52 protein-coding genes and 1 pseudogene (1 of these 53 cut by a window edge) are annotated in these 57,362 nt (G+C 73.5%); 23 read left to right on the top strand and 30 right to left on the bottom strand.

Translation table 11 applies throughout. The features are described from left to right. Positions 1-1,372: the 5' portion of a flavin-containing monooxygenase gene (locus LV78_RS22735; protein ID WP_253847629.1), read on the bottom strand. 443 nt of this gene lie to the left of the window's left edge; 1,372 of the gene's 1,815 nt are visible here — the first part of the coding sequence; its start codon is at positions 1,370-1,372; the stop codon falls past the left edge of the window. A 242-nt stretch (positions 1,373-1,614) separates the two neighbouring features. On the opposite strand from LV78_RS22735, the gene LV78_RS22730 reads away from it, so the two are divergent. Then, positions 1,615-2,025, top strand: coding sequence for a helix-turn-helix domain-containing protein (locus tag LV78_RS22730; protein ID WP_253847628.1), 411 nt, complete (start codon positions 1,615-1,617; stop codon positions 2,023-2,025). 186 nt (positions 2,026-2,211) lie between these two features. Here LV78_RS22730 and LV78_RS22725 read toward each other — a convergent pair whose 3' ends face one another. The 3 genes from LV78_RS22725 to LV78_RS22715 all read right to left on the bottom strand — a co-directional run bounded on the left by LV78_RS22725 (position 2,212) and on the right by LV78_RS22715 (position 5,744). Beyond that, a complete protein-coding gene (locus LV78_RS22725; protein ID WP_253847627.1) occupies positions 2,212-2,838 on the bottom strand; it encodes a hypothetical protein in 627 nt (208 codons plus the stop codon). Between the two features lie 231 nt (positions 2,839-3,069). Then, on the bottom strand, positions 3,070-3,456 hold the full coding sequence (locus tag LV78_RS22720; protein WP_015803584.1) for a hypothetical protein: 387 nt from the start codon (positions 3,454-3,456) through the stop codon (positions 3,070-3,072). Between the two features lie 59 nt (positions 3,457-3,515). Beyond that, positions 3,516-5,744, bottom strand: coding sequence for a glycoside hydrolase family 3 C-terminal domain-containing protein (locus tag LV78_RS22715; RefSeq protein ID WP_253847626.1), 2,229 nt, complete (start codon positions 5,742-5,744; stop codon positions 3,516-3,518). A 96-nt stretch (positions 5,745-5,840) separates the two neighbouring features. Between LV78_RS22715 and LV78_RS22710 the strand changes: the two genes are divergently transcribed. Beyond that, positions 5,841-6,431 (top strand): TetR/AcrR family transcriptional regulator, encoded by a 591-nt coding sequence (locus LV78_RS22710; protein ID WP_253847625.1) that lies wholly within the window; start codon positions 5,841-5,843, stop codon positions 6,429-6,431. Here LV78_RS22710 and LV78_RS22705 read toward each other — a convergent pair. Together LV78_RS22705 and LV78_RS22700 are read right to left on the bottom strand one after the other, a co-directional pair. Further along, the gene (locus tag LV78_RS22705; RefSeq protein WP_253847624.1) at positions 6,418-6,843 is read right to left on the bottom strand and encodes a GNAT family N-acetyltransferase; all 426 of its coding nucleotides are present in this window, start codon (positions 6,841-6,843) and stop codon (positions 6,418-6,420) included. The genes LV78_RS22710 and LV78_RS22705 overlap by 14 nt on opposite strands. 24 nt (positions 6,844-6,867) lie before the next feature. Further along, a complete protein-coding gene (locus LV78_RS22700; RefSeq protein WP_253847623.1) occupies positions 6,868-7,143 on the bottom strand; it encodes a hypothetical protein in 276 nt (91 codons plus the stop codon). Between the two features lie 284 nt (positions 7,144-7,427). Here LV78_RS22700 and LV78_RS22695 point away from each other — a divergent pair, with 284 nt between their 5' ends. Then, positions 7,428-9,971: an AAA family ATPase gene (locus LV78_RS22695; protein ID WP_253847622.1), complete on the top strand. Its 2,544-nt coding sequence runs from the start codon at positions 7,428-7,430 to the stop codon at positions 9,969-9,971. A gap of 13 nt (positions 9,972-9,984) precedes the next feature. Here LV78_RS22695 and LV78_RS22690 read toward each other — a convergent pair whose 3' ends face one another. From LV78_RS22690 to LV78_RS22680, 3 genes are all read right to left on the bottom strand, one after another. Beyond that, positions 9,985-10,575, bottom strand: coding sequence for a DUF4406 domain-containing protein (locus LV78_RS22690; protein ID WP_253847621.1), 591 nt, complete (start codon positions 10,573-10,575; stop codon positions 9,985-9,987). 183 nt (positions 10,576-10,758) lie between these two features. After that, positions 10,759-12,141: a coproporphyrinogen-III oxidase family protein gene (locus LV78_RS22685; protein WP_253847620.1), complete on the bottom strand. Its 1,383-nt coding sequence runs from the start codon at positions 12,139-12,141 to the stop codon at positions 10,759-10,761. A 14-nt stretch (positions 12,142-12,155) separates the two neighbouring features. Further along, a complete protein-coding gene (locus LV78_RS22680; RefSeq protein WP_253847619.1) occupies positions 12,156-12,563 on the bottom strand; it encodes an NUDIX hydrolase in 408 nt (135 codons plus the stop codon). A 213-nt stretch (positions 12,564-12,776) separates the two neighbouring features. Between LV78_RS22680 and LV78_RS22675 the strand changes: the two genes are divergently transcribed. Then, on the top strand, positions 12,777-13,427 hold the full coding sequence (locus LV78_RS22675) for a cytidylate kinase family protein (RefSeq protein ID WP_253847618.1): 651 nt from the start codon (positions 12,777-12,779) through the stop codon (positions 13,425-13,427). 199 nt (positions 13,428-13,626) lie between these two features. After that, a complete protein-coding gene (locus tag LV78_RS22670; protein WP_253847617.1) occupies positions 13,627-14,952 on the top strand; it encodes a M20/M25/M40 family metallo-hydrolase in 1,326 nt (441 codons plus the stop codon). A 42-nt stretch (positions 14,953-14,994) separates the two neighbouring features. Here LV78_RS22670 and LV78_RS22665 read toward each other — a convergent pair whose 3' ends face one another. Further along, the gene (locus LV78_RS22665) at positions 14,995-15,378 is read right to left on the bottom strand and encodes a hypothetical protein (protein ID WP_253847616.1); all 384 of its coding nucleotides are present in this window, start codon (positions 15,376-15,378) and stop codon (positions 14,995-14,997) included. Between the two features lie 82 nt (positions 15,379-15,460). Here LV78_RS22665 and LV78_RS22660 point away from each other — a divergent pair, with 82 nt between their 5' ends. Beyond that, positions 15,461-16,153 carry a hypothetical protein gene (locus tag LV78_RS22660; protein WP_253847615.1) on the top strand — a complete coding sequence of 231 codons (693 nt, stop codon included), beginning with the start codon at positions 15,461-15,463 and terminating at the stop codon, positions 16,151-16,153. A gap of 155 nt (positions 16,154-16,308) precedes the next feature. Here the strand turns inward: LV78_RS22660 and LV78_RS22655 are convergent, their stop codons facing one another. Continuing rightward, positions 16,309-17,091: an IclR family transcriptional regulator gene (locus tag LV78_RS22655; protein ID WP_015803597.1), complete on the bottom strand. Its 783-nt coding sequence runs from the start codon at positions 17,089-17,091 to the stop codon at positions 16,309-16,311. 59 nt (positions 17,092-17,150) lie between these two features. Then, complete coding sequence (locus LV78_RS22650) at positions 17,151-17,933, bottom strand: nucleoside phosphorylase (protein WP_253847614.1); 783 nt, start codon at positions 17,931-17,933, stop codon at positions 17,151-17,153. 291 nt (positions 17,934-18,224) lie between these two features. On the opposite strand from LV78_RS22650, the gene LV78_RS22645 reads away from it, so the two are divergent. The 6 genes from LV78_RS22645 to LV78_RS22620 all read left to right on the top strand — a co-directional run bounded on the left by LV78_RS22645 (position 18,225) and on the right by LV78_RS22620 (position 24,104). Continuing rightward, positions 18,225-19,025 carry an ABC transporter ATP-binding protein gene (locus tag LV78_RS22645; RefSeq protein WP_253847613.1) on the top strand — a complete coding sequence of 267 codons (801 nt, stop codon included), beginning with the start codon at positions 18,225-18,227 and terminating at the stop codon, positions 19,023-19,025. Beyond that, positions 19,022-19,825 carry an ABC transporter permease gene (locus LV78_RS22640; protein ID WP_253847612.1) on the top strand — a complete coding sequence of 268 codons (804 nt, stop codon included), beginning with the start codon at positions 19,022-19,024 and terminating at the stop codon, positions 19,823-19,825. The genes LV78_RS22645 and LV78_RS22640 overlap by 4 nt, the downstream gene beginning before the upstream one ends. A gap of 67 nt (positions 19,826-19,892) precedes the next feature. Then, positions 19,893-20,921, top strand: a complete 1,029-nt coding sequence (locus tag LV78_RS22635) for an ABC transporter substrate-binding protein (protein ID WP_253847611.1) — start codon at positions 19,893-19,895, stop codon at positions 20,919-20,921. Next, positions 20,918-21,694: an ABC transporter permease gene (locus tag LV78_RS22630; RefSeq protein WP_253847610.1), complete on the top strand. Its 777-nt coding sequence runs from the start codon at positions 20,918-20,920 to the stop codon at positions 21,692-21,694. Before LV78_RS22635 ends, LV78_RS22630 begins: the two co-directional genes overlap by 4 nt. A gap of 282 nt (positions 21,695-21,976) precedes the next feature. Further along, positions 21,977-22,456, top strand: a complete 480-nt coding sequence (locus tag LV78_RS22625; RefSeq protein WP_253847609.1) for a hypothetical protein — start codon at positions 21,977-21,979, stop codon at positions 22,454-22,456. Between the two features lie 301 nt (positions 22,457-22,757). Next, positions 22,758-24,104, top strand: a complete 1,347-nt coding sequence (locus LV78_RS22620) for a dihydroorotase (RefSeq protein ID WP_253847608.1) — start codon at positions 22,758-22,760, stop codon at positions 24,102-24,104. 21 nt (positions 24,105-24,125) lie between these two features. Here LV78_RS22620 and LV78_RS22615 read toward each other — a convergent pair whose 3' ends face one another. After that, positions 24,126-25,082, bottom strand: coding sequence for a Kelch repeat-containing protein (locus LV78_RS22615; RefSeq protein WP_253847607.1), 957 nt, complete (start codon positions 25,080-25,082; stop codon positions 24,126-24,128). A gap of 83 nt (positions 25,083-25,165) precedes the next feature. On the opposite strand from LV78_RS22615, the gene LV78_RS22610 reads away from it, so the two are divergent. Next, positions 25,166-26,002 carry a LysR family transcriptional regulator gene (locus LV78_RS22610; protein WP_253847606.1) on the top strand — a complete coding sequence of 279 codons (837 nt, stop codon included), beginning with the start codon at positions 25,166-25,168 and terminating at the stop codon, positions 26,000-26,002. A gap of 197 nt (positions 26,003-26,199) precedes the next feature. Next, positions 26,200-27,861 carry a serine/threonine-protein kinase gene (locus LV78_RS22605; RefSeq protein WP_253847605.1) on the top strand — a complete coding sequence of 554 codons (1,662 nt, stop codon included), beginning with the start codon at positions 26,200-26,202 and terminating at the stop codon, positions 27,859-27,861. Between the two features lie 45 nt (positions 27,862-27,906). Here LV78_RS22605 and LV78_RS22600 read toward each other — a convergent pair whose 3' ends face one another. After that, positions 27,907-28,965, bottom strand: coding sequence for an alkene reductase (locus tag LV78_RS22600; RefSeq protein WP_253847604.1), 1,059 nt, complete (start codon positions 28,963-28,965; stop codon positions 27,907-27,909). 157 nt (positions 28,966-29,122) lie between these two features. Here LV78_RS22600 and LV78_RS22595 point away from each other — a divergent pair, with 157 nt between their 5' ends. Continuing rightward, positions 29,123-29,578, top strand: a complete 456-nt coding sequence (locus LV78_RS22595) for a MarR family winged helix-turn-helix transcriptional regulator (protein ID WP_253847603.1) — start codon at positions 29,123-29,125, stop codon at positions 29,576-29,578. 334 nt (positions 29,579-29,912) lie between these two features. Here LV78_RS22595 and LV78_RS42060 read toward each other — a convergent pair. Then, positions 29,913-30,218 (bottom strand): annotated as a pseudogene (locus LV78_RS42060) (helix-turn-helix domain-containing protein); the annotation flags it as partial. A 132-nt stretch (positions 30,219-30,350) separates the two neighbouring features. Here LV78_RS42060 and LV78_RS22590 point away from each other — a divergent pair. Continuing rightward, entirely contained in the window at positions 30,351-31,040 is a 690-nt protein-coding gene (locus LV78_RS22590; RefSeq protein ID WP_253847602.1) for an SMI1/KNR4 family protein, read from the top strand. Positions 31,041-31,201: 161 nt separating this feature from the next. On the opposite strand, the gene LV78_RS22585 is transcribed toward LV78_RS22590, so the two are convergent. The 11 genes from LV78_RS22585 to LV78_RS22535 form a co-directional block, all read right to left on the bottom strand. After that, entirely contained in the window at positions 31,202-31,642 is a 441-nt protein-coding gene (locus LV78_RS22585; protein WP_253847601.1) for a winged helix DNA-binding protein, read from the bottom strand. A 69-nt stretch (positions 31,643-31,711) separates the two neighbouring features. Further along, on the bottom strand, positions 31,712-32,449 hold the full coding sequence (locus LV78_RS22580) for a GntR family transcriptional regulator (RefSeq protein WP_253847600.1): 738 nt from the start codon (positions 32,447-32,449) through the stop codon (positions 31,712-31,714). 37 nt (positions 32,450-32,486) lie between these two features. Then, a complete protein-coding gene (locus LV78_RS22575) occupies positions 32,487-33,266 on the bottom strand; it encodes an ABC transporter ATP-binding protein (RefSeq protein ID WP_253847599.1) in 780 nt (259 codons plus the stop codon). Continuing rightward, complete coding sequence (locus LV78_RS22570) at positions 33,263-34,312, bottom strand: FecCD family ABC transporter permease (RefSeq protein ID WP_253847598.1); 1,050 nt, start codon at positions 34,310-34,312, stop codon at positions 33,263-33,265. Before LV78_RS22570 ends, LV78_RS22575 begins: the two co-directional genes overlap by 4 nt. Further along, complete coding sequence (locus LV78_RS22565) at positions 34,309-35,409, bottom strand: FecCD family ABC transporter permease (RefSeq protein ID WP_253847597.1); 1,101 nt, start codon at positions 35,407-35,409, stop codon at positions 34,309-34,311. The genes LV78_RS22570 and LV78_RS22565 overlap by 4 nt, the downstream gene beginning before the upstream one ends. Beyond that, positions 35,409-36,365 (bottom strand): ABC transporter substrate-binding protein, encoded by a 957-nt coding sequence (locus tag LV78_RS22560; protein ID WP_253847596.1) that lies wholly within the window; start codon positions 36,363-36,365, stop codon positions 35,409-35,411. The genes LV78_RS22565 and LV78_RS22560 overlap by 1 nt, the downstream gene beginning before the upstream one ends. A gap of 323 nt (positions 36,366-36,688) precedes the next feature. Further along, entirely contained in the window at positions 36,689-37,051 is a 363-nt protein-coding gene (locus LV78_RS22555; protein ID WP_253847595.1) for an STAS domain-containing protein, read from the bottom strand. Beyond that, positions 37,048-38,148 (bottom strand): cobalamin B12-binding domain-containing protein, encoded by a 1,101-nt coding sequence (locus LV78_RS22550; RefSeq protein WP_253847594.1) that lies wholly within the window; start codon positions 38,146-38,148, stop codon positions 37,048-37,050. Before LV78_RS22550 ends, LV78_RS22555 begins: the two co-directional genes overlap by 4 nt. Beyond that, a complete protein-coding gene (locus LV78_RS22545) occupies positions 38,145-39,794 on the bottom strand; it encodes a PP2C family protein-serine/threonine phosphatase (protein ID WP_253847593.1) in 1,650 nt (549 codons plus the stop codon). The genes LV78_RS22550 and LV78_RS22545 overlap by 4 nt, the downstream gene beginning before the upstream one ends. A gap of 310 nt (positions 39,795-40,104) precedes the next feature. After that, positions 40,105-40,500, bottom strand: coding sequence for an HPF/RaiA family ribosome-associated protein (locus tag LV78_RS22540; RefSeq protein ID WP_253847592.1), 396 nt, complete (start codon positions 40,498-40,500; stop codon positions 40,105-40,107). A gap of 128 nt (positions 40,501-40,628) precedes the next feature. Beyond that, positions 40,629-41,372: an SDR family oxidoreductase gene (locus tag LV78_RS22535; RefSeq protein WP_253847591.1), complete on the bottom strand. Its 744-nt coding sequence runs from the start codon at positions 41,370-41,372 to the stop codon at positions 40,629-40,631. Positions 41,373-41,507: 135 nt separating this feature from the next. Between LV78_RS22535 and LV78_RS22530 the strand changes: the two genes are divergently transcribed. Beyond that, positions 41,508-42,383, top strand: coding sequence for a LysR family transcriptional regulator (locus tag LV78_RS22530; protein WP_253847590.1), 876 nt, complete (start codon positions 41,508-41,510; stop codon positions 42,381-42,383). A gap of 70 nt (positions 42,384-42,453) precedes the next feature. On the opposite strand, the gene LV78_RS22525 is transcribed toward LV78_RS22530, so the two are convergent. The 3 genes from LV78_RS22525 to LV78_RS22515 are packed head-to-tail and all read right to left on the bottom strand — an operon-like array spanning position 42,454 to position 46,332. Beyond that, entirely contained in the window at positions 42,454-43,491 is a 1,038-nt protein-coding gene (locus LV78_RS22525; protein WP_253847589.1) for a tyrosine-protein phosphatase, read from the bottom strand. A gap of 8 nt (positions 43,492-43,499) precedes the next feature. Then, on the bottom strand, positions 43,500-45,455 hold the full coding sequence (locus tag LV78_RS22520) for a hypothetical protein (protein ID WP_253847588.1): 1,956 nt from the start codon (positions 45,453-45,455) through the stop codon (positions 43,500-43,502). A gap of 1 nt (position 45,456) precedes the next feature. Then, on the bottom strand, positions 45,457-46,332 hold the full coding sequence (locus LV78_RS22515) for an SGNH/GDSL hydrolase family protein (RefSeq protein WP_253847587.1): 876 nt from the start codon (positions 46,330-46,332) through the stop codon (positions 45,457-45,459). 273 nt (positions 46,333-46,605) lie between these two features. Between LV78_RS22515 and LV78_RS22510 the strand changes: the two genes are divergently transcribed. The 4 genes from LV78_RS22510 to LV78_RS22495 all read left to right on the top strand — a co-directional run bounded on the left by LV78_RS22510 (position 46,606) and on the right by LV78_RS22495 (position 52,421). Further along, positions 46,606-47,817, top strand: a complete 1,212-nt coding sequence (locus LV78_RS22510; protein WP_253847586.1) for a PucR family transcriptional regulator — start codon at positions 46,606-46,608, stop codon at positions 47,815-47,817. 147 nt (positions 47,818-47,964) lie between these two features. Next, positions 47,965-49,452: an ABC transporter substrate-binding protein gene (locus LV78_RS22505; RefSeq protein WP_253847585.1), complete on the top strand. Its 1,488-nt coding sequence runs from the start codon at positions 47,965-47,967 to the stop codon at positions 49,450-49,452. 35 nt (positions 49,453-49,487) lie between these two features. Further along, complete coding sequence (locus tag LV78_RS22500; RefSeq protein ID WP_253847584.1) at positions 49,488-51,203, top strand: ABC transporter permease subunit; 1,716 nt, start codon at positions 49,488-49,490, stop codon at positions 51,201-51,203. After that, the gene (locus tag LV78_RS22495) at positions 51,204-52,421 is read left to right on the top strand and encodes an MFS transporter (protein WP_253847583.1); all 1,218 of its coding nucleotides are present in this window, start codon (positions 51,204-51,206) and stop codon (positions 52,419-52,421) included. A 209-nt stretch (positions 52,422-52,630) separates the two neighbouring features. Here LV78_RS22495 and LV78_RS22490 read toward each other — a convergent pair whose 3' ends face one another. Beyond that, a complete protein-coding gene (locus LV78_RS22490; RefSeq protein WP_253847582.1) occupies positions 52,631-53,794 on the bottom strand; it encodes a helix-turn-helix domain-containing protein in 1,164 nt (387 codons plus the stop codon). 467 nt (positions 53,795-54,261) lie between these two features. Here LV78_RS22490 and LV78_RS22485 point away from each other — a divergent pair, with 467 nt between their 5' ends. Beyond that, positions 54,262-54,594: a hypothetical protein gene (locus LV78_RS22485; protein ID WP_253847581.1), complete on the top strand. Its 333-nt coding sequence runs from the start codon at positions 54,262-54,264 to the stop codon at positions 54,592-54,594. Beyond that, positions 54,591-57,362 (top strand): pentapeptide repeat-containing protein (locus tag LV78_RS22480; protein ID WP_253847580.1); only part of this gene is annotated, 2,772 nt, incomplete at its 3' end. The genes LV78_RS22485 and LV78_RS22480, both read left to right, overlap by 4 nt.

The raw sequence follows: 57,362 nt of genomic DNA, 5'->3' as shown, positions 1-57,362 counted from the left end.
TCGTGCCGGAGACGACGCCGGAGACGCCGACCTCGAAGCCGGTGGCGAAGATGACGCAGTCGACCTCGTACTCGACGCCGCCGACCACGACGCCGGTCTCGGTGAACCGCTCCACGCCGCCGTGGTCGGCGGTGTCGACCAGGGTGACGTTGGGGCGGTTGAACGCCTCCAGGTAGAGGTCGCTGAACGTGGGGCGCTTGCACATGTAGCGGTACCAGGGCTTGAGCAGCTCGGCGACCGCCGGGTCGTCGACGATCTCGTCGACGCGGGCGCGCAGCTCGTTCATCTTGGCGAAGTCGGCGAGCTCCTCGACGTGGGCCAGCTCGTCCGGGGACAGGTCGGCGGGCGTGGTGCCGGGGATGATCTGCCGCTGGAGCTGGGCGGTGCCGGTCCAGCCGTCCTGGATCAGGTCGACCTCGACGTGGCCGCCGGAGACGGTGGTGAGGAAGTTGTCCCGGCGCTCGCGCTGCCAACCGGGCTGGAGCGTCGCGGCCCACTCGGGGTCGGTGGGGCGGTTGCCGCGCACGTCGACGGAGGACGGGGTGCGCTGGAAGACGTGGAGGTGCTGGGCGTCGCGGGCGAGCATCGGGACGACCTGGATGCCGGTGGCGCCGGTCCCGATGACGGCGACCTTCTTGTCCGCCAGGCGATCCATGCCGCCGGTGGCGTCACCGCCGGTGTAGCCGTAGTCCCAGCGGCTGGTGTGGAAGGTGTGGCCCCGGTAGGTGTCGATGCCGGGGATGCCGGGGAGCTTGGCCTGGGAGAGCGTGCCGCTGGAGACGACGACGTGGCGTGCGCGCATGGCGTCGCCTCGGTTGGTGGTGACCTCCCACTCCTGGTTGGCGTCGTCCCAGGTGAGGCTCGTGACGCGGGTCTGGAAGCAGGCGTCGCGGTAGAGGTCGAAGTGCTTGGCGATGGCGACGGCGTGCTCGCGGATCTCCTCACCGGGGGCGTAGCGCCACTTGGGGACGTAGCCGACCTCTTCGAGGAGGGGGAGGTAGACGTAGGACTCGATGTCGCAGTGGATGCCGGGGTAGCGGTTCCAGTACCAGGTGCCGCCGAAGTCGCCCGCCTCCTCGACGACGCGGATGTCCTGGAACCCGGCCTGGCGCAGGCGCGCGCCGGTGAGCAGGCCACCGAAGCCGCCGCCGACGATCAGGACCTCGACGCGGTCGGTGAGGGGGTCGCGGGTGAAGTCGGGGTCGGCGTGGGGGTCGGCGGCGTAGTAGCCGAACTCGCCCGCAGCGCGGCGGTACTGGGCGGCGCCGTCGGGGCGGACGCGGCGGTCGCGCTCGTGGCGGTACTTCTCGCGGAGGGCCTCGGGGTCGAAGCCCAGGTCGGTCTCGGTGAGGCGGTCGGGGGTGGCGGTCATGGGCACCTCGGGGTCGTCGCGGGCAGGGCGGGCCGGAGGTCCTGGGACCTGAGGCCGGTCACCATTAAATCAAGCGACTGACTGAACTCGCCAGCCGCCTCTCGGGACAAGCGGCAACGGGGGCGCCGCCGGGGCAGCCCGCCACTCACCCCCTCCGGCAAGAGCCACTCCTGCGCAACACCCCTGAAAACTGCTATAAATAAACAAGCAAGAAAATCACGCTAAAACCAAAAAGGAAATGCATGGTGAACGAAGAAAATGACTTTAAGAAAATTTTCCAAAGAATGCTGGAAAATCGGAGGTTTTCTCCTGGTATCTTTTCCAAACTGACCGGACTTTCTCAGTCCACGATCAACCAACTTCTGAACGGAACCCTGAAGCCGAATTACAATACCATGCAGGCGGTTGCCTCTGCCCTGCAAATTGAGACAGCCGATTTGATCGCCATTGCAGGACTGCCCCCAGTGAAGGACGCCTCCACAGAACACAGTAACAGCTATTCTCGCGAACTGGGTGCTCTTATTGCAGTGGGAACTTACCTCAACGCCGAGCAACTGAAATCAATCACAAAAGAAGCTGTTCGATACAAGCAGGAAAACCTTTCCAAGAAGGCCCGAGAAAGGCGTAAAGAAGACTTTCCACACCCCACCTAAGAGCGTGGATCGCTTTGGCCAGTCGGCCGTTCTGCGACTCGGGTTTGTTGCGTCCCTTGCAGGGGGGGGTGATCACGTGCGCGCAGCGGTCGACACGCCGCGACCGCGCCAACCAGTCACAACCGCAAAGCCTTACCCACCAACGCATCCAGACCAGGATGAAAAAGGCTCAGTTCAGCACGCTCGTCAAAGTTCCCAGCCGCTGAGCGCGGCAAACTGTTCTACAGCGGGAACCAGCCGCGCAGCGAATGCACTGGACGATGCCTGAACTTGGGACACCACCGGACGGGCATCCGCGAGTCCCTCGGCTACCTGGGCCAGAAGGAAAAGAACTTCACGCTCGGCATCAATCTCTTTTTGCACCAGCAATCCCGAAGGAGGGGGCGTTTCTCCATAGCCCACGATTACCGAAACCTCCCCTGAGAACTCGAAGTCGAGCATGGAGAGCAGCGTCCGGATGGTGTTCACGGACATCTCCACCCGCACAGCTGAAGGTCTCATTGAAGCAGCAAGCGCATTTCCCACCAATTCCACCGCCTGAGTCAGGTAGAACTCCGGACCATAGTAGTCATCCTCATCGTCCTGAGATTCCATCTCCAACTCATCCAACGCCTCAGGGCACTCGTCCTGCACCGACTCGCCGGCAGCCGCCGCCCAAGCAAGCCCGAGCGCGCCATCAACCCACGTCAGGCACTCCGAGGGGCCCAGGGCTCGACAGAAGGCGGCGCCCCGTTCTGCGACCGCGGTGCAGATCAGCATCAGCTCGAAGTCCGAAGCATCTGAAATTTCTTGAAGCTCCAACGGGGTCTCCACGTCGCCACACACCGCCTCCGCGAGCGACCGCCCGCCCCGATTCGTCAGCGGCCTGAGCCACCTTCGGCGATTGCACAAACCACTTGACCTTGGGGGTCGCACGCAGTCAGACCATGATGCACCCGTGCCAAGTTGATCAGCACCGGAGAAAACCCGCCGGAACGCGACCAAGGAGATCACCGCGAACGGAAAAGCGGGGCGCCCGCGCCAGAAGCGCGAGCGCCCCACCGCTCATTCCGCCAGTTCCAGCACCAGCGGCGGGACCGGGCCGGTGAGGTACAGGTGGTCCGGGTAGTGCTCGACGCGCATCTGCCCGTCCGCGCCCGGAACCGCCTCCTCGCCGAAGCTCTGCAGTTCGTCCGCCAGGTCCCCGAGGTGCCCGGCGCCGCCGGTCACCAGCAGGTCGCCGGTGTCCGCGTCGACCTCGACCGACACCATGCCCTCGGGCCGCACCTCGACCGCGCACCGCCGCAGGAACCCCCGGTACGAACCGGTCCCCTCCGGGACGGCGGCGAAGTACTCACCGCCCCCGCGCACCACGTCGGACAGCCCCTGGAAGGCCGCCGCGGTTGCCAGGACGAGCACCTCGCCGGTTCTCTTCGAGTACCAGATCTCCACGGTTGTTGATCATGGGACATCCCGCGCCTCCGGCGCCAACCGGGGGCGGGGGACGTCGGTCACCTGGCCGCGTTCACCTCGGCGAGCTTGCCCGCCAGCCCGGCACGGGTCAGCTTGCCGCCGGACAGGCTCACGAAGCGCTCCAGCGGGATCGACGCCATCATCTTCGCCATGTCCATGCCGAGCGCGTCCTCGGACGACTCGGACGAGCCGAACACGCCCGTCAGCAGGCCGCCGAACGCCTCGGCACCCGCGGCGTCGGCCAGGACCTCGCCCAGGGTCGACTCCGGCGTGAACGGGACCGGGGTCTCGTCGCCGGTCACCGCGACGGTGGCGGACGCGCGCAGGTCGCGGCTCGACGCGCCGACGGTCACCTCGTACTCGCCGCTCTCCAGCACCCACCGGTCCGCCGCGACGTCCCAGTAGGACAGGTCGGCCGCGCGCAGCAGGACCTCGACGCGGCCCTCGGCGCCGGGCTCCAGGTCCACCGAGCCGAAGCCCTTCAGCTCGCGCACGGGGCGCGACACCGACGAGCCGGGGACCGACACGTAGAACTGCACGACCTCGCGACCGGCCCGCTCACCGGTGTTGACCACCGCGACCGACGCCGTGATCCCGGCCTCGGAGGCGGAGACGGTCAGGTCGCGGTGCTCGAAGGTGGTGTACGACAGGCCGTGCCCGAACGGGAAGCCGACTGCCGCGTCGCGGGCGTCGTACCAGCGGTACCCGACGTGCAGGCCCTCGCCGTAGTAGACCTGCGAGCGCTCGCCGGGGAAGTTCAGGAACGCCGGGGTGTCCTCCAGCCGGGTGGGCGCGGTCTCGGCGAGCCTGCCGGACGGGTTGACCGCGCCGAACAGCACGTCCGCGACGGCCGCGCCGCCCGCCTGGCCGAGCAGCGCGCCGTCCAACAGGGCGGGCGCGCCCGCGAGGGGGGCAAGGCGCAGCGCGCCGCCGTGGGAGAGCACGACGGCGGTGCGGGGCTGGGCCTGGAGCACGGCGGCCAGCAGTTCGACCTGCTCAGCGGGGATCTCGATGTGCTCGCGGTCGAAGCCCTCGGACTCCTGGTCGGCGGCCAGGCCCAGGAACAGCACGGCGGACTCGGCGGCGCCCGCGGCGGCGACGGCCTCGGCGCGCAGGGCCGCCGCGTCGCCGGAGCCGTCGGTGGTGAAGCCCGCGGCGAAGGTGGCCGAGGGCGCGTGGCGGCGGATCTCGTCCAGCGGCACGTCCACCCTGGTGGGGTTCACGTGCGAGCTGCCGCCGCCCTGGAAGCGCGGAGCCTGCGCGAACGCGCCGATGACGGCGACGGCCGAGCCGGGGGCGAGGGGCAGCACGGCGCCCTCGTTCTTGAGCAGCACGACGCAGCGCGCGGCGACCTCGCGGGCCAGCGCGTGGTGCGCGTCGACGTCGAGCACGACATCGGAGCGGCGGCCTGCGACGCCCTTCGCGGCCAGCGCGGCGACCCGCTTCGCGGCCAGCTCGACCACGGCCGGGTCCAGCTCGCCCGCCTCGACGGCCGCGACGACGTCCGCGTCGGTGTCGCCGCCGCCGGGCATCTCCAGGTCGAGCCCGGCCGACACGGCGGCCACCCGGTCGCGCACCGCGCCCCAGTCGCTGACCACGGCGCCCTCGAAGCCCCACTCGCCGCGCAGCACGTCGGTGAGCAGCCAGCGGTCCTCGGACGCGTACACGCCGTTGATCCGGTTGTAGGCGCACATGACCGTCCACGGCTGGGCGTCCTCGACGACCCGCTGGAACGGCCGCAGGTACACCTCGCGCAGGGTGCGCGGGTCGACGTTGGAGCTGGAGCGCATCCGGTCGGTCTCGGTGTTGTTGGCCGCGTAGTGCTTGAGCGAGGTGCCCACGCCCTGCGACTGCACGCCGCGCACCCAGGCCGCGCCGAGCGCGCCGGACAGCAGCGGGTCCTCGGAGTAGTACTCGAAGTTGCGACCGCAGCGCGGGTCGCGCTTGATGTTCACGCCCGGTCCCAGCAGGACGGACACGCCCTCGGCCTGGCACTCCTCCCCCAGCGCCCGGCCGACCCGCTCGACGAGGTCGGCGTCCCAGCTCTGCGCGAGGCCGACGGCGGGCGGGAAGCAGGTCGCGGGGACGCTGCCGCCGATGCCGAGGTTGTCGGTCGCGCCGGTCTGCTTGCGCAGGCCGTGCGGGCCGTCGGTGACGAAGAGGGACGGCACGTCGCCGACCGCCTTCGTGGTCCACATGTCCGCGCCGCTGCCGAGGGCGGCCTGGTCGGCCACTGACGCGGGCACGGTGGGCTGGTCGGTGCTCATCGGCATCCCCTTTGAAAACCGCATGATGTTCGGTTTTTGACTCCACGAACACCGTATACCGCTCGGTTTTGGGTGGCAACGGATAGATTCGCCACCATGACTCGACGGGGCTCGTACGCGAAGGGGCTGGCCAAGCGGGAGGAGATCCTCACCACAGCGCTCGAACTGGTGGCCCGCAACGGCTACCGGCGCACCACGGTGCGCGAGCTGGCCGACGCGGTGGGCCTGAGCCAGGCGGGGCTGATGCACCACTTCGGGTCCAAGGAGGAGCTGTTCACCGAGATCCTGCGGCGGCGCGACGAGGCCGACCGGGCGGAGTTCCTCGGCGACCCGGAGACCACCGACCTGCCGGACGCCTACGTGCGCCTGGTGCGGCACAACGCGGGGGTGCCGGGGCTGGTGCGGCTGTACAACCGGGTGTCGGCGGAGGCGGTGGAGCCGGAGCACCCGTCGCACGGGTACTTCAGCGAGCGGTACCGGGCGCTGCGGGCGGACACCGCCGAGGCGATCCGCCGGTTGCAGGCGGAGGGGCGGATGCCCGCCGCAGCGGACCCGGACAAGCTCGCGGTGCTGGTCACGGCGGTGCTGGACGGGTTGCAGACGGCGTGGCTGCACGACCCAGGGACCGACATGGCCGAGCACGTGGCGCACTTCTGGGAGCTGGTGGGCGGGGTCAGGCCGGAGTGAGCTGCCACCAGTAGCCCGCGTCGTCGTGCGGCGAGGGCTCGCCGCCCTCGGACTCGTACAGCGCCTTGGCGGCGGTGTTGCCCTCGTCGGTGAACAGCCACATGCGGCGGTGGCCCTCGGCGCGCGCGAGGTCGCGGAACGCGGTGAGCAGCGCCCGCCCCACCCCGCGCCGCCTGCTGCCCCCGTCGACGCCGATCTCGTAGAGCTGGACCTGCGAGTAGCCCGCCGCGTGCCGCTGCCGGAGGCCCCAGGCCCAGCCGACGACCGCGCCGCCGTCGTCCAGGGCGACGAGCGCGATCGTGGCCGGGTCGGCGAGGAACGGGGTGTGGTCGGCGACCTCGACGTCGCGGAAGAGCCGGACGGCGGCGTCGAGCAGGTCGTGGTCGGCGGGGGTCAGCGGTCGGATGGGCACGGGCGGCATGATCGCACCCTCGGCTCAGCGCGGCGGCTCCGCCGACAGCAGCAGCGCGGCCAGCACCACGGCCGTCGGCAGCAGCACCGCCGTCCACAGCAGGATGCGCCGGATCGAGTGCAGCACCAGGACGGCCTCGGTGGCGGCCTGCGCGGTGGCCTCGGCGGGACCGCCCGCGCGGTTGATGCGCAGCAGCGCGTGACCGGCCGGGTCGGACGCCCAGCTGGGGCCGCCGGTGTAGTAGTCGTCGGGTTCCGCCGCGGCCTGCCAGTGCCGGGGCTCGGACGGTCTGGCGTTCATGGGCACCTCCGCGGCGCGGGGTCCGGGGATGACCTTGGAGTCGGGCCGGGTGTCCGCCGTGTTACGGATCCGGGTCGCGCGGCTGCGGAACCACGTCGCGGGGCGCGGCCCGCGCCCCCGGCCGGGCGGCGCCCTTCCGGAGCACCCCCTAATGAAGCGTTCCAGCGAATCCGCAGAATTGCGCTCAAACATTTTTTCCAGAATTACCGGGAATTGCCCCGCCGTCCACCGGGGAGGTCGCCGATGCCCTACCGTGGCCAGCGGGGAGGCACCGGGGAGGACGGATGGACGGGGACATCTCCGCAGGCAGCAGCGCCGGTCTCGCGTCGGGCCAGGCCGTGCACCGGACCGTCGCGGTGGTCGACGTCGAGGCGTACGGCGACCACCGCAGGACCAATCCGGACCGGTTGGCGGTGCGCGCCGCCGTGTACGCGGCACTGGCTTCGGCATTCACCTCGGCGGGCGTCCCGTGGGATTCCTGCGACCTCGGGGACCGGGGCGACGGGGCGCTGGTGCTCGTTCCCGGAGACGTGCCGAAGGGCCTGCTCGTGGAGCGGCTGCCGCACCTGCTGGCGGACCTGCTGCGCGAGCACAACCGCACGCACCCCGATGGGCAGCGGGTGCGGCTGCGGATGGCGGTGCACGCGGGCGAGGTGTACCTGGACGGGCACGGCGCGGTCGGGCACGCGGTCAACCACGCGTGCAGGCTGGTCGACTCCCCCGCCGCCAAGCGGGAGCTGACCGGGCACTCCGGGGCGCTCGTGCTGGTGGTGTCGGCGTGGTTCTTCGACGAGGTGGTGCGGCACAGCCGGTTCGCCGAGGTGGGCGCGTACCGGCGCACCCGGGTGGTGGCCAAGGAGACGGACGCGGACGCGTGGGTGCTGCGGGTCGGCGGACCCTCCACCGGGGACCAGGGCCCGACCGGCGTGGCGCAGGCTGACGGGCCCCCGGTCGAGCGGCCACCGACCGAGCGGCCACCGGTCGACGTGCCGCAGCAGGGGCAGCGGGGCGCGGAGCCCGTCCGGCGGCCGGGTGACGCCGCGCTGTGGCGGGCCTCCGACGACAGCGCCAGGGCGCTGGGCAAGCGCCGCACGGCGTTCCCGCTGGACCTGAGCATCGCCGAGCTTCACCGCAGGGGCCTGTACGTGCGCGCCTCGTTCACCGGCCCCGACCTGGTGGCCGCCACCGGGGTCTCGTCGGTGGCGGCCGAGGTGCTCGCGGGCTGCTCGGTGCTGCTGCTGGGCGAACCGGGCAGCGGCAAGAGCGTCACCGCCTACGCGCTGCTGCGCGAGCTGCGCCGGGTGGCGCCCGCCATCGCGGTCCGGGTGTCGGGTCTGCGCGAGGCGCTCGACGGCTCCGGTCCGGAGTGGGCGGTGGCGCTGCGCGCGGCGGTCGGGAGCGGCGCGCGGCCGGTGCTGGTGGTCGACGGGCTGGACGAGGCGGTCGGCGACGAGGGCGGCGGCGCCGGGCTCGCCGGGCTGCTGCGCGAGGCGGGCGCGGTGTTCACGCTCGTGGTCACGTGCAGGCACCGCGAGTTCGAGGACGTCGTGGCGCCCGCGATGGACGGCGACGTGTTCGACTCGATCCGCGCCGTGGGCGGGTGGGCGCTGGACGGGCAGTTCGCCGAGTTCACCCGCAGGCTGGCCGCGGCCGGGGTGCTGGACGAGCCGGGCGCCCTGGTGGAGCTGGTGCGCGCGTCGCCGGACCTGACCAGGATGGCGGCCCGGCCGCTGTACGCGCGGATGATCACCTGCCTGGGCGCGGAGCGGTTGCGCGGGGTGGCGAACGTGCCCGCGCTGTACGCGGAGTGCGTGGACCTGCTGGCGCGGCGCAGCGACCGGGCGCTCGTGGTCGCGGGGTGCCGGGGCGGGTCTTCGGCGGACGTGTGGGTCGACGCGGCGTGGGCCCTGTTCTCCGGGCGGGCGCTGCGGGAGGACCGGTTCGACTTCACCGCGATCAGCCTGGCCGTGGCGCGCGGCCCCTCGGGCGAGGGCGCCGAGCGGTGCGCGGCGCGGGCGCTGAGCCACCTGTGCGACCGGGTGCGCGCGTCCGGCCGGGTGTGGGGCAGCTTCATCCACTACTCGTTCTACGAGTACCTGGTGAGCCGCTCCTACCAGCGCGCGCTGGCGGGCGGGGGCGGCGCGGGGCTGGTCGAGCACCTGCGGCTGGACCCGACCCCGGAGATCAGGCACTTCCTGGTGGGCGAGCTGCGCGAGGCGGGCGTGCCCGACCTCGCGGGGGTGCTGGAGCGGGCGTACCGGACGGCCCGCGAGCGGGAGGGGGCGGCGGTGGCGCGGGTGACCGGGAACCTGGTGGCCTACCTGCTCTCCCGCGCCGCGCCGGGCGGGGTCGGCGCGCTGTGGCGGCTGTTCGACGGGGAGGACGACGTGTTCCTCCAGCAGGCGCTGCTGTGGGGGCTGTGCCACCGGGGCGACGGGCGGGCGCTGGCGGAGTTCGTGGGGCGCGGGCGGTCGTCGCCCCGGTGGCGGGCCTGGAACCGGGGGTACCTCATGTACTACTACGGCGACCGGGACCGGACCCTGGAACCGCCGCACGTGGACTCGGACCGCGCGCACGGCTGGTCGCGGACCCGCGAGCGGTCGATCGCGCTGGTGCGCGAAGCGGGCTACCGGGACCGGATCAGCGCGGAGCGGCGCTACCTGGACCTGTACTCGTTCTACGACTTCGCCCTGTGGCGCGGGGAGCGGCTGGCGCCCGGCGACGCCGGGGCGGTGCGGGACGCGTGGCGCGCGCTGCGGGACGACCCCGGCGTCGACGCCGAGCTGCTGCGCGAGCTGGACGGGATGCGGGACGCCGTCGGCGGGTGACGGGGGCTCCCGGTCACCCGACCGGCGCGGCGGCGCCGGGGACCGCGTCGAGCGCGAAGGCGGGCAGCAGGGCGGGCACGGCGTGGCCGGGCACCCCGGAGCCGAGCAGCGCGGTCTCCGCCTCGGCGCACGCGGACGCCACCCGGTCGCGGTCCATCGGCCCGCCCGCCCCGTCCTCCACCGGCAGGCCGAGGTCGAACGCGAGCACGGCCTCGACGCGCGCGCCCCTGCTGTACTGCCAGCCGTCCGCGAGCACGATCCGCGTCACGTGGTCCCGGATGATGCGCTCGCACAGCACGTCGTAGCCGGGCTGGTCGAGCCCGGCTATGTCGAACGCGGCCGGGTTGACGACCGCGCTGCGCGGGTGCCGGGAGCGGGCGAGCGCCGCCGCGCCCCCGGCGTCCGCGCGGTTGGGTTCGAGGACCTCGCCGCGCCAGCGAGCGGGCAGTTCCGCGCGCAGCGCCGTGCGGTCGAACCTGCCCAGGCTCAGCATCAGGTCGAACTCGCGCTTTCCCGAGCTGATGGGGCAGGCGACGTACACCGCGCCCCGCAAACCGATCGACGAATACGCCTGCATCGCCGCGACGATGGCCGTTCCGCTCATCTTCGGACTCCTCGCTCAACACCGGAGAACGCTTCTCGCGCAGCCCACGGTGTCACGCCACCGGAGTTGATGAAAGAGACACCGCAGCCACTTTCCGGGCTTTTCGGGAGCGGCCCCGCAGGAATGCGGGCGCACCGTTTCCAGCGGAGCACCGGGATGTTCCGCCGAAAGCGGAAAAACGGGTCACTCGTCGTAGTCGAAAGCGCGCAACCGGGCGCGCACCTCGGGGCTGAACAGGGTTTGCGAGAGCAGGTCGCGGTGCTGGACGCCCTCGGGGGTGAGGCGGACCCGGTCCGGCGCCACCTCCGCCAGGCCCAGCTCGGCGAAGGCCGCGAAGCGGTCGGCGAAGCGCTCGACCGGGTCGGCGCCGAGCAGCTCGCGCGCCCAGTTCCGGTCCAGGTCCACCAGGTTCAGCGCGGCGGCCTTGCGCAGCCGCTCGTCGGGCGTCATGGGGTAGCCGTCCCGGACGGGGCTCGCACCGACGCGGACGCGGTCCAGGTAGTCGCGCAGCGCGGAGGACCGGGAGCGCACCGAGTAGCCGTTGCGCAGGTCGGCCTCCCACAGGTAGCTGCGGGCGCCCGCGCCGAGGCCCAGCACGTTGCGCATCCCCCAGTGGTTGGCCTTCTGGACGTAGCCGCCCCGGTCGCGCACCCACCTGACGTGCGTCTCCTGCCGGTACCCGGCCTCGCGCAGCACCCGGTCGGCGACCCGGTAGCGGCGGTGCAGGACGGCGCCGTCGACGCTGCGGTAGCCGCGCCTGCGGTAGCCGGTGAACGGTCGCAGGGTGAGCGGGTAGGCGCACACCGTCGGCGGCAGCAGGGCCGTGACCTGCCGCAACGAGGTGAGCCAGCCCTCGTCCGTCTGCCCGGCGAGGCCGTAGATGAGGTCGACGCAGACGTTGGCGAACCCGGTGCCGAGTGCCGCGGCGAGCAGGTCGAGGCCGGAGGCGGCCGGGCGGTCGCGGCCGAGGTCGACCACCTCGCCCGAGACCATCGACTGGTAGCCGAGGTTGATCCGGTTGATCCCCGCCGCCCTGATGTCCCGCAGCGCCGCCGCGTCGACGGTGGCCGGGTCGACCTCCAGCGCGGTCTCCGGCGGCGGGGTGGTCGGGTCGGTCGCGAACAGCGCGAGCAGGCCGGTGACCAGGCGTTCGAGCAGCTGCGGGCGGAGCACGGACGGGGTACCGCCGCCGAGGTAGAGGGTGGTGACGTGCTTGCGGTCGGTGAGCGCGGCGAGGCGCTCGGCCTCGCTCAGGACGGCGGCGACGTAGTCGTCGTGCCGGTCGTCCCGCCCGGCGTCGGCCACGGCGTAGAGGTTGCAGAAGCGGCAGATCTGGCGGCAGAACGGGACGTGCGCGTACAGGTTGAGGTCGGGGAACCGGGCCAGCGAACGGCTGACCAGGCCGGGGACGTCGGCGTCCGGCCCCGGTGGGAGCGGCCGGTAGCTCTGCCTCGGCGGGTAGGAGTAGACGTAGTCGACACGGGTGTCGGCCGCGATCAGGGCGGCCAGCTCCCGCGCCGGGGTGCTCGCGGCGGTCACGGCAGGGGTGTCCACGACGACGCGCATGGGTGCCTCACCGGCTAGAGCGAGATGCCCCCTCGGGAGACCTCGCTGATGAAGTTCCTGCTGTTCGGGGAGAGCTGGTCGACCATGTCGGCCCACTCGGCGACGTGGTGGTAGGAGAGCCGGTCGTGGATCGGCTCCACCGGCCGGGGACGACCGCTGGTGATGGCCGCCAGGAACCACGTGTAGACCATCCGGCAGTCGCCCTGGAAGAACTCCCGCTCGCCGAGCCTGCGCTCGATGTCGACCTCGACGCCGACCTCCTCGCGCAGTTCCCGGACGGCGGTCTGCTCGGGCTCCTCACCGGGTTCGAGCTTTCCCCCCGGAATCTCCCACTGGGTCAGCTCGTCGGTTCTCCGGTGCAGCATCAGCACCCGCCCGCGCGGATCCGTGATGACGCACCCCGCCAAACGCACTTCGCGCACGGACCAACTCCCGCCGATCGGACTGGACAACGCGGAATCGGGTGCTAGCTTTGCCGACGGGACGATTGTCGCGAAATAGGACACGCTCACTTCTTCGGGTGAAGACAGTGTGGCAAGGGCCGGAAAACCGGACCCCGCAATTCTGCGGTTCCGGGTCCGCGAACCGAATTCCCCCCGGTCCCGCGCGGCCGGGCACGCGCCGAGGTGACCCCGATGAAGATCATCGTCTCCGGCCTGACGGCGGCCGGGAAGACCACGCTCTCCCGCGCGCTGGCGCGGGCGCTGGGCGTGCCGCGCTACTCGGCGTCGGCGGTGCTGCTCGACGTCCTCGGCCGCGCCGAGCGCGAGTGGTCCCCCGAGGTCGACCTCGCGCGGGGCGACCCGGAGCTGGAGCGGGCGGTGGACGCGGCGATGGCCGGGCTGCTAGGCCGGGCGCCCGCCGGGGTGTTCGACTCGTGGGGGCTGCCCTGGTACTCGGCGGAACCGGCGGTGCGGATCTGGCTGGAGTCGAGCACCGGGAGCAGGGCGCGCAAGTGCCGCGTGTCGTACCTGGAGCGGGGGAGCCCGCGCGGGCCCGCCGAGTGCGCCCGGCTGCTGCGGGACAAGGACGGGCTCAGCCGGGAGCTGTTCCTGGCGAACTGGGGGTTCGACCTGTTCACCGACCGGGCGCCGTTCGACCTGCTGGTGGACTGCTCGGCGCTGATCCCGACGGCGACCCTGCGGGACGCCCGCGCGGGGTCGCGGGCGACGTTCGAGGCGGTGCTGGCGGCGCTGGTCGAGCGCGGCGCGCACCCCCGCGAGGACGCGCCCGCCGCGCCGGGCAGCGGGGCCGCGCGGGAGCCGGTGATCACCTGGCTGCGCTGAGCACCCCGTTGCCCCGCAAGCGCTCCTCCCCCGCGCCGCGACCGCCCACCCCTAGTGGCATGATCAACTCAAGGCGGGATCTCCGACGTCCCGCCCCAGGTCCCGCCGGGTGCTCAGCGGCCCCGGCGGGGCCGTCCCCGGCCGCCCACCCCTCGGGAGCTGCGCCATCCGGCCGACTGGCTGGTGGTAGGAAAGCCGTGTGACGAACACAGGCGGCGGGCTGGAGCTCGCGCAGGACGAGGTCGTGACCCTGGCCAGCGAGCTGATCAGGATCGACACCACCAACACCGGCGACCCGGACACGCTGGTCGGCGAGCGGAAGGCGGCCGAGTGGGTCGCCGAGAAGCTGGCCGAGGTCGGGTACGAGACCACGTACGTCGAGTCCGGGGCCAAGGGGCGCGGCAACGTGGTCGCCCGGCTCGCGGGGGCCGACCCGTCGCGCGGGGCGCTGCTGGTGCACGGTCACCTGGACGTGGTGCCCGCCGACGCGTCGGAGTGGTCGGTGCACCCGTTCTCCGGCGCGGTGCAGGACGGGTACGTGTGGGGGCGGGGCGCGGTCGACATGAAGGACATGGTCGCCATGTCCCTCGCGGTGGCGCGGCGGTTCAAGCGCGACGGGATCGTGCCGCCCAGGGACATCGTGTTCGCGTTCCTGGCCGACGAGGAGGCGGGCGGCCTCTACGGCGCGCAGTGGCTGGTGGAGCACCGGCCGGAGCTGTTCGAGGGGGTCACCGAGGCGATCAGCGAGGTCGGCGGGTTCTCGATCACGCTGAAGGACGACGTGCGCGCCTACCTCGTGGAGACCGCCGAGAAGGGCATCCGCTGGCTGAAGCTGCGCGTGCGCGGCACGGCGGGCCACGGGTCGATGATCCACCACGACAACGCGGTCGCGAAGCTGGCCGCCGCGGTGACCAAGCTGGGGCAGCACCGGTTCCCGCTGGTGATCTCGCCGTCGGTGCGGGAGTTCCTGGACGGGGTCACCGAGATCACCGGGATCGACTTCCCCGAGGACGACATCGAGGGCGCCGTCGGCAAGCTCGGCGCGCTGTCGCGGATGATCGGCGCGACGCTGCGCGACACGGCCAACCCGACCATGCTGACCGCCGGGTACAAGGCGAACGTGATCCCGTCGGTCGCCGAGGCCACCGTGGACTGCCGCATCCTGCCCGGCCGCGAGGAGGCGTTCGACGCGGAGCTGGCGGAGCTGCTCGGCCCGGACGTGGAGCGCGAGTGGATCGGCCTGCCGCCGGTGGAGACCACGTTCGACGGCGCGCTGGTGGACGCGATGGTCGGCTCGATCAGCGCGGAGGACCCCGGCGCGAAGGTGCTGCCGTACATGCTGTCCGGCGGCACGGACGCGAAGTCGTTCCAGCGCCTGGGCATCCGCAACTTCGGCTTCGCGCCGCTGAAGCTGCCCGCCGACCTGGACTTCTCCGGGCTCTTCCACGGGGTGGACGAGCGGGTGCCGGTGGACGCGCTGAAGTTCGGGGTGCGGGTGCTGGACAGGTTCCTGCTGAACTCGTGAGCCCGCTCGACGCGCCGCCCCCACCGGACGAGGGGGGCGGCGTCAGTCGACGGGGATCTCGTCCCAGAACACGACGCCCAAGGCGATCGACACGAGGACGATGAGGACGACCAGGCGCAGCTGGGCCTTCTCGGACCGCTCGACCAGCGCCTCGTCGACGCCGGGCTCGTCGTGGTCGACCATGAGCTCGGGCCTGAACCCGGAGGCCAGCCAGACCAGGGCCATCGCCAGGACGTACAGCGCGCAGACCGCCTCCACCGGGGCGCCCCCGATGTACGAGCCGAAGAACATCATGCTGAACGGCATCGCGAAGGTGACGGCCAGGACCTCACCCCGGTTCACGGTCAGCTTCCGGAGCATGCGCAGGAAGGTCGCGAGCCAGAGCACCCCCGTGGCCAGCATGACCAGATCCCACGACCGGAGCACCGAGCGAGCGTAGGTCGACAGGTGGTCGCGCGCCCGGCGGAAGCACCCGCCTGACTCACCCGTTCGGGGTAAGGTCCGGGGCGTGGAGCTGCGCGTCACCGAGCACCGGGTCCGGCTCGGCCGGGCCGACTTCCGCGTGCTCCGGCCCGCCTCGCCGCTCGCGCGCACGCTGGTCGTGGGGCGCGAGTGGTCCGTCGAGGTGCTGGTCGGCGGGGCCGACGCGGCGGCCGTGGCGGCGCTGTGGCTGCTCGCCGCGCGCTCCCCCCGCTCGCTCGTGCACCTGCCCGTGCGCGCCACCACCCCGCCCGCAGGCGGGCTGTGGCCGGGGGACCTCCCGCTCGACCTCGTGCTGTCGCACCGGGGGTTGCAGTTCTCGCCGTCGGACTGGAAGGACGTGCGCGCCGGGCTCGGCCGGGGGCGGCTGCGCACCGCCGAGCTGCCCGAGGTCGCCGCGCTCGCGCCGGTCGACCACGACGCCTACGCGCACGTGCCCGACCGGGAGCGGCTGCACGAGCGGGTGCACGCGGACACGCTGTTCGTCACCGGGGACGCGCCGCTGTTCCGCGAGGTGGCGAGGCTGCACCTGGACGTCGCGGCGGGCGGCGGCCACCACGGGACGCACGACCACCTCGGGGTCGAGCACTACTGCCAGGAGGTGCACCCGAGCTCGAACGTGCTGGGGCGCGGGGCTCGTCGGCTGCACCTGGTGCACACCGCGCGCTGGACCTCGACCGGTCGGCGCGGGGCGGGACCGCCGCTGGGGCGGGAAGTGTGAGGATGCCCACCGGGGAACGTCACCGGTGAGGGGAGGTGGCGCGGAAGCGGCCTGACGTCACGTGATGTCCGGCGGAATCCACTGCGCCACCAACAGGTCCCGAGACCAGCGCTCGGGATCGGCGCCCAGGGTGGGGCGGGCGCCACGCGCGGAGGTCAGTCCTCGTCCGCGACGTACCCCAGTTCCTCCGACAGCGCCCGCGCCGCGCGCAGCACGGTCGCCGTCGCGCGGGTGCGGTCGAGCGGGTCGCGCATCCGGGCGCCCGCCGCCGCCAGCGTCACGCTCGCGCCGACGCTGCCGTCGATCGAGCGGACCGGCGCGGACACCGCCCACACGTTGCGGTCCAGCTCGTTGTCGCACACGTCGTAGCCCTGCGCGCGCACCACCGACAGGTGCTCCAGGACGCCCTCGGTGGTGCGCGGGGTGCCCGACGTGTACTCGGTGAGCGGGGCGTTCGCGAGCAGCGCCCGCGCCACCTCGTCCTCCTGGAACGCCAGGATGCTGCGCGCCGACGACGCGGCGTGCAGCGGCATCTCCTGGCCGATCCGGACGAACAGCCGCAGCGGGTGCCTGGCCTCCACGAGCGCCACGCACACCGGCACGTCGCCGATCAGCTCGCTCAGGAACACCGTCTCCCCGCTCTCCCGCGCCGCCACCTCCAGCGGCGCGGGCGGGCGGACGAGCCTGGCGCCGTTCGCCCTGGCCTGCTGGCCGAGCGCGCGGGCGGAGCGGCCGAGGAAGTAGCGGCGGTTGACCGGCGAGCGGGACACGTAGCCGGACTGCTCCAGGGTCGCCAGCAGCCGGTGCATGCTGCCGACGGGGATGTCGAGCTGCTCGTGCAGCTCCTGGAGGCTGCGGCTGGTGCCCGCCGCGGACAGCGCTCCGAGCACGTCGAGCGCTCTTACTACCACTTGCATCGGACGGGTTGCCTCGGCCACCTGACCTCCGGGTGAGGGCGAGAAGTTGATCGCGTGATTCTCACGCCGAGTCGCCCAGCTCACACACCCGGGGTGGCCACCAGGTCACGCGCCGCGCTCGCCGCCACCCGCAGCATCGCCAGCTGCGCGGGCTCGTAGTCCTCCAGCCAGCTGTCCGTGGCGCGGGACGCGTGGGCCACCAGGACGGCGCCGACGCGCAGCCCCATCGCGGCGCCGACCGCGAACACGGTCTCGCACTCCATGTCCATCGCGTCGACGCCCATGGCCTCGATTTCCGCCAAACGCCGGGCGGCGCGTTCCTCCATTCGGTCCAACGGCCTGCCCTCTCCGACGTAATAGCTGTCGCAGGAGAGCACGCGAATTCGGTGGGCGGGTCGCGGGAAATGCGCGGGCGCGGCGGCCAGCAGGGCCGCGGAGACGCCGTCCTCGGCGAGCGCGGGGATTTCCGGGTCGGCGTAGTGCCTGGCCGCCCCGCCCTCCCGCTCGGCCTCGGTCACCACGCACAGGTCGCCCGGCTCGATGTGCGCGCTGAGCGCCCCCATCCCGCCGGTGCGGATCACGGTGCGCACGCCGAGGCGGGCCAGCTCGACCACGGCGATCTCGGTGGACGGCCCGCCGATGCCGGTGGAGCAGACCGCGACGGGCACCCCGCCCGAGGTGCCGACACCCACCCTGAACTCGCGGTTCTGCCCGAGGACGCGGAAGTCGTCGAGCACCTGCGCGGCCCGGTCGACGCGCGCCGGGTCGCCGGGGAGCAGGCACACCTCGGGCAGGTCGCCGGGTCCGCACGGCAGGTGCGGGGGTCGCCCGTCGAGCCAGGGATCTGCTGCGCTGCGGGCCACCGGGCGCGCTCCTCACCGCCGGGTCCGCCGGCACTCGTGGTGGAAATGGGGTTTCCAGATCGGGGAGTCTGTTGGTCGGCCGAACGGCTGTCAACCTCCACTGCGAACGGTCACAGTGGATTTTTCGCGCCCGATAAAGCAGGCTGATCTGCGTCGACGCGAATCGCTACGCAGAGCGATCACCGAGATGCTGTTCCGGTGAGCACCGACCCCGAGGTGGAAAGGCACTTCCACCGCATGGAACACTCCGGGCCGCACCCCGGAAACCGACCACGATTGCGGAGCCACGACGTGACCCCTCCCGCCCCGAGCGGCGCCCAGCCCGGCGTCCCGGCACCCGCCCCGCCACGGCCGCTGCTGAGCATCCGCGGCGTCGACAAGCGCTACCGCACGGCCAAGGGCGCGACGGTGCAGGCGCTGGAGGGCATCGACCTGGACATCGCCGAGGGCGAGATCGTCGCGGTCATCGGGCCGTCGGGCTGCGGCAAGTCCACGCTGCTGCGCATGGTCGCCGGCCTGGACGACGACTACACGGGGACCGTCGAGTGGCAGCGCCCGCCGCGCCCCGGCAAGGACATCGGCTTCGTGTTCCAGGAGCCCGCGCTGCTGCCGTGGCGCTCCGTGGCGGGCAACGTGGGCCTGGGCCTGGAGGGCCGCAAGGACCTGGAGGGCGCCGAGCAGCGGGTGGCCGAGCTGCTGGACCTGGTGGGGCTGGGCGACTTCGCCAAGTCCTACCCGAAGGAGCTGTCCGGCGGGATGCGCCAGCGCACCGCGATCGTGCGCGCGCTGGCCTACGACCCGCAGATCCTGCTGATGGACGAGCCGTTCGGCGCGCTGGACGCGATCACCCGCGACCGGCTGCACGACGACATCCTGCGGATCTGGGAGCGCACCAGGAAGACCATCGTCTTCGTCACGCACAGCGTGGAGGAGGCCGCCTACCTGGCCGACCGCGTCGTGGTGATGTCCGCGCGCCCCGGCCGCATCCGCGCGGTGCACCGGGTGCCGCTGCGCCGCGACCGCACCCCCGCCACCCGCGAGCTGCCCGAGTTCGGCCGCTTCGCCGGGATGCTGCGCGGGGAGCTGGCATGAGCGTGCGCGACCTGGTCGACGAGACCGCGGTGCCCAAGGCGCGCGGCCGGTTCGACCTGCGCCGCGCGGGCACGGCGGTGCTGTACCTGGCGGTCGTCATCGGCGTGTGGCACCTGTACGTCACGCTCGCCGACGTCCCCCAGTACCTGCTGCCCGCGCCCGGCGCCGTCGCCGAGTCGCTGGCCGGGCTCGCGAGCAGCGGCGAGCTGTGGCCGCACCTGGGCTACACGGTGCGCAACATCGTCATCGGCCTGGTGTCCGGCGTCCTGATCGGCTGCGCGCTGGGCTGGGTGCTGGCGTCCTCGCCGCGCGCCCGGATGCTGCTGGCGCCGTACGTGGTGCTGTTCCAGGCCGCGCCGAAGATCGCCGTCGCCCCGCTGCTGGTGCTGTGGTTCGGCCTCGGCCTGGGCTCGCAGCTCACGCTCGTGGTGATGCTCGCGTTCTTCCCGATGATGATCGCGATGACGCTCGGCCTGGGCGAGGTCACCGACGACATGCGCGCGCTGGGCCGCGTCCTGGCCATGGACCGCAAGCGGTTCCTGCTGCGCGTGCAGCTGCCCGCCGCGCTGCCCGCCCTGTTCGCGGGCGCCCGGATCGCCGTGATCGACGCGATGACCGGCGCGTTCCTGGCCGAGTACCTGTCCGCGAAGCAGGGCCTCGGCTACCTGATGGTGATGGGCAAGAGCACCTACGACACCCCCCAGCTGCTCGCCGCCGTCCTGCTGACGGTCGTGGTCGGCCTGACCGGGTTCGGCCTGGTCGGACTGGCCGAGCGGATCGCACTGCCGTGGCGCCGCTAGCCGGGTCCCCCGACCCCGGCCCCGGCGCCCTCCCCTGCTAGAACCCCGCATCCCCGAAGGGAAAAGCATGTCCAGCTCCACCCTGTCCCGCCGCCGCTTCGGCGCCCTGACCGCCGTGGTGGCCACCGCCGCCGCGCTGGTCGCGTGCAGCCCCGCCGACGCGGGCTCGTCCTCGTCCTCCGAGGGCGGGACCAAGAAGGTCACCATGCAGATCGACGGCTCGGCGGTGCCGTACTACGCCCCGCTGTACGCCGCGCAGAAGCAGGGCTTCTTCAAGAACCACGGCCTGGAGGTGGAGTTCACCTACGCCCAGGGCGCCGACATCGTGCAGAACGTGGCCGCGGGCAACGTCGACTTCGGCTTCCCCAACGGCGACTCGGTGATCACCGCGTACGCCAAGGGCATCAAGACCAACGTCGTGCACACCACGTACCAGCAGGGCATCGGCGCGCTGCTGTTCCGCGACGACTCGGGCATCAAGACCCCGGCGGACCTCAAGGGCCGCAAGGTCGGCGTGACCGACCTGGGCAGCGCGAACTACGCGCAGCTCCAGGCGATGCTGGCCAAGGAGAACGTGCCGCTGTCCGAGGTGCAGGTCGAGACCATCGGCACCGGCGCGATCGTGGACGCCATGAAGAACGGCCAGGTCGACGCGATCGTCTTCTCCCGGCTGCGCTACTACGCGCTGCTCCAGGCCGGGGTGGGCGTCGGCCAGGTGCTGAGCGACGAGTACCTGCCGTCGTTCGGCAACATCGTCATCGCGAACCCGGAGAAGGTGAACTCCGACGCCGAGACGGTGAAGTCGTTCAACGCGGCCCTGAACGAGGGCATCCAGTACGTGATCGACAACGTCGGCGAGGCCACCAAGATGGCCATCAAGGACTACGCGCCCACGTTCGAGGGCCAGGAGGCCCAGATCGAGCTGATCCTGGACGACGTGTTCGCGCTGACCCTGTGGCAGTCGGCCGACACCAAGGAGCACGGCTTCGGCTACGGCAACGTGGACCGCTGGAACGAGTCCATCAAGGCCCAGGTCGGCTTCAAGCTGATCGACAAGGAGTTCAACGCCGACGAGATGGTGAAGAACGTCCGATGAGTTCCCCGACCGCACCGGCGCGCGGCACCGCGCTGCTCGCCGGCCTGGTGTCGCTGGCCGTGGGCATCGCTGCGTGGTGGACCGTCGCGTCGCTGCCGGTCGTGCCGGACTACGTGCTGCCCAGCCCCGGCGAACTGGTGTCCAGGGCCGTGACCCTGTTCCAGGGCGGCGGGCTGGGCGTGCACCTCGCGCAGACCCTCGCCGAGGTGCTGCAGGGCGTGCTGATCGGCACGGTGGCCGGCGTGCTGCTCGCGGTGCTGTTCGTGCGGCTGCGGTGGCTGGAGAAGCTGCTGATGCCGGTGATCGTCGTGGTCCAGGTGACCCCGAAGATCTCGATCGCGCCGCTGATCGTGCTGTGGCTGGGACTGGGCATCGGCTCGAAGATCACGCTGATCGCGCTGGTGACGTTCTACCCGATCCTGGTGAACGTGGTGGCGAAGCTGCGCGGGATGCCGACCGCGTTCGACGACCTGTCGGTCGTGCTCGGCATGTCCGGCGCGCGCAAGGCCAGGGTGCTCCAGCTGCCGTTCGCGCTGCCCGCGCTGCTGGCGGGCCTGCGGGTCGGCGTGCTCCAGGCGGTGACGGCGGCGGTGATCGGCGAGTTCATCGGCGCGCAGGCCGGGCTGGGGTACCTGGAGAAGCAGGCGCAGGACAACGACGACATCCAGGTCGTCTTCATCACCCTGATCCTGCTGTGCCTGATCGGCTGGGTGCTGTACGCGGTCGTCGACCTCGTGGAGCGCCAGGTGAAGGCCCGGTTCGACATCGGGTGAGCCGGAGGTGGCCGCGCCCCCGCGTCAGAGGGGGGCGCGGCCACCGGCGGAGTCCGACCTCGGGGCGCCCCTTCGGGCGGCGCCCCGGTTTTCGCTTTTCCGGGCCGGTCCGGTGTGGATCTCGGAGACCTCGGACACCTGACCGTTGCGCTGAACGGCTCAGCGGGGTTCGCTCGAACGGACCCGCCGTGATCGGCGGTCGTCGCCCGACCCGCGCAGCTCGGCGCGACCAGGTCGGCACAGCTCGACGCACGCAGGAACCAGGCACAGGGAGCCGCAGGGATGACCGAGAACGAGAACGCCGCCTACATCGCCGTGCGAGCGGCGGTGGCCGAGCTGGGCATCGCGCCGGACAGCTACGGCCCGACGCTGAACACCGCCGTGTCGCCGTCGGCGGTGCGCGTGGTGGCGGCGGCGCTGGCCGCCCGCCTCTCGGGCGCCGGGGTGGACCGGGTGGTGGTGTGGAACAGCAGCGACGAGGCCGTGCTCGCGCACGCCGTGGCCGCCGAGCTGGGGGTCGGGGTGAGCCGGATAGACGCCGTGGAGGGCGCCGTCGCGGTGAACCCGCCGCTGGCCGACGGGTCGCGCGCCGCGCTGCTGGCGACGTCGTGGCAGACCAGGGGGCTGGCGACGGCGCGGTCCATCGTGGCCAGGCAGGGCGGGATCGCCGCGGTGGCGGCGGTGTCGCACTCCCCCGCGCTGGACGGCGACCTCGGCGTGCCGGTGGTGCACCTGCTGCCAGGGGCGCGGGACGAGCGGTGACCTCCCCCGCCCGCTCGGCGCCCCGCCGGAGCGCTCCCGCTGCTCGCGGGGGCGCTCCGGTGGCGTGCGCCGCGCGGGCGGGGGCCGGTGGTCCCGCGCCCCGGCGCGCGGGTCGCCGGGTGGGGTCCCGCGCGGTGGCCGGGCCTGCCGCGCCGCGCGGGTCCGGCGGGCGCCTCGGCGTCCGGGGGCAGGCGTCAGGGGTGCGCGTGGTGTGCGGTCGACGTCGCTCGCACGGCGCCCGTTCCGGACCGGTGTCGCCGCGCGCCGTCGACCAGGTCCTCGTGGTGGGGAGGGTGTCGGCGTGATCGAACTGCACGGGGTCCGGGTGCTCGGTGGCGAGCCGTCCGCGCTGGCGGTGCACGAGGGGGTGCTGGTCGAGCCGTTCTGCGCGCCCAGGATCGACCTCGGCGGGCTGATCGCGGTGCCCGCGCTGGTCGACCTGCGCGCGCACCTGCGGACGGCGGGCGACGCGGACGCGCTGGCCGCCGCGCACGGCGGCTACTCGGACGTCGTCGCGATGCCCAACCGCACGCCGGTGACCGACAGCGTCGCGCGGGTGCGGGCGCTGGGGCGCGGGGTGCGGGCGTGCCGGGTGCACCCGGCGGGGGCGCTCACCGTCGGGCTGGCCGGGCAGCGGCTCGCGCCGATCGCGGAGATGGCCAAGGTCGGGGTGCGGGTGTTCTCCGACGACGCGAACTGCCTGGACGACGCCGGGCTGCTGCGGCGGGCGATGGTGGCGGCGAAGGCGGCGGGCGCGGTCGTGGCGCAGCACGCGCAGTCCGAGGCGCTGGCCGGTGGCGGGCAGGTCAACGCGGGCGAGGCGGCCAAGCAGACCAAGCTGCCGCCGTGGCCGGGGGTCGGCGAGGAGGCGGTGATCGCGCGGGACGTGCTGCTGGCCGCCGAGACCGGGGCCGCGCTGCACGTGAGCCACGTGTCGACCGCGCGGTCGGTGGAGATCGTGCGGTGGGCCAAGTCGCAGGGCTGGGCGGTGACCGCCGAGGTCACCCCGCACCACCTGCTGCTGGACGACCGGGCCGTGCGCGGCGGTGACACCCGGTTCAAGGTGAACCCGCCGCTGCGGTCGGCTGCGGACGTGGAGGCGCTGCGGGAGGGGTTGCGGGACGGCACGATCGACGCGGTGTCGACCGACCACGCCCCGCACCCGGCGAGCGCGAAGGCGCGGGACTGGTGCGCGGCGCCGTTCGGGGCGGTCGGGCTGGAGACGGCGCTGGCCGTGGTCGCCGACGTGCTGGACGGGGACTGGGAGCTGATCGCGCGGGTCATGTCGCACGCGCCCGCCAGGATCGCCGGGTTGACCAGGGCGGGGCGACCGCTGGAGCTGGGGGAACCGGCGACGTTCGCGCTCGTCGACCCGGACGCGGAGTGGGAGGTGCGGCCGGAGGAGCTGCGGGGCGGGGTGGAGAACACGCCGTTCGCGGGGCTCGCGTTCCGGCACCGGGTGGTGGCGACCGTGGTGGACGGGCGGGTGACGGCCGATCCGCAGGGGTTGCTCGGCGGGTTGGCGGAGCCGGAGGAGGACTCGGCCGGGGACGACCTCGCGTGGGACGTCCGGGCGGCTCGGGAGTCGCGGAGCTCCTGGGAGGAGCCCGCGAGCGGGGTCGCGCACCGGCCGCCACCCGCCGCTTAGGGGCGGGTGGCGGCGCCGGGGTCAGCCCAGGAGCAGTTCCAGCGCGTCGGCGCCCGCGCCGCCCGCGCAGGTCGGCGAGCCCGCGACGAAGTACGCCCGGCCCGCCGCCGTGGCCGCGCCGAAGCCGTGCCTGCCGTGCGGGAGCGGGGTGGTGGCGGTCCAGCGGTCGGTGCGCGGGTCGTAGGTGTGGACGTCGTCGAAGGTGCTCCCCCCTTGGCCGCACTCGCCTCCGGCGTGCACGATCAGTCCGCTGTGGACGGTGGTCGCGCCCGCCGAGCGCGGCGCGGGCAGGGGTGCGGCGGTGGTCCACCCGCCGGTGCGCGGGTCGTGGACGTCGTGCCGGTCCAGGTTCCGGTCCACGTCCTCGACCCGGCCGCCGACGACGTGCACCCGGCCGTCCAGGGCCACGACGCCCGCGTGGTCGCGGGGTGGGCCGGGCAGGGGCGGGGCCTGGGCCCAGGTGCGGCGCTCCGGGTCGTAGGTGAAGTGGTGGTTCGTCGTGCCGAGGCCCAGTTCGAGTGGCGTGCCCGGCAGGGGGACGACCTGGCGGGAGTCCCGGCCGCCGAGGACGTGCAGCTTCCCGCCGACGGCCGCGACGCCCACCGAGCCCAGCGCCGCGGGCAGTTCCGGCAGCGCGGTCCACTCGTCGCGCCCGGGGTCGTAGCAGTAGGCGGCGCGGCGCGGGTCGAGGTGCACGATGCCGGTGAAGCCGCCGAACGCGTACAGCCTGCCGCCCAGACCGGCGAGGCCGACGTGGGTGAGCGGCTCGGGCAGCGGGGCGCGCTCGGTCCAGCGGTCGGCGCTCGGGTCGTACGCGGTCACCAGGGTGGTCGCCCAGTGCGGTTCCCCGTCGACCAGGGCGGTGCCGCCGACGACGTGCACCAGGCCGCCCGCCTCGGCGACGGCCACCTCGGAGCGGGCCTGCGGCAGGTCCGCGACGGCCCGCCAGGACGCGGGGTTCCTCGTGCTCTCGCTCATGGTCCCCAGCCTCGCCGCCGCCGGGTCCGCGCGTCCAAGTCCCGCTGGGACCGGTCGGTTCCGCGCGGGTATCGTCGCCGGTGATGGACCTGCGCCTGCTCCGGTACTTCGTGGCCGTCGCCGAGGAGCGGCACTACGGCCGGGCCGCCGCGCGGCTGCACATGACGCAACCGCCGCTGAGCCGGGCGATCCGGCGGCTGGAGCGCGACCTCGGGGTCGTGCTGCTGGTGCGGTCGGCGGGCGGGGTGGAGCTGACCGGGCCGGGGACCGCGCTGCACGCCGAGGCCGTCGCGCTGCTGGAGCGTGCCGAGCTGGCGCGGTCGCGGGTCGCCGAGGCCGACGCGCCGCTGACCGTGGGCGTGCTGGGCGCGAGCGGCGCGGCGGGTGCGCGGCTGGCCGAGGCCTTCCGGGAGCGGCACCCGGCGACCCGGATCGCGTTCCGCGAGGCGGACTTCACCGACCCGACCGCCGGGCTGCGCGGCGGGCTGGTGGACGTGGCGCTGACCAGGACCCCGTTCGACACCACCGGGATCGGCACCCGCGTGCTGCGGCTGGACCCGGTCGGGGCGGTGCTGCGCGCGGACGACCCGCTGGCCGGGCGGCGGTCGTTGACGGCGGCGGACCTGGCGGACCGGCCGTGGTTCCGGCTGCCGGACGGGGTGGACCCTGCGTGGCGCGCGTTCTGGGGCGGGCCCGGCTCGCGGGACGGGGCGGTGGTGCGGACGGTGGCCGAGTGCGTGCAGGCCGTGCTGTGGAACGGTTCGGTGGGCGTCGCGCCGCGCGGTGAGCCGCTCGGCGACGGGGTGGTGTGGGCGCCGCTGGCCGACGCGCCGCCGAGCCCGCTCGTGGTGGCCTGGCGCGGACGTGATCCGCTGGTGCGCTCGTTCGCGCGGATCGCCGTCGAGGTGTTCCGGGGCTGATCCCGACCGGGTCGTGCACGGTCCGTGCACACCGCTTCCGGTTGGCCGTCGTCCTTGTCGCGCAACGGTTTCCCCGCGCCCCGGTCGGACGCCCCGGACGTGCGGCGGACCGGTGGTCCTCACCGCCCGTGCGCGACGTAGAGTGGCCTGCGCCTCGTCGGTGGGGCACGACGAGTCCTGTTCCGGAGGGGAATTCCGTGAAGCCGCTTGGGGCGTCCGATCCTGCCGCCATCGGCAGCTACCGCGTCCTGGCCGAGCTGGGCCAGGGCGGCATGGGGCGCGTGCTGCTGGGCGCGGGGCCCGACGGACGGCTGGTCGCGGTCAAGCTGGTCAGCACGGCCCTGGTCGGCGACGCCGAGTTCCGGGCCCGCTTCGCGCGCGAGGTCGAGGCGTCGCGGCGGGTGTCCGGCGCGTACACGGCCGCCGTGGTGGAGGCCGACCCGGACGCGCCCGTGCCGTGGCTGGCGTCGGTGTTCGTGCCCGGCCCGTCGTTGCAGCAGGCGGTGGCGACGGCCGGTCCGCTGCCCGAGGAGTCCGCGCTGCGGCTGGCCGCCGGGCTGGCGACGGCGCTGCTGGAGATCCACCGGGTCGGGCTGGTGCACCGGGACCTCAAGCCGTCGAACGTGCTGCTCACCGACGACGGGCCGCGCGTGATCGACTTCGGCATCGCCAAGGCCGTCGACGATCCGAACAGCCAGCTCACGCACACCGGTTCGCTGGTGGGCTCCCCCGGTTTCATGTCCCCGGAGCAGATCGAGACCGGGCTGGCCGGGGCGGCGGGCGACGTGTTCTCGCTGGGCGCCGTGCTGGCGGCGGCGTGCACCGGGCGGAGCCCGTTCACCGGGTCGTCGACGTTGCAGACGCTGAACAACGTGGTGGGCGTGCGCGCGGACCTGACCGCGCTGCCCGCGCGCATCCGGCACATCGTGGAGCGGTGCCTGGAGCGCGATCCCGCCGCCCGGCCGACGCCCGCGCAGGTGCTGGAGCTGGCGCGCCCGATCCCGCCGTCGCCCCGGCCGTGGAGCCCCGGCGTGCACCGGATGATCGCGGAGCAGCGGGCGCAGGTGGAGCGGGTGCTGGCCGGGCAGCCGCCGGTGCCGCCGGTGACGGCCGCCGAGCTGACCGCGCCGGTGGCGATGACGCGGATCCAGATGAAGCCGGTGTTCGACGGGTCGGAGGGCCGGGCCGTCGAGCGCGACGAGCCGGTGTCCGCGTCGGGTTCCGGGTACCGGTGGGGCACGGTGATCGCGGCGAGCGTGGCGGTGGCCGCGCTGACGGCGGCGGCGACGATGGTGTTCGTCAACTGGAACCCGGAGCCGACCGCGTCGGGCGACCCGACGTCCTCGTCGCCCGTGCCGGTGTCGTCCTCGTCGCCCGCGCCGTCGTCCGCGTCGAGCACCACGACGACGACCACGACCACCTCGACCCCGCCGCCGGAGCCGGTGAAGCAGGACCTGTGGCTGTACTGGAACAACGACCTCCAGGACAACGCGACCTGCCTGAACGAGGGCTGCCTCGGCGCTCCCGGTTACGCGCCCGCGCAGCTGGAGGCCAAGGTGCTGACCGCGCCGGTGGAGGGCACGGTGCCGCTGCGCTCGCTGTGGAGCGCGGAGCGCGGCGACGTGGTGGTGTGCGGGACGGACGAGTGCGTGGCGCAGCAGGAGGTGGTGGGCTACGCGCCGCTGCGGGTGGAGGGCTACGTGTTCCCCACCCAGGCCCCCGGCACGATCCCGCTGCGGCTGTACTGGCACGAGGGTCGTGGGGACAACGCGCTGTGCGGGTCCGAGAAGTGCGTCGCCGACCAGGAGGCGGTGGGGTACGTGTTCATCCGGGACGAGGGGTTCGCCTACCCGGCGTGATCCCGCGTCGCCGTCCACGGGTGGTGGACGGCGACGGGACGCGGTTCAGCCCTCCAGCGCCGGGTAGTCGGTGTACCCGCGCGCGTCGCCCCCGTAGAACGTGCCCCGGTCGGGCTCGTTGAACTCGTTCGCCTCGATGCGGGCGAGCAGGTCGGGGTTCGACAGGGCGAGCACGCCGAACGAGGTCACGTCGGCCAGGCCCGACTCGACGTCGGCCAGCCGGGCCGCGATCTCGGCGCCGGGGCGGTTGACCACGAGGCCGGTGGGCCAGGTGGCGCGGATCTGCTTGAGCAGGGCCTCGTCGCCGCCGTGGACCACGTGCAGGTAGGCCAGGCCGAGCGGGGCGAGGGCGGTCAGCAGGGCGGTGTAGAGGGATTCGACGTCGTCCTCGCGGACGTCGTTGTACGGGTTGCCCGGCGAGACGCGGAAGCCGGTGCGGCCCGCGCCGATCTCGTCGGCGACGGCGGTGGCGACCTCGACGGCGAACCGGACGCGGCCCTCGACCGTGCCGCCGTACCCGTCGGTGCGGGTGTTGGTGTTGCTGGACAGGAACTGGTGCACCAGGTAGCCGTTGGCGCCGTGGATCTCCACGCCGTCGGCGCCCGCGGCGATCGCGGCGGCTGCGGCGCGGCGGTAGTCGGCCACGGTGGCGGCGATCTCGTCGGTGGACAGCGCGCGCGGCTCGGCGAAGGGCTGCATCCCGGTCGCGGTGACCATCAGGCCCTCGGCCCGGACGGCGGACGGCGCGACGGGCTGCCGGTGGTGCGGGGTGTTGTCGGGGTGCGAGACGCGGCCGACGTGCATGAGCTGCACGACGAGCTTGCCACCTGCCGCGTGCACCCGGTCGGCGATCTCGCGCCAGCCCTCGACGTGCGCGTCGGCGTGCAGGCCGGGGGTCAGGAGGTAGCCCTGGCCGTCCTCGGAGGGCTGGACGCCCTCGGTGATGAGCAGGCCGAGCGAGGCGCGCTGGGCGTAGTACTCGGCGGCGAGCGGTGACGGGGAGCCGTCGGGGAGGGCGCGGCTGCGGGTCATCGGGGCCATCGCCAGCCGGTGGGGCAGTTCGATGTCGCCGAGGGTGACGGGGGTGAGCGGGGTGGTGGTCACGGGAGGTCCTCTCCGGGAATGCTTGGCTGGCCACATGAACGTAGCGGGAGTTTGAGTGGCTAGCCAACCATCCGGCGCGAGACGATTCGCACAGCCCGCGCGGGAATACCCCCGCACCCACCGCGCGACCGGGTAAAACCCCAGGTGGCCGCCTAGGATGGACCGCACCATGGACCACGAACCACCCCTCGCCCGCGCGTACCCGCTCAGCGCCGCGCTCGTGTCACTCGTCCGCGCGCACCGCAACTACGCCGCCGAACTGCTGCGCGAGCACGGTCTGCACCCAGGGCAGGAGCTGCTGCTGATGAGCCTGTTCGAGCGCGACGGGCAGACCCAGTCGGAGCTGCTGGACACGGTGGGCATCGACCCGTCGACGGTGTCGAAGTCGCTGTCGCGGATGCAGCAGGCGGGGTTGGTGGCGCGGGAGCCGACGGCGGAGGACCGGCGGGTGCTGCGGGTGCGGCTGACCGAGGCCGGGGAGGCGCTGCGGGGGCCGTTGGAGGGGGTGTGGCGGCGGTTGGAGTCGGTGAGCGCGCGGGGGTTGGACGCGGAGGCGGTGGCGGCGTTCGCGCGGACGGCGGGGGTGATCGAGCGGTCGATCCGGGAGCGGTGAGGTCGGCCGGGGTGCTGTCCGGGGCGTTGCGCGGACGCTGTACGGACCTGTCCTGCCCTGGTCGGACTCCTTGCCGGACGACCGGTCCACGCCCTTCGCTGGGGACACCGGCTACAGCTCCTGGATCCCCGGCATCGAGACCTGCCGCTGACCCGGCGTGATGCGGGGTTGCTCTGATCGCGGGCAGTTCCGCGATGGCGTCGAGAACGGTCCTGGGCAATTCCCCGTGTTCGCCCGAAAAAGGTGAAGCGCGTTCGGGCGGCGCCGCCGATCCCGCGCCGGATGGCACGCGGTGCGCTTTCTCCAAAGCGGCGCGCACGGCCTCCGCCAATCCGCTCCCGGTCACCCCGCAGCGCTCCAGCACCCGCACGACCTGATCCGCTCGCCCGACCAGGGGGAGGTGCCTGCCGGAGAAGTACCCGCCGAGCGTGCTGGGCGGAACGCCGACCGCCCTGGCCAGTTCGCGGATGGTCCGACCACCGGCGGACCGCGCCCCGCGCAGCAGCGCGACGAACTCCTCCCGGTTGCCGACCCGCTCGAACTCCAGGACCCAATCGTGATTTTCCGGAACGGCGCCCGCTCCGGGAGGATTCAGCTCGACCACCGGGAAATAGTGGGTCGAAAGCGGACTCGGCGGCATCCACCACCAGGCTGACAACGCGGCGGGACGTTCACCGAGATCTGCGGAAGCGCGCCGGGAAGAGCCTTTTCCCCGCAGTGGTGCGAGCAGTTCTGCGGAATTCCGGCGTGCGCGCGGCGGCCCCGTGGCAGAGTGCCCGACGTGCTCCCCGACATGACGCTGCTGCGCCAACTGGTCCACTCGACCCCGTCGATCCGCCCGTGGTCCACGCCCGTGCCCGAGGAGCTGCTGCGCGCGGTCGAGCTGTCCGCCGGGACCGCGCTGCCGCCGTCATACCGGTGGTGGCTGGCCGAGTTCGGGGGCGGCCTGCTCGACGGCGCGCCGCTGGGGGTCGAGGAGTTCGACCGGGACGGCCTCGTGTTCTGGCGGGACGGCGACTGCGGGCCCGACCACCGGTTCGGGGACGAGGTGGGCGGTGAGCGGCGGGTCGTGGTCGGGGACGAGGTGGTCGCCGACTCGTTCGCGGGCTTCCTGACCACGCGGGTCGCGCTGGCGCTCGGCCTGCGCGACGGCCCCAACCCGGCCGTGGCGCGGCTGTGGCGGGCCACGCCGGGCGTGCTGCTGGACAACGGGGTGCACGTGTACGGGCCGGACTCGTTCGGGGAGCGGAACACCACGTTCGAGGTCGCCCGGTACGCGCCCCACTGGGTGCTGGTGGGCGACGACAGCGGCGGGGCGGGGCTGTTCATGCGGCGGCACGGGCGGGACCGGGTGTCGGTGCACCGGCTGGACCTGGGGGCGGTGGGGCCGGACATCGCGGAGGACGGCGAGCTGGTGACCACGGACCTGGTGGGGTGGGTGGAGGCGGGCGGGGAGCTGTGATCGGGCCAGGGGCGGCGCGGACGGTTCCGGGACGGGTGGACCGGGACGGAGCCGCAGGGCAGATGTCCGCGCGGAGCTGCCGGGCGGGCGCGCTCGACGCCCGCCCCCGGCGGTGAACGGGCCCGCTGCCCGACCCCCAGGACGGGCAGCGGGACCAGCCATCAGGTCACGTTGCGGATCATCCGCTGCAACACCCCCAGCGCCGCCACGTAGTCCGCGTCGTCCACCCCCTCGTGGATGCGCGCCCGCAGGCCCGGCGTGGTCGCCTTCACCGCCACCCGCGCCCGCTCCCCCGCCTCCGTGATCGTCAACCGCCCCTCGTCGTCCCTGAGCAGCCAGCCCTTGGCCACCAGCACGTCCGACTCCGCCCGCAGGTCGTCCTCGGCGCGCAGGTAGGTCGCCATCGCGACTTGCAGTTCGGGCACGGTCATCGGGGCACCGTCCGGGGAGAGGTCGGCCGCCGAGAGGTTGCGCAGCAACCAGAACTGCGGTTGCGAGACCCCCTGCTCGGCCAGGTGCGCCCTGGTGAAGGCGATCAGGGCCTGGTAGGCCACGCCGGTCCAGTACGCGGCGGGCTCTGCCGCCAAATCCGTGGTGGTCATGTGCGGAACACCTCTCGCCACAAGGGAAAACCAGCGAGGACGAACCTAGGACTTCGAGCAAGGTCGAGGTCAAGGACAGTGGGCCGAGTGCCGGAACCCCGTCCGCTCCGCCAACCACGCCAGCGCTTCCGGCCCCGCCCCCTCCGCCGACAGGTCGGCCCGCCCCAGGAACGCCGTCGTGGGGTGCGCCCGCAGCTCCCGCCGCACCTCCCCCCGGTCCCCCGCCGCCACCAGGTCGCACAACCGCCGGTGCCGCGCCGCCCGCTCGCGCGGCGTCTCCGCCTCCTCGTGCGCCCCCCGGTTCAGGTTCATCAGCACCCCCAGCGGGTGCGCGATCGTCTCGAACGCCGCCGCCAGCCTGCGGTTGTCCGGCAGGCCGATGAACGCCCGGTGGAACCCCAGCCCGTCCAGGGCGACCCGCGCGTCCGCCGCCGCCTCCATGCGGCGCACCTCCGCGTCCAACCGCGCCAGCGGCGCCGGTCTCGCGGGAATCCCGGTCTCCACCGCCAACTCCTCCAGGTGCTCGCGCAGCAGCACGATCTCGTGCGCGTCCCGCAGCGTCAGCGTCACCACCCGCCACCCCGCGCGCGGCACGTGCTCGACCAGGCCGTCGCGCTCCAGCACGCGCAGCGCCTCGCGCAGGGCGGCCCGGCTCACGCCCACGTCGTCGGCCACCGCCTGCTCCACCAGGTGCTGCCCCAGCGCCAGCTCCCCGGTGCGGACGCGGGTCCTCAGCTCGGTCGCCGCCAGGTCCGTGACGCTGGTCGGACCGCCGATCCGGCCGCCCTCGCGCCTGCCACGACCCACCACCCAGGCCTCCTCGCCTCGACGCGGCCAACCCTAGTCAGCGCACCACGCGCCTGGGCACCACCACCGGCCGCCCGGTCTCCGGGTCGGTCAGCACCCCGCACTCCACGTCGAACACCTCCCGCAGCAGCGCGGGCGTGAGCACCTCCGCCACCGGTCCCTCGGCCACCACCCGCCCCGCGCGGACCGCCACCACGCGCTCGGCGTACCGGGCGGCCAGGCCGAGGTCGTGCAGCACCATCACGACCGTCAAGCCCCGCAACGAGGTCACCGTGTCCAGCACGTCGAGCTGGTGCGCCACGTCCAGGTGGTTCGTCGGCTCGTCCAGCAGCAGCACGTCGGTGCGCTGCGCCAGCGCCAGCGCGATCCACGCCCGCTGCCGCTGCCCGCCGGACAGCGCGTGCAGCGGCCGGTCCGCCAGGTCCGCCAAACCGGTGCGGCGCAACGCGTCCAGCACGATCTCCTCGTCCGGCCTCGACCACTGGTCGTACCAGCGGCGGTGCGGGTCGCGACCGCGCGTCACCAGGTCGACCACGGTCAGCCCGTCCGGCGCCTGGGGTTCCTGCGGCAGCAGGGCGACCTTGCGGGCGAACGCGCGCGGCGGGGTGCGGCGCACGTCCTCGCCGTCCAGCAGCACCAGGCCGGAATCCGGTGGCAGCACGCGGGAGAGGGCGCGCAGCAGGGTGGACTTGCCGCACCCGTTGGGCCCCACGATCGCGGTCACCGAACCGGTCGGCACGGTCAGCGCGACCCCGTCCACGGCCGTGTGGTCGCCGAAGCGCACCACCAGGTCCTCGGTCCGCAGCGACGTGCTCATGACGGGAACCTCCGGGAACGAACCAGCAACCACACCAGGAAGGGCGCGCCGACCACCGCCGTCACCGCGCCTGCGGGGAGCGTGATCGGCGCGAAAGCCGTGCGCGCCACCAGGTCCGCGGCCAGCAGCAGCACGGCGCCGAGCGCGGCGGACGCGGCCAGCGGGGGGCGCGGGGCGGCGCAGGACAGCCGGGCCAGGTGCGGGGCGACCAGCGCCACGAACCCGACCGGTCCCACGGCGGACGCGGCGACCGACGCCAGCGCCACCGCGCACAGCAGCAGCGCCCCGACCACCCGGCCGGTGCGGTGCCCGAGCGCCGACGCGACCTCGGAACCCAGCTGCACGGCCGGAATCCGGGCGGACAGCGGCACCAGGGCCGCCGCGCACAGCAGGAGCGCGAGCGACGTGCTCGTCACCTCGGTCCAGCCCCGCCCGTTCAACGACCCCGCGAGCCAGGCGTTGGCCCGCTCCGCGTCGTCGATGCGCGCGGCCAGCAGCAGCCAGCCGGTGACACCGCCGAAGAACGCCGACACGCCGACGCCGACCAGCAGCGGTCGCAGCCCGCCGCCACCGGTGAAGGTCAGCAGCGCGGCGGTCAGCCCGGCCGCGAGCAGCCCGCCGAGCAGCGCCGCCGCCGGGACGCCGACCGCGCGCAGCGCGCCACCGGCCGAGCCCTCCAGCACGAACACCGCCACCGCGCCCGTGCCCGCACCGGCGGTGACGCCGAGCAGGTCCGGGCTGGCCAAGGCGTTGCGCGCCACGGTCTGCGTGATCGCCCCGGACACCGCGAGCATCGCGCCGACCACCACCGCCAGCACGACCCTGGGCAGCCGCAGGTCGAGCACGATCAGCCGCTCCCGCCGCGTCCCACCGCCGAGCAGCACGTCCAGCACACGCGCGGGCGCGACTGGAAAATCGCCGGAACCCAGTGCCAGCACGGCGAAACCGGCCGCCGCGAGCAGCGCGAGCGCGGTCACCAGCGCGGTCCGGGGCCGCCAGCGCGCCGTCACCGGGCCGAGCGCGAGCACCCGCCAGTCCCGGCTCACCGCGCGCCCCGCAGGTGCCGCACGACCACCAGCAGGAACGCCGGTCCACCGGCCACGCCGAGCACGATCCCCACCGGCAGCTCGGCGGGCGCGATCAGCACCCGCCCGAGCACGTCCGCCAGCAGCACCAGCACCGCGCCCGCGACCGCGCACACCGGCAGCAGCGCCCGGTGGTCCGGCCCGGTGAACCCGCGCACCAGGTGCGGCGCGACCAGCCCGACGAACCCGAGCGACCCGACCAGCGCCGTCGCCGACCCGACCAGCAGGGTCACCGCCAGCAGGCCGACCAGCCGCGCGGGCAGCAGGCGGCGGCCGAGCGCGCGGGCCAGGTCGTCGCCGAGCGCGAGGGTGTTGAGCGCGGGCGCGTGGGCGAGCGCGACCAGCAGGCCCAGCAGCAGCGGGGGTCCGGCGGCGGCGACCACGTCGAACCCGCGACCGCCCGCGAGCGAGCCGACCGTCCAGAAGCGGTGCACGTCCAGCGCGCCCGCGTCGAGCAGGAGCAGCACGCCGGTGACGGCGCTCAGCAGCGCCGACACCGCCGCACCGGCCAGCGCGAGGGAGGCGGGCGAGGCGTCGCGCTCGCGCCCGGCGGCCAGGCCGATCGCGGTGACCACGACCGTGCCGAGCGCGGCGCCCGCGAACGCGAACCACAGGTGGCCCGCCGGGGTGGTGAGGCCGAGCAGGGAGATCGCCAGCACCACGGCCAGCGACGCGCCCGAGGTGACGCCGAGCAGGCCGGGGTCGGCCAGCGGGTTGCGGGTGTGGCCCTGCACGAGCGCGCCCGCGACGGCCAGCGCGCAACCGCCGAGCAGGCCGATGACCGTGCGGGGCAGCCGCTGGCCGAGCACGATCGCGGTGGACTCCGGGGCGCCGTCGCCGAGCAGCGCCGCCCAGACGGCGGCGGGCGTCAGGCCCCGGCCGCCGACCAGCAGGCTCAGCAGGACCGCGCCCGCCAGGAGGGCGAGCAGCGCGAGCGCGCCTGCGGGGAGGCGCCAGCCGGGCGCCGGGGGCGGGCCGGTCCCGGCCGGTCGCGCCCCAGCGGGTTCGGCGACCGCAGGGGTGGCGACGGCGGGTTCGGCGACGGCGGACTCGGCCACTACAGGGTCTTCAGCAGCTGCTCGACCACGTCGAGGCAGTGCAGCGCGGTGGTCGCGGCGCCCTCGTGGGTCTGCTTGTCCGAGCGGACGGCGTGCCCGTCGCGCACGGCGGGAAGCTGCTGGTACAGCGCCGAGGTGCGGACCTGCTCCCAGGTCTGCGGGTCGTTGACCAGGGGGATCAGCGCGCCCGCGTCCCCGAACCCGGCCAGCAGCTGCTCGGGCCCGAACTCGGCCCGCCCGGTCTCCACGGCCTCGGCGAACGCGGTGGAGGGCTTGGCGCCGAGGTCGGTCAGCACGGTGGACATGAGCCTGCCCGGCCGGACCTCGGCCTTCTCGGCGGAGATCACGACGGGCGCGAACGTCGTGCCCGCGAGCTGCGCGGCGTAGGTGGTGGACAGCTCGGCGACGCGCTCGTCGTACTCGGCGATCAGCGCGTCGGCGCGGTCCTCGCGCCCGGTGGCGCGGCCGACCAGCCGGAGGTCGTCCTGCCAGGTGCTCTTGCTCTGGTCGCCGATGGCGAGCACGGGCGCGATGGCCTCCAGCTCGGCGCGGATGGGCTCGACGTCGTCGACGCGGCTGACGATCAGGTCGGGCGCGGCGGCGGCGATGGCCTCCAGGTTGATCTCGTCGGCCAGGAACAGCTCCTTCGCGCCCTTGTCGCGCGCGGCGGCGAGCCGGTCGGCCAGCGGGGACTCCAGGTCGAGCGACCCGGCCTCCTCGTAGGGGTACCCGACGAGGGGGAGGTCGAGGGAGAGGACGACGTCGAGGTCGCGGCGGCCTTCCAGGACGACCACGGAGTCGACCTGGGCGGGGACGGTGACCGGCCCGAGGAGGGTGTCGACGGTGCGGCCCTCGGCGGCCTCGGGCTCGGCGGCGGTGCCGGAACCGCAGGCGGACAGGGCCGCGACGCAGGTCAGGAGCAGGGCGGCGTGGCGGAGACGCCTGGGGGGCAGCATGTAGTGAGGCTAACCTAACTCAGTCGACCAGTTGGTGTGCGGGGTCCCGAAGCACGGTGTCGCGCGTGGTGGAGCAGGGACTTCAAAGCCGCAAACCGGAACCGCCCGGCACCTCGGCCACCAGGCCACCGAGCTCCGGCCACCAGGCACCAGGCACCAGGCACCAGGCACCAGGACTCCAGGACTCCAGGACTCCAGGACTCCAGGACTCCAGGACTCCAGGACTCCAGGACTCCAGGACCTAAGCTGCCGCACCTAACCCCGGTGAGCCGCGCAGGCGCGTGGACCGCCGGTCCCGCGACCGGCCGGGGCCCGGCGGACCGCTAGTCGAACCGGTCCAGCCGGTCCATCCGGTCCGCCGCCGGGGTGCTCGTGAGGTGGCCGAGCGTGTTGGTGCGGCGCATCAGCCGCTCCAGGGTCGTCGGCCGGTTCTCCAGGTGCAGGCGCGCGCCCGCCGCCACGACCCTGCGGTGGATCATCAGCAGGGTGGCGAGGCCGTACGAGTCGCACAGCTCCAGGCCGGCGAAGTCGATGCGCACGTCCTCGACCCCGCCCTCCTCCAGCGCGTCGACCACGGTGTGCAGCAGGACGTCACCCGTGTCGTAGGCGAGATCGCCTGTCACCGCGACGCTGGCGGTTCCGCCGTCGACGACGCGCGTGCAGGTCAGGGGGTGTGGTCGGCTCATGCGGCGGGTCCGGGGTCGGAGGGGTGGGTGGCCAGCGCGTGGTGCTGGGGCGCGGGCGGGTCGGACGCGGCGGTCCGGTGGGCGGCGAGGAAGGCCGTGGCCCTGGGGAAGTCGCGCAGCTCGGCGGACAGCAGGTCCACGGTGGGCGCGAGGAAGGCGGGCGGGACGCCGCGCGAGGACAGCACGTCCCCCGTCCAGCCCAGGAAGCTCGTGAACAGCTCGGGGTCGTCGGTGTACAGCGCCACCGCGAGGTGCTCGACGATGTGCAGCAGGTCCTCGGCGGTGCGCTCCTGCTGCTGCTCGGTGTAGGTCCCCATCACCGGCAGCCGCTCCTCCAGTCCCGTGTAGACGGCCTTCACCAACTGCTGGGCCGTCCTGGAGATCATGGTGTACTCCTGGTCGCCCAGGTGCGGCAGGTCGTCGATCGGCTGGTGGCCGGACCTCGGTCTCGGCGGCGGACCGGCCGCGAGGTGGTCGGCGGCGGCGCGCGCGTCGGGCGCCCAGCCGTCCGCGCCGAGCAGCCGGGCGTACCTGCCGTCCACGCCGAACGCCCGCCCGCCCGCGAGCACGGGCACGCCCGCCGCCTGGCAGGCGGTGATCGTGGCGTGCGCGGTCGGCAGCCGGGTGGCCAGCGAGCCGGACAGCGCGACGGCGTCCGGGTCGGTGCGGTGCAGGTGCGTGACCAGGTGCGGCGCGGGCACCTGCGCGCCCAGGTAGTCGACCTGGAAGCCGCGCAGCTTCAGCACCTCCGCGAGCAGCCGGGCGGGCAGCGCGTGCCACTCGCCGTCCACGCACGCCACCACGACCCGGCCGAGCGTCGGCCTGGTGCGGGCGCGCACGCCCAGCACGGTGATGACGCGGTCGTTGATGGCGGTGGCCGCGTGCTCCTGGACGACGGTGAGCCGGTTGGCCACCCACTCCTCGCCGACCCGCCGCTGCACGCCCGCGATCACGTCCAGCAGCACCGACTCGGGGTCGAGCCCGGAGTCGAGCGCGTCCAGCACCACGTCGGTCGCGGTGTGCTCGTCACCGGCCACGACCGCCCGCCAGAGCAGCTCGGAGCGCTCCGCCACCGCCGTCAGCTCGGCCGCCGTCATGAGGTGAACCGCCCCGGACCGTGCCCCCCGACCGCCGTCAGGTGCTGCCCGCGCGGCGCGGTGACCGCCAGCACGGCCATGTCGTCGTGGTCGCTGGCGCCGACCCAGTGCGCGGCCAGCATCTGCACGTGCTCCACCACGGCCTCGGCGGGCATCCCGGCGCACTCGGCGAGCGCGCGGCGCAGCCTGGACTCGCCGAACATGCCGGTGTCCATGGGGCCGCCCCTGGCCTCGGTGATGCCGTCGGTGTAGAGCAGGCAGGTCTCGCCGGGGCCGAGGACGACCTCGGCGGTGGTGCTCTCGATCTCGGGGAGCACGCCGATGAGCGTGCCGGTGGTGTCGGCCTCCTCGACCTCGCCCCCCGCGCGCACGATCAGCGGTGGCGGGTGGCCCGCGCTGGTCAGGCGCAGCCGCACCGAGGTGCCCTCGCGGGTGACGGAGGCGAGCACGAGCGTGACGAACCGGGTGCTGCCGTTGTTGAGCAGCGCCTCGTTGAGCAGGGTGAGCATCCGGTGGTGGTCGTCGGCCATGGGCAGCAGGACCTGCAGCGCGGTGCGGACCTTGCCGGTGAGGACGGCGGCCTCCAGGCCCTTGCCGCACACGTCGCCGAGGACGACCAGGGACTCGCCGTCCTCGCCCTCGTGCACGTCGTAGAAGTCGCCGCCGACCCGCTCGGTGTCCTGCGACGGGCGGTAGCGGCCCGCGAACTCGACGCCGCCGAGGTGGGTGAGGGTGGGCGGGAGGAGCTCGCGCATCAGGGTCTCGGTGATCGAGGCCTGCTGGGCGAACATGCGGGCGGCCGACATGGCCACGCCCGCGCGGGCCGCGAACAGGCGGGCGAACGCCTCCTCGTCGGGGCTGAAGCCGCGCACGGCGGTGCGGCGGACCAGGATCAGCGCCCCCGCGGGCACGCCGTGGCCGGGCAGCGGGGTGACCAGGATGGAGCCCGCCTCGCCGAAGCCGTCGGGCAGCAGCCAGTCGGGGGCCGCCGACGGGTCGATCCAGCGGGACGGCACGGGCGGGAAGCCGCGCAGCGCCTCGCCGAGGCCGGGGACCTCGTCCGGGTCGATGACGATGCGCGTGTGGGCCGGGGACTCGCCGCGCGCGCAGCGGGTGACCGGGTAGTCCCGGCCGCCGGGGGAGATGACCAGGGCGGCGTCGGCCAGGTGCGCTGCGGCGAGCCGGACCGCGACCCTGGCGCAGCGCTCGACGTTCAGCGAGGTGAACAAGGCCGAGGACATCTCGTCCAGGAGGGCGGCGCGCTCGCGTTCCACGGCCAGCTCGGCCAGGGCGCCTCGGCGTTCGGTGTCCTCCACCAGCCACCAGGCGACGGTGCCGTCGTCGTGGTCGACCGGGTGCGCGGCGAAGCTCCTCGGGCCGAAGTCGCCGGTGACGAGGGTGGCACCCGCCTGGTCGCCGCTTCCCGGCGCCACCGCCGTGGCGACGGCGGCGCGGGCGGGTTCCAGGTGGTCGCGGTGCGCGTCCGCCAACCAGCCGTCGTCAAGGGAGCCGCCTTCGGTGATCGAGGGCAGGAGGGTGCTCGCGGCCCGGTTGAGGCCGAGCACGGTGCCGTCCGGGCCCACCAGGAGGGCAGGGCAAGGAGCCGTGCGCCACGCCGTGTCGCTGTCGACGTGGGTGTTTCCCACCACGCGGTCTTCGCCCACCAGGATCACCGGGCCCGCGGATGGGGGCCCAAACCTCACCGCGCCCACGTGATGGGGGCGCTGTCGAGTGCGCGGACCTGTGGTTTCAAGTCCCGGACGCTCCCCACCCTACAGGTGTCGGGGCACGTCGTGCGCAGGACATCCGCAGGTGCGGACACGCATGGTGAGAAAAGCACGGGTTCGGGGCGGATTTCGTTCACGGAGAGCGAGCGGGCCCCACGGGGCGCCCCGCTCGGCCAGGTGGCCGGGGGCCGCTGCGGCGGTTCGGTGCCGCAGCGGCCCCCGGCGCGTCTCACTTGACCACCGGCTCGCCGGTCAGCTCCTCGGCCACGTCGTCCAGGGGCTCGCCCGCGTCCTGGTGGCGGATGCTGTCGGCGCCCTTGTGGTCGTGGGCCTTGGAGTAGCGCGTGTCGAGCGCCTTGTGGAGCTTCTTGACCGCCATGACGCACGCCTCGCCCGCCGTGGAGGCGTGGTGGCTGACCACGACCGGCTGGGCGCCCGACGGACGGGCCTCGATGGCGCAGCGCAGGTCCTCGCCCTTGGCTGCGGTCTCCTCGGTGAAGTGGACCTCGACCCTGGTCACCCACCCGTCGAACCTCGCGAGGGAGGTCTCCAGCTCGGACGTGGCGAACTCGGTCAGCTTCTCCCCACCCTGGACACTGCGGTCGATGTTGACCTGCACCTGCATCGGCGTGACCTCTCATCCACTCGGCGGTTGGGAACCGTCACCCTCCCCGTACCCGTTCGGACGAGCGGTCGAAACGCCCGGACCGGGTTCGTCCGGATGATCACGCGATCGGGGGGTGGGGAGGCGGGTCAGAGCTGCGTGCCGCCGCCGTCCACGGCCAGCTCGGCGCCGGTGGTGTAGGTGGCCTCGAACGCCAGGAAGGCCACCGCGCGCGCCACCTCCGCCGGGTCGCCGAAGCGGGCCATGGGGATGTCCTCGGTCAGCGACCGTGCCACCTCGGCGGCCTGCTCCTCGGACAGGCCCTTCGCCAGGATGCCGGTGGCGATCGGGCCGGGGCTGACGGCGTTGACGCGGATGCCGCGCGGCAGCAGCTCGCGGGCCAAGGTGCGGGTCATCGAGCGCAGGGCGGCCTTCGTCGCCGAGTAGGCGCTGACGCCCGGCATCCCGATGGCGTTGGCCGCCGACGTGGTCAGCACCACCGCGCCGCCGGTCGCCAGGAGCGGGGCGAGCTTCTGGACGGTGAAGTACGCGCCTTTGGCGTTGATGGCGAAGAGCTCGTCGTACAGGGCCTCGGTGGTGTGCTCCAGCGGCGCGAAGGCGCTGACGCCCGCGTTGACGAACAGGGCGTCCACCTCGCCGAACTCGTCGCGGACGCGGGCGGCCAGCGCGTCCAGGTCGGCGAGGGAGGAGGTGTCGCCCCTGGCGGTCAGGGCGTGGTCGCCGAGCTCGCGCCGGGCCGATTCGAGGGTCTCGGGGTCGCGGCCGGTGATGAGCACGCGGGCACCCGCGCTGACGAGGAGGCGGGCGGTGGCCAGGCCGATGCCGCTGCCGCCGCCGGTGACCACGACGCGCCTGCCGGTGTAGTCGTCCACTGTGGAATGTCCTGTTCTCGTTGGTGCCGCTGGACTTCCACCGAGTCAAGTGCGGTTCGGGGCGGGTGTCCAAGACCTGTTCCGCACCGGGTCATGCGTGCCGCGCATCACCGCTGGGCGCGTAGGGTCGCGGGTGTGGTCGAGAGCTTCCCGGTGACCGCCGCCGACCTGGACCTGCGGCTGGTGCGGTACTTCACGGTCGTGGCCGAGCACCTGAGCTTCGGGCGGGCGGCGGACGAGCTGCGCGTGGCGCAGCCGTCGCTGAGCAGGCAGGTGCGGCGGTTGGAGGAGCAGCTCGGGGTGCGGTTGCTGGAGCGGTCGCCGCGCGGGAGCGCGCTCACGCCCGCCGGGCGGGCGTTCCTGCCGCGCGCCGGGGAGCTGCTCGGGGTGGCCGGGGTCGCGGTGCGCGAGGCCCGCGAGGCCGACGCGCCCGCCCGCGAGCTGGTGGTGGGGGCCGTCGCCGACCTGGTCGCCACGCCGGTGGCCCGCGAGCTGCGGCGGGCGCACCCCGGCGCCGAGGTGCGGGTGCGGCACCTGACCTGGCAGTCCACCGGGGCGCTGGGGCGGGGTCGGGTGGACGCGCTGCTGACGCGGTTGCCGGTGCCGGGCGAGGGGGTGCGGGTGAGCGTGCTGCGGGAGGAGCCGTGGGTGGCGCTGCTGCCCGCCGCGCACCGGTTGGCGGGGCGGGAGGTGGTGCGGGTGGAGGACTTCCCCGGCGCGGAGCTGACGCCGTGCGCGATGACGGCGGCGATCTGGGTAGGGCCCGCGGGTTCGGCGCCGCCGGTGGGGGTGGAGGACAGCTTCGAGGACAAGGTGGAGCTGGTCGCGGACGGGGGCGGGGTGGTGCTGGTGCCGAGCGGGGACCGGCGGGTCACCGCGCGGGACGACCTGGTGGTGGTTCCGGTGGCGGGGATCGCGCCCAGCCGGGTGGTGGCGGTGACGCGGGCCGCCGACCGGAACCCGCTGGCCGGAGCGTTCCACGAGGTCGCGCGGCGGGTGCTGGGCGGGTGAGCGCCGGGTGGGACCGGGGTGGTCCCGCCCGGCGCTGACGGGTCGGGCGCTGCCGGGTCGGGTGGGGACGTCAGACCAGGAACTTCGCGCGCAGCGCGGTGATCGTGGCCTCGTCGAGGCCGATGCCCTGCCGGAGGTAGGCGTCGAAGCCGCCGTACAGGCGTTGGACCTGGTTCTGCGCGGCCCGCAGCCAGGACAGCTCCACGGCCTGCGGGTTGCCGGTGTGAATGTTGCTGGCCAGGAAGTCCGCCTCCACCACGTCGGCGGGCACGCCGAGCAGGGTGAGCAGGACCGCCGTCGCCCAGCCGGTCCGGTCCTTGCCCGCCGAGCAGTGCACGACGACCGGGCCTGGGGCGGTGGCCACGGCGGTCAGGAAGTCGCGGAACGCCCGGTCGGCGCCGACGAAGTTGACCATGAACGGGTAGCCGACGGACTGGCCGAGGTCGGAGGAGCCGGAGAGCAGACCGGCGGCCAGCGCTTCCAGGAGGGTCATCAGGGCCGCGTCGTGGAAGCGGACGCCGTGGTCGAGCGAGGCGACGTCGGCCACCTGGTAGGCGATCCCGGCGGGGAGCCGGTCGGGTTCCTCCAGGCGCTCCACGAAGTTGCGCAGGTCGACGACCTTCACCACGCCCAGGCCGGTGAGCCTGCGCTGCTCGTCGGCGGTGAGGTTGCTGAGCTTGTTGGAGCGGTACAGGACGTCGTGGCGCACCCAGTGGCCGTCCGAGGTGCGGTAGCCGCCGACGTCGCGGAAGTTCTTGGCCGAGGCGAAGCCGAGGTGCCGGTCGGCGACCACGAGCGGGGCGCCGCTGTCCGGGGTCAGGCGGAAGTACCAGCGGTCGGCCGCCGGGAGCGGGGGCACGGACAGGGTCCCGGTCCCGCCCGCCCCGCCGACCTCCACGCCGGTGGTCGCCTCCGGGGAGGTGACGGCGGTGATCCGGACCGAGCTCGCGGGCGAGGCCCAGGACAGGGCGTGGCCGCCGTCCGCCCCCCGCACGGCGGCTGCCTGGGTGAACGCGACCGCCTCGGGCGCGGCGCTCGCCGGGGCGGTCAGCCCCGTGACGAGGCCGAGCACCCCGATGGCCGCCACCACAACACGAAGACCGCGCATGACGCTCCTCACCGTTCGACGGGTTCAGCAGTGCAGGGCGCGCCGTCGCAGACGTCGACGACGCGGCCGGTCCGCAGGAACTCCGCCTTCTGCGCGCGTGCGGCGGCGGAGTTCCTGGGGTCCTCGTGGGGGTCGTGGCCCCCGGTCGGGGGGACGTTCCCCGGTGGTGGGGCCGGGGTTCCGCTGTCCCAGACCACCAGCGCGCTCCCGGTGTGCGGGGCGCGGGCGCGGCGCAGTCCCCAGTGCGGCACGGCGTCCGGGCTCCGGCCGGGGGCCAGGACCGGCGTGAGCACGGGGATCCCGGCCGTCCTGGCCTGGACGTCGGCTGCGGCGTTGGCGACCTGGTGGTCGCCGAAGGCGATGTGCAGCAGCACTTCCCGGTCGCGCAGCAGCGGCGCGTAGCCGTTGGTCTCGGCGCGGTCCCACAGCAGTTGCATGAGGGCGATGACGACCTGCTGGGCCTGGCGGTCCGGGTAGGTGGTGTCGAGGACGGCCTGGAACGGGGCGAAGTCGCTGCTGCGGTTCAGGAGCAGGCCGTAGTTCATGCCGGTGACGCCGAGGACGGCCGCGCGGATGTCGCGGTCGGCGGCGACCAGGGCGCCGCCGAGGATGCCGCCCTGGCTGTTGCCGTCGAAGACCAGGCCGGGGCCGGGGTCGAGCAGCGGGGCGGTGTCGCCGCGCAGGGCCGGGTGCGCGGCGAGGCCGTCGGGGTGGGTGAGGGCTCGGCCGAGCAGGAGCGCGTTCAGGATGCCCTGGACGCTGCGGTCGGGGACGGCCTGGAAGCCGGTGACGTCGGCCAGCGCGGCCAGGACCACGGGCACGTCGGCCCTGGCCATGCCGATCCAGTCGGTGGCGCAGAAGGCGAAGCCGTGCTCGGCGGCCATGGCGCGGACGTTGCGGGCGCCGACCTCGTTCAGCGAGCCGAGCAGGCCGTGGCCGTACAGGGCCGGTCTGGCGGGGGTGCGGAAGGCCGATCTGGGGATGACGCAGCGGAAGTCGGCTTCCAGGTCGCCGTTGCGCTGCGGGACGCCTCGGGGGTCGCGCAGCAGCGTCGAGCCCGGTGGGCCGCCGGGGAGGGCGAGGTAGTTGGGGGCGGTGAGCTTCCCGGTGACCTCGCGGCCGATCAGGGGGTCCTGCTCGGGGGTGGGGTCGGTGGTGGCGGTGATCCGGAACTCCGGGGCGCGGTCGCCGAGGGCGCGGAGCGCGTCGTCGCGCGCGGAGAACAGGTCGCCGGTGAGGGAGCGGCGGCTGGCGACGGTGAAGTCCCAGGCCAGGGTGAGCGAGCGGGGTGGGACTCCGCTGCGCGCCAGGAGGTCCAGCGCCGGGGTGAGGTGGCGCTGCCTGGGGCGCAGCGGGTGCGCGGCGGGGAGCCGGTGGCCCGCGACGGCGCGGTAGGCCGGGCCTGCGGGGATCGGGGAGCCGTCCTCGGCGCGGAGCGCGCGCAGGGCGACGACGTAGCGGTGGCCCTCGCGCAGGTTGCGGGCCGGGTGGATCAGCAGGGCGCGGCGGTCGGGGGGCGCGCCGGAGTCCGGTTCGGCCCAGTGCGGCCAGCGCTCGCCGGTGGTGGCGTCGAGCAGGACGGTGGGCGAGTCGGGGCGCAGGGAGCGGCCGATGTCGGTGACCGGGGGCAGGCCGGAGGCCTCGGCGTCCAGGCCGGGGACGTGGGCCAGCAGCGTGGCGCCGGGCGAGAAGCCGTCGGCGCGGTTCCACGCGGTCGGGTCGACCGGCTCGCCCGCCGCCGACCTCGGCAGGGACTCGGCGCGCAGGGCGAGCCTGCGGCCGGTGGGGGTGGTCGGGTCGGGGCGGGTGTGCCAGTCGTTCGGGAACGGGAGGGCGCACGCGCCGCCGCCACCGCCGAGCGGGTCGCACGGGGCGGCGTCCGGCGCCCGCTCCCCCGCCGGGTCGGGGCTCCCCGTCGCGCCGGTGAGCAGCGGGACGAGGAGCAGGGCCGCAGGCAGCCGCACGTCAGAGCCCCTCGGCGGTGGACGACAGGTGCTCGGCGATCACGCGGGCGTAGTTCTCCTCGCCGCGCCGGTTCGGGTGCAGCGGGGCGGCGAGGGTGACCGGGACGTAGCCCTCGATCCAGCGCTCGGCGTTCGGCGCGCAGGTGTCGTGCCCGGCGCTCGGGGCGACCAGGTCCACGTACTCGGCGCCGTGCGCGGCGGCCCGGTCGGCGAGCACGGCGTTCATCCGGTTCACGCCGTCCTGCAGGAAGTCGGCGTCGGGCGCGAGGACCGGTTGCACCGGCCAGCAGCCGCCGGGCCGGATGTACAGGCCGTACCCGACCACCACGACGCGGGCGGCCGGTGAGCGCTCGGCGATGGTGGTGAGCGCGGCGTCCAGGCGCGGGCCGAGCTCGGCGAGGCGCTGGGTCAGGCGCTCCTGGAACCCGCCGTTGCAGGGGGTGGCGGTCGGGTCCCAGCGCACGCAGTCCTGGGCGATGCCGACGAGGCCGACGTCGTTGCCGCCCATGGTGATCGTGACCAGGCCGGTGTCCGGGCGCAGCACGTCGAACTGGGGTGGCGCGCTCCCGGCGGGGACGCCGAGCAGGGACAGCGACTGCGGTTGGGCGAGGTGCTTGGTCTGGGCGCCGCTGCAGGTGGCGTCGGCCAGCTGGGCGCCCAGGGCGGCGGCGAGCACGTGCGGGTAGTTGCGGGTGGATCGGCCGCAGGCGAGCGGGCCGGTGAAGTCCGGGATGAGCGGGCCGGACGCCATCGAGTCGCCGAGCGCGGCGTAGCCGAGCGGTTGCGCGGTGGCGGCGGTGGGGACGGCGAGCGCGGTCAGCGCGGACGCGGTCAGTGCGATCAGGCCCAGCAGGGCACGGCGGGACGCGCTGGTCATGCGGGAACACCCCCGGCAGGGATCGGGTGCGGCAGGGATTCGGGACAGCAGGGATTCGGGGCAGCGGGGAGCAGGCAGGGCCCGGTCGCGGCGGAGAGCGTTGTCGCGAAAGGGTTTCGGCGGGATCGTTGCTGCGGACGGCGGAGCGGGTCGGCGGTCGCGGCGGCAATCGGTCGGGGCGGGGAACGGCTGTGGCAGGCGCCACATCACATCTTGCGGGCTCGGCGCCGCCGAGATCGACTGGACGGGACGCAGACTTTCGCGGGGGACGCTGTGACGGGTGACAAAGCGCCGCCCCGGATCGCGGGCCGGGCGGTGGCCCCCGCGCTGCGGGCGGGCGCGGCGGCGCTGGCGGCGCGCGTGGTGGAGCGGTTGACCGCCGAGCTGCCGGTGTACGCGGACCTGCCGCGCGAGGAGATCGCGGGCGACATCACCGCGATCGTGCGGCACAACCTGCTGGTGTGCGCGGACGTGCTGGAGCAGCGCAGGTCCGCGACCGAGCGCGAGCTGCGACCGCAGCGCGAGTCGGCCGAGCTGCGCGCGGAGGAGGGCGTGCCGCTGGAGGCGGTGCTGTCGGCGTACCAGCTCGGCGCGGCGCTGTGCTGCCGGGCGCTGACCGAGGGCGCGGGGCCGGACGACCTGCCGACCGTGCTGGAGGTGGTGGACGGGCTGCTCGGGTTCCAGCGGCAGCTGACCGCCGAGGTGACCCGCGCCTACCAGCGGGCGCGGGCCGCGCTGGACGGGCACGAGCGGTCGGGGCGGCACGCGCTGCTGGCCGCGCTGCTCGCGGGCGAGGGCCCGGAGGCGCCCGGCGGTTACCTGGCGCTGGAGGTGTTCCTGCCGCCGCACCGGGACGAGTCGGGCGCGGGGGCGCGGATCTCGGCGCGGCGCAAGCTGCGGCGGGTGCTGGCGGTGCTGGACGGCTTCGCCGACGAGCCCGCGCTGGCCGCGCTGGACCACTCGGGCGGCACGGCGCTGCTGCCGCTGGCGGCCGAGCCGGGGTGGCCCGAGGTGCGGGCGCTGGTGGACCGGTTGGCGCTGGCGGCGGACGTGCCGGTGACGGCGGCGGCCGGGTACGCGGGCGCGCCGGGGGTGCCTGCGGTGGTGGCGCGCAACGCGGAGGTGCTGGAGGTGGTGCTGCGCACCGACCGGCCGCCGGGCGCGCACCGGTTGGCGGACGTGCTGCTGGACTACCAGCTGAGCAGGCCGAGCGGGGCGCTGCGACCGCTGGCGGGGCTGGTGGCCGCGCTGGAGCCGAAGCCGGAGCTGCTGCGCACCTTGGAGGTGCACCTGGCGCTGGACCTCGACCGCAAGGCGACGGCGGCCCGGCTGCACCTGCACCCGAACACGGTCGACTACCGGCTGCGCCGCATCCACCGGTTGACCGGGCTGTCGCCGACCCGGCCGCAGGACTGCCGCAGCCTGGCGGCGGCGCTGGTGGCCCGCCGGTTCACCGGGCCCGAGCACGGCCCCCACCAGCGGTGACGCCCCGGTTTCCCGGACATCGGGAAGCCCTGTCAACCCCCTTCGCGGCGACTGCGACGTGCTCCGCCCCACACCGACTATGAAAACGGTTATCGTCCCACTTACAGTGGGCGCACCCCCGTCGCCGATCCCCACCCAGGTGTCCCCGTGCGCTTCTCCGGTTCGCTCGCCCTGCTCTCCGTCCCCCTGCTGCTCGCCACGTCGGGCTGCTTCGCGGGCGAGCAGGCGGCGGAAGGCCCCTCGTCCGACCGCATCAAGATCGCCATGCTCCAGCCGCCGCGCTTCGGCCTGACCCCGTTCAGCGACGACGCGTTCAAGCTGTCCCGCTGGTCGACCGCCGAGACCCTGGTGAACCTGGACGCGGACGGCAACGCCCTGCCCGGCCTGGCCACCGAGTGGACCAGGACCTCCGACACCGCCTGGGAGCTGACCGTCCGCGAGGGCGTGAAGTTCCACGACGGCAGCGACCTGACCGCCGACGCCGTGGTGAACACGCTGACCCGCGCGGGCGAGGCCTCGCCGAAGCCGCGCATCCTGGACGGCGTCCAGCTCACCGCGCAGGCCGCCGGGAACAAGGTCACCATCACCACCGGCTCCCCCGACCCCCTCGTGCCGCAGCGGCTCTCGTCGCCGCAGCTGGCGATCCTCGCGCCGAGCGCGTACGCCGAGGACGGCAAGGTCAACCCGGTCGGCACCGGAAGCGGGCCGTTCGAGCTGGTGGAGGTCGGCGGCACGAGCACCGCGACGCTGGACCGGTTCGACGGCTACTGGGGCGGGAAGGCCAAGGCCTCCGGCCTGGACGTGTCGTTCGTGCCGGACGGCACGGCGCGCGCCGCGTCGGTGCGCACCGGTGAGGCGCACATCGCCGAGACGGTCCCGGTGTCGCAGGCGGCGCTGCTGGACCCCGCGCTGCTGACCGAGGTGCCGATGCCGCGCACCAACACGCTGTACCTGAACACGCGCGGCGGCCCGACGGCCGACCCGGCGGTGCGGGCGGCGGTGCGCGCGGCCGTGGACGCCGAGGAGATCGTGAAGGGCGTCTACGAGGGCCGCGCGGACGTCGCCAAGGGCCTGCTGGGCCCGGCGCTGCCGTGGACCGTGGACGAGCGCAAGCCCCTGACCGACCGGACCGCGCCCGCCGCCGCGAACGGCGCGTCGATCACCATCGGCACGTTCACCGACCGGGCCGAGCTGCCCGAGGTGGCCTCCATCGTGCAGCAGCGCCTCGAGGACGCCGGGTTCACCGTGAAGCAGGACGTCCGCGAGTACGCGCACATCGAGCAGGACGCGCTGGCGGGCAAGTTCGACGTCTTCATCCTGTCCCGCGCCACCGTGCTGGACTCCGGCGACCCGGTCGCCTACCTGCGCTCGGACTTCACCTGCGGCGGGTCGTTCAACATCTCCGGGCTGTGCGACCCGGCCGTGGACGCGGCCGTGCAGGCGGCGGAGGGCGCCGAGGCCGGTCCCGAGCGGCGGGCTGCGATCCTGGCCGCCGAGGCGGCGATCCTGCGCACCGACGCGGGTGTGCCGATGCTGCACGAGCGGGTCATCCAGGCGGACGCGGCGAACGTCGCGGACTCGGTGAAGGACCCGCGCGAGCGGGCGCTGGTCACCGCCGCCACGCACCTCCGCTGACGGTCGAAGTTCTTGACAGGCAAGGGTTTCTGACGTTGTTCAAGTTCGGGACCGCGGCGTCCAGGATCGTGTCCGTCACGGCCGTGGTCGCCGCGGTCGGCCTCGTCCCGTGGTTGGCGGGGCGCGACCCGGCGCTGTCGATCCTGCGCGCCCGCTCCGGCGAGCAGGACCCCACGGAGGAGGCGCTCGGGTCGATCCGGCGCGAGCTGGGGCTCGACGCGGACCCGGTGGCGCTGTTCGGGAACTGGCTCGGGCGCGCGCTGCGCGGGGACCTCGGCGCCTCGTGGGTCAACGGGCAGCCGGTGCTGGAGTCGGTGCTGGCCGGGCTGGGCGTGTCGCTGACGCTGATGGGCGTGGCGCTGGCGGGCGCGCTGCTGGTCGCGACGGCGCTGTGCGTGCCGACGATGCGGCGCGGGCTGCGCGGGGACAACAGGCGTGGCGGTGGCGCGGCGGCGGCGGTGCTGGCCGCGGCGCCGGAGTTCCTGCTGGCGGCGCTGCTGATCGTGGTGGTGTCGGTGTGGCTGGGCTGGTTGCCGCCGTACGGCTGGCAGGGACCGCAGCACCTGGTGCTGCCCGCGCTGGCGATGGCGCTGCCCGCCGGTGCGGTGCTGGGCAGGCTGGTGGACGACGCGCTGCCGCCGGTGTTCGGCGAGCAGTGGGTGTCGCTGTGGCGGTCGTGGGGCTGCTCGCGGGCGGTGCTGGCGCGGGGCGTGCTGCGGCGCGCGCTGCCGCCGGTGCTGCCGCAGGTGGGGCTCGCGGCGGTCGGGATCATCGGCGGCGCGGTGTCGGTGGAGGTGGTGTTCGCGATCCCCGGCGTCGGGCGGACCGCGCTGGGCGCCGCCGAGTCGCAGGACCTGCCGCTGCTCCAGGGCTCGGTGATCGTGCTGCTGCTGGTGGGCATGATCGGCGGGGTGGTGACCGCGCTGGTGCGACGCCGGGTGCTCGGTCCGGCGCTGCGCGACGCGGCGCTGATCACGCCCCCGCCGGTGCCGGTGCGCGGGCACCGGGCGGTGGTGGCGTGCGCGGGCGGCGTGGTGGCGGTGCTGACGGCGTGGGGGCTGACCCGCGACCCGCTGCGCCTGGACACCACCGCGCGGCTGTCCGCGCCGAGCTGGGCGCACCCGCTGGGCACGGACTCGCTGGGGCGGGACGTGCTGGCGCGGGTCGGGCACGGGGCGCTGGCGACGGTGGGCGTGGCGGTGGCGGTGTGCGCGTTCGCGTTCGTCGTGGCGCTGCTGCTGGGGTTCCTGCCGTCGGTGACGCGGGCGGCGGCGGAGACGGCGAACGCGGTGCCGCCGGTGATCGCGGGCCTGCTGGTGGCCGCGACGCTCGGGCCGGACGGGAGCAGCGCGGCGCTGGCCGTGGCGCTGGTGTCGTGGCCGGTGCTGTCGGAGCACGCGGCGTCGCTGGTCGAGGAGGCCCGTGCGGCGCAGCACGTGGCGGAGAACCGGGCGCTGGGCGCGAGTCCGGTGTGGACGCTGCGCAAGCACGTGCTGCCGGCCGTGGTCGGCCCCCTGGCGCGACACGCCGTGCTGCGGCTGCCGGGCATCGCGCTGGCGCTGGCTTCCCTAGGATTCCTCGGGCTGGGCACTCCGCCGCCGGCCCCCGAGTGGGGCCTGCTGCTGTCGGAGACCCTGCCGTACGTGGAGCGCGCGCCGTGGGCGACGTTGGCCCCCGCGGGCGCTTTGCTGGCGCTGGCGGTGTTCGCCGTGTCCCTGGCCGCCTCAGCCCGTGTTCCGAGGAGGTCGTAGATGGGTCGCGCGGTGGTCGAGCGCGGGGTGGTGCGCGCGGACGCGCTCGCCAGGCTGCTGGTGGGGACGCAGTTCGCGTTCAACGTGGGGTTCTTCGCGGTGCTCCCGCACCTGGCGGCGCACCTGAGCGGCGGGCTGGGGCTGGCCGGGTGGCTGGTCGGCGTGGTGCTGGGGCTGCGGACGTTCAGCCAGCAGGGCATGTTCGTGGTCGGCGGCGCGCTGGCGGACCGCTTCGGGCCGCGCCCGGCGGTGCTGGTCGGGTGCGCGCTGCGGGTGCTGGGGTTCGGGTGGCTGGCGTTCGCCTCGGGCACGGCGTCGGTGATCGGGGCGGTGCTGCTGATCGGGTTCGCGGCGGCGCTGTTCTCGCCTGCGGTGGAGTCGGAGGTGGCGCGGCAGGCGCTGGAGCGGGAGCAGCGGACCGGGGAGCCCCGGACGAAGCTGCTGGGGACGTTCCACGCGGGTGGTCAGGCCGGGGCGCTGATCGGGCCGGTGCTGGGCGCTTTGCTGCTGGGGCAGGGCTTCCGGGCGGTGGCGCTGGCGGGCGCGGCGGTGTTCGTGGTGATCCTGGTCGGGCACTGGTTCCTGATGCCGAGCCGCGAGCCGGTGAAGCCGCCGCCGCTGACGTTCCGGGGCGTGGCGGGGAACCGGGCGTTCTTGCTGCTGTGCCTGGCCTACGGCGGGTACCTGGTGATCTACAACCAGATGTACCTGACGCTCCCGGCTGAGCTGGAGCGGGCCACCGGCGGCCAGGCGGCGCTGGGGTGGTTGTTCGCGCTGTCGTCGGTGATCGTGGTGGCGTTGCAGGTGCCGCTGTCGAAGTGGGCCGGGCGGGCGCTGACCCCGGCGGCGGCGCTGCGGTGGGGGCTGGGGGTGCTGGCGGTGGGCTGCGCGCTGCCCGCGCTGCTGCCCGCGACCGGTCTGACCGGGTCGGTGGTGTTCGTGGTGCTGCTGACCGGCGGCCAGATGCTGGCCGCCCCGGCGGCGCGCGCGCTGGTGCCGGACCTGGTGGACGAGCGGCTGCTGGGCACGTTCATGGGGGCGATGTCGTCCCTGTCGGGGCTGCTGGTCCTGGCGACCTCGGCACCGCTGGGCGCGGTCGCGGAGGCCGGTGGCGCGGCGATGTGGCTGGGGATGGCGGTGATCCCGCTGGTGGGGGTGCTGGTGGTGCCCCGGCGGGCGGGGTCCCGGCTCTCGGGTGAGCCGGTCGCGTCGAGGTAGCGGACCTGCCCGTGGCGGGGTTCGAGGGCGGTGTGGCCGCGCTCGACGGCCCGGAGGGTGGCGGGACCGGCGATCGCGGCGTGGCCGAGCCGGTGGTGGACGAGCGTGAAGCGGTGGTTCTCGGGAGTGGTGAGATCCGCTCTGGCCAACGCCACCACGACGCCCCCCTCGATGATCTTTCGCCCTGGCTGACGAGGCGCCCCCGCCGCCTACGAGGTCATCGCCACCGCGCCGGGCCGCCGCACCGGCTCCCCCGCGCAGGCCCGCACCAGCTCGTGCACCCCGTAGTGCCCCGGCTTCGCCCGGTGCAGCAGCTGCGCCCGCCCCAGCGCGTCGAGCTGCGCCCGCGCCCGCCCCACGTCCAGCTGCCCGGCCGACGCCAGCCACCGGGGCGTGATCCGCCGCCCGCTCCCCGCCACCACCAGCCGGAAGGCCCGCACCAGCTCCGGCGGCTGGTGCGACAGGGTCCACGCCAGCACCCCCCGCACGTCCCCCACGCCCCGCTGCCGCGCCGCCAGCCCGGCCACGAGCGACTGCACGGACGTCTCCACCTTCGTCGCCACCACCTCCGCCGCCAGCCGCAGCGCCAGCGGCAGGCGGGCGCAGCGGTCCACCAGCTCCACCGCCGCGTCCTGGTCCACCGACGGGCGGTTGCGGGTCAGCCTGGTGAGCAGGTCCACGGCCTCCGCGCCGGTCAGGGGCGGCACGGGGAGGTGGATCGCGTCGCGCAGCGCGAACTCCCGGCCGGTGATCACCACCGCCCGGCCCGGCCACGCCGCGAGCAGCGGGCGGGCGTGCTCGGCGCTGCGGACGTTGTCCAGCACCAGGAGCGACCGCCGCCCCGGCGCCTTCGGCCGCGCCTCGCTGTCGCGCCCGCGCAGGTCCACGTACACCGCCCCGTCCGGGAACCGGTGCCCCCTGCGGTGCGCCCACCGCACCACCGCCGCCGTCCGCCCGACCCCGCTGGGCCCGGACACCACCGCGTACCGGGGCCCGTCGACCAGCCCGTCCAGCGCGGCCAGGAACCGCTCCCGCCCGGCGAACCCGAACACCTCCGGCGGCAGCTCCCGCAGCACCCGCCCACGAGCCTCGCGCCGCGCGCTGCGCTCCTGCTCGACCAGGTCCCGCACCCGCCCGAGCTGCACCTCCTCGGCGGGCGTGGCCCCGAGCAGCCGCACGAGCACGCCGAACCGGTCCGTGGGCGGCAGCGTCGTGCCGGTGAGGTAGTCGGAGACCGTGCCGAGCGCGTACCCGGTCGAGGCGGCGATCTGGCGGACGGTGAGCTCACCGTCCCCGGTGGCGCGGGCGCGGCGGGTGCGCAGGGCGCGTAAGTCGGCGGCGAGTTCGACGATGGTGGGTGCGCTGTCCGGCATGGCTGTTCTCGATCCCCTCGGGCTGGCTACGTGGGGTGGATCGCCGCAGGGGCCGCAGACGTGACCCGACCGCCGAAGAGGACTACCTGTTCGTGTGGATGTGGGGTGCGGGTGTAACTACGTTCGGTGATCGATGGGTTGGGGTGGGCGAGGCTGGCTCGGGGTGGTTGACCGGGGTGGCGCGGGGGCGGGACTTGCGGGTGAGAATAACCGCAATTCTGCGGTAGCGGTTTCCATAAGTAATGGAAAAATACTTCCCCATTCACCCGTGCTAGCGTTCCGAAATCCGTTCCACCCCCTTCCGGGAGACGTCCGTAACGAGCAAACCCCGCCTGTTCCTCAGCTGGTGCCTCAAGGACGAGCACCTGAAGAACGTCCTGCTGGAGGACCTCTTACTCGCGCTGGGGACGTTCAACGACCTGAAGGTCGAGTGGCGGGAGAGCAGCCACCTGAACTGCGGCGAGTCCTTGAAGAAGGAAGTTCTGGCCCGCCTCGGCGAGGCCGACTACGGCGTTCTCCTGCTGACCAACAAGTACTTCGGAAGTGCATTCATCAGGAAGCACGAACTCCCCCGCTTCTCCGGTCCTGACGCCGACAAGGGCGCGCTTCCGGTCGCCCTCGGGCCGCGCACGTACGGCAGTCACATCGACCTGGGCGGAGCGGAGAAGCAGCTGATCTTCGACTACGAGGGCCGCAGCTTCGCCGAGTTGACGGGCGCCCGGCGCACGAAGTTCGCCAACGCCCTGGCAGATGCGATCCGCCGCCGCCTGCTCGACCAGAGCGGATACCGAGAGCTGTGACCACGATCCTCCGCAGCAACGAGATCCCCCCGTTCCTCCGGGCCCTGCGGTCGGCGCTGACCGAGACGCAGGTGCAGCGGCTGGAGGTGATCTGCGGCCTGGTCGGCGAGGACGGGCGCTTCCTGCTGCGCACTGCGCTGACCGAGGCGGGTTTCCCCGCCGGGAGCAGTCAGGGCCAGGACGCGTTCCGCGCCTTCCGCAAGCGGGTAAACGAAGCCGCCGAGAGCGCGGGGGTGGACCTGCGCCTGGAACTGGAGGCGCTGAAGGTGCCACCGGAGCGGCGGTACGGCTGGTTCGCGTGTCGGGACCTCACGGACCAGCGCATCGCCGCGTTCAGCGACGAGGCCGCAGAGCGGAACAAGCTGGAGACGCCGGTAGAGCCGACGGTCGCGGAGCTGGGAAACTCGCGACGGACGCGGGTGCACGTCAGCTTCCACGCGAAGGACGAGCAGGTTCCGGCGAAGGTGGCCCAGTTCCTCGACGACCTCGGCAACGTGCTGGGAGCCGATGCGGAGAGGAACTGGGCCGTCACGCACACCCGGTCGATAGCACTGGGTGAGAACATCACGGCCAGGCGAGAGCAGTTGATCGCGGAAGCAGACGTCTGCATCGCCTTGGTGTCCACCGGCTACCTGGCCGACGGGGTGGAACACGGCAGGTTGGCCGACTGCGCGGAGAAGGCGCTGCTGTTCGCGCTGAGCGACTTACCGGACGGCCCGCTCAAGCTGCACCCGTTCCAACGGCACGACGTGCTGTGCATTGAAGACCCGTGGGAAAGCCGGTCCACCAGCAGGCAGCGGGCCAAGTACACCAAGGCGGTCAAGCAGGAGATTCAGCGCTGGCTCAACCAGAAACCCGTGGCACCGCTTACCAGCGACAAGTCATTGAGGCGCTTCACGGAACAGATGGTCGACCGCCGACGCCGCGATGACAGCGACTACCTGATACCTGCACACATCGCCCAGACCTCCTTGCAGGAGAGCAGGCTGGACGGGACACCACCCCAGAGCGGCCCGGCGCTGAACGCGGTCAATCGACTGATCGACTGGGCGACCGACAGCTCACCGGAGGCGCCGAGGCTGTGCGCGTTGCTCGGTGACGTGGGCATGGGCAAGACCACGACGACCAAGCTCTTCACCCGCGAACTGCTGAAGTTGCACGAGGAGAACCCGGCCACCCCGCTGCCGCTCCTGTTTGACCTGCGGGATGTTCGCGTCACGAACCTGGCAGGGGCGATGACGCTCGACAGCATCCTCGACAACATGATCGAAGCAGCACGCCCAGCCGACACCTCAGCCGACCAGCTCAACGCGAAGGTCGTGCGGGACCGGTTGGCGAAGGGCAACGCGGTGGTCATCTTCGACGGCTTGGACGAGGTGCTGGTCCATCTCTCCGCGCACGACCGGCAGCTGTTCACCCGCCAGCTGTGGCGCGCGGTCGAGGAGAAGACGGCGAGCCGGATGCTGCTGTCCTGCCGGACGCAGTACTTCCGCACAATCCGCGACGAGGTCACGTACTTCACCGGCGAGATGCGCCAAGGACTGCGGGGGAACGACTACCTCGCCCTGCTCATGCTGCCGTTCAACGACGAGCAGGTGCGGGAGTACCTGATCAGGAACATGGAGCGCGACGAGACGCAGGTCGACGACTTCATCAACACGATCAAGGTGGTACACAACCTGCCGGAACTAGCTCAGCGACCGATCACACTGCGACTGATCTCCGAGCAGGTGAAGTTCATCGAGCGCGCCAAGCTGAAAGGACGGACCCTGCGCTCGGTCGACATCTACTCGGAGGTGGTCGAGCGCTGGATCTCACGGGACTGGGGCAAGCACCAACTCCATTCTGAGCACAAGCGCCCGCTCATGGAGGAGATCGCAGGGGCGCTGTGGCGGTCCGGGCAGAACTCCTGGAGCCCTGCCGAGGTAGACGACTGGCTCTTGGCGCTGATGGAACGCCGCCCCGACCTCAGGCGGCACTACAGCAAGTACGAGCCGGATCTATGGAAGGCGGACTTCCGCACGGCCACCTTCCTCAGGCGAGAGGGTGACACGTTCGAGTTCGCACACCGGTCCCTCTTCGAGTACTTCCTGGCCTGCCACCTGTGGCATCTGATGAGCGATCCAAAATTTTTTGACCGCGAAGACGATCCACTTTCCATGGCGGTACCCAGTCCAGAAACGCTTGACTTCCTCGGTCAACTGATCGAAGGATCAGAAGAGACGCCACGTTTACGCGCTCTCTCCACCTTGAGAAAGATTGGCCAGAAGTACAGACCACAGGCTTCAGAGTTAGCTTTCGCCTATGCACTACACGCAGCACAGCGAGGCTACCCGCGCCAGTCACTAATTCGCATAGACCTATCGGGAGCCAACCTGTCCGGCTGGCAAATCGGACACAAGGAGGCTAACGAACCATTGTCCATGTCACAGGCAAATCTTGTTGACGCAGACATAAAGCGGGCCATTTTTCATAAAACAAATCTTTGTAATGCAAACTTCTCAAGAAGTTTGGCAAATCTGACCGAATTTCATTCATCAGACTTGTCGGACTCTTCATGGCTAGACGCAAAACTTCCCGGATCGTTATTTCGAGACTGCACCCTGAAAGGTGTCGATGTAACCACAATTAGAGCACACAGGACACGAATTATCTATTGCACACCAAGCTTTTCACCTACACCCGACTTCACCTTAGCGCCGGATGTCGAGTCAGGAAAAATTTCCGATTTTCACTTAATCTACCTCACCGGACACACAGACTGGGTA

This window comes from Actinosynnema pretiosum (assembly GCF_024171695.1).
GTDB lineage: Bacteria > Actinomycetota > Actinomycetes > Mycobacteriales > Pseudonocardiaceae > Actinosynnema > Actinosynnema pretiosum.
This window is presented reverse-complemented; position numbering and strand designations above follow the sequence as displayed.

Coding starts and splice junctions, on each gene's coding strand:
- LV78_RS22695 (WP_253847622.1), top strand. CDS start 7,428: ATGGACGGGGACATCTCCGCAGGCAGCAGCGCCGGTCTCGCGTCGGGC.
- LV78_RS22495 (WP_253847583.1), top strand. CDS start 51,204: ATGGGTCGCGCGGTGGTCGAGCGCGGGGTGGTGCGCGCGGACGCGCTC.
- LV78_RS22560 (WP_253847596.1), bottom strand. CDS start 36,365: ATGCTGCCCCCCAGGCGTCTCCGCCACGCCGCCCTGCTCCTGACCTGC.
- LV78_RS22615 (WP_253847607.1), bottom strand. CDS start 25,082: ATGAGCGAGAGCACGAGGAACCCCGCGTCCTGGCGGGCCGTCGCGGAC.
- LV78_RS22595 (WP_253847603.1), top strand. CDS start 29,123: ATGGACCGCACCATGGACCACGAACCACCCCTCGCCCGCGCGTACCCG.
- LV78_RS22630 (WP_253847610.1), top strand. CDS start 20,918: ATGAGTTCCCCGACCGCACCGGCGCGCGGCACCGCGCTGCTCGCCGGC.
- LV78_RS22585 (WP_253847601.1), bottom strand. CDS start 31,642: ATGACCACCACGGATTTGGCGGCAGAGCCCGCCGCGTACTGGACCGGC.
- LV78_RS22525 (WP_253847589.1), bottom strand. CDS start 43,491: ATGCGCGGTCTTCGTGTTGTGGTGGCGGCCATCGGGGTGCTCGGCCTC.
- LV78_RS22555 (WP_253847595.1), bottom strand. CDS start 37,051: ATGAGCCGACCACACCCCCTGACCTGCACGCGCGTCGTCGACGGCGGA.
- LV78_RS22490 (WP_253847582.1), bottom strand. CDS start 53,794: ATGCCGGACAGCGCACCCACCATCGTCGAACTCGCCGCCGACTTACGC.
- LV78_RS22710 (WP_253847625.1), top strand. CDS start 5,841: ATGACTCGACGGGGCTCGTACGCGAAGGGGCTGGCCAAGCGGGAGGAG.
- LV78_RS22515 (WP_253847587.1), bottom strand. CDS start 46,332: ATGACCAGCGCGTCCCGCCGTGCCCTGCTGGGCCTGATCGCACTGACC.
- LV78_RS22685 (WP_253847620.1), bottom strand. CDS start 12,141: ATGCGCGTCGTCGTGGACACCCCTGCCGTGACCGCCGCGAGCACCCCG.
- LV78_RS22690 (WP_253847621.1), bottom strand. CDS start 10,575: ATGAGCGGAACGGCCATCGTCGCGGCGATGCAGGCGTATTCGTCGATC.
- LV78_RS22575 (WP_253847599.1), bottom strand. CDS start 33,266: ATGAGCACGTCGCTGCGGACCGAGGACCTGGTGGTGCGCTTCGGCGAC.
- LV78_RS22540 (WP_253847592.1), bottom strand. CDS start 40,500: ATGCAGGTGCAGGTCAACATCGACCGCAGTGTCCAGGGTGGGGAGAAG.
- LV78_RS22675 (WP_253847618.1), top strand. CDS start 12,777: ATGAAGATCATCGTCTCCGGCCTGACGGCGGCCGGGAAGACCACGCTC.
- LV78_RS22625 (WP_253847609.1), top strand. CDS start 21,977: ATGACCGAGAACGAGAACGCCGCCTACATCGCCGTGCGAGCGGCGGTG.
- LV78_RS22610 (WP_253847606.1), top strand. CDS start 25,166: ATGGACCTGCGCCTGCTCCGGTACTTCGTGGCCGTCGCCGAGGAGCGG.
- LV78_RS22730 (WP_253847628.1), top strand. CDS start 1,615: ATGGTGAACGAAGAAAATGACTTTAAGAAAATTTTCCAAAGAATGCTG.
- LV78_RS22550 (WP_253847594.1), bottom strand. CDS start 38,148: ATGACGGCGGCCGAGCTGACGGCGGTGGCGGAGCGCTCCGAGCTGCTC.
- LV78_RS22640 (WP_253847612.1), top strand. CDS start 19,022: ATGAGCGTGCGCGACCTGGTCGACGAGACCGCGGTGCCCAAGGCGCGC.
- LV78_RS22700 (WP_253847623.1), bottom strand. CDS start 7,143: ATGAACGCCAGACCGTCCGAGCCCCGGCACTGGCAGGCCGCGGCGGAA.
- LV78_RS22635 (WP_253847611.1), top strand. CDS start 19,893: ATGTCCAGCTCCACCCTGTCCCGCCGCCGCTTCGGCGCCCTGACCGCC.
- LV78_RS22715 (WP_253847626.1), bottom strand. CDS start 5,744: ATGAGCACCGACCAGCCCACCGTGCCCGCGTCAGTGGCCGACCAGGCC.